Origin of the sequence: Candidatus Methylomirabilis sp. (genome assembly GCA_036000645.1) — a bacterium.
Classification (GTDB): Bacteria; Methylomirabilota; Methylomirabilia; order Methylomirabilales; family JACPAU01; genus JACPAU01.
In genome coordinates this window covers 1-45,339 of sequence record DASYVA010000215.1, presented here as the reverse complement: position 1 = coordinate 45,339, position 45,339 = coordinate 1, and the positions used below count along the sequence as shown (strand labels likewise).

The 45,339-nt window shown below is 70.0% G+C and carries 45 protein-coding genes and 1 other RNA gene; 22 read left to right on the top strand and 24 right to left on the bottom strand.

Translation table 11 applies throughout. The annotated features are described in order from the left end of the window. Positions 1 to 458: 458 nt before the first annotated feature. The 8 genes from VGT06_12080 to VGT06_12045 all read right to left on the bottom strand — a co-directional run bounded on the left by VGT06_12080 (position 459) and on the right by VGT06_12045 (position 7,798). Positions 459 to 1,328 carry an ATP-binding protein gene (locus VGT06_12080; protein ID HEV8663856.1) on the bottom strand — a complete coding sequence of 290 codons (870 nt, stop codon included), beginning with the start codon at positions 1,326 to 1,328 and terminating at the stop codon, positions 459 to 461. A gap of 459 nt (positions 1,329 to 1,787) precedes the next feature. After that, positions 1,788 to 2,597 carry a hypothetical protein gene (locus VGT06_12075; GenBank protein ID HEV8663855.1) on the bottom strand — a complete coding sequence of 270 codons (810 nt, stop codon included), beginning with the start codon at positions 2,595 to 2,597 and terminating at the stop codon, positions 1,788 to 1,790. A 4-nt stretch (positions 2,598 to 2,601) separates the two neighbouring features. Further along, positions 2,602 to 3,345 (bottom strand): alpha/beta hydrolase family protein, encoded by a 744-nt coding sequence (locus VGT06_12070; GenBank protein HEV8663854.1) that lies wholly within the window; start codon positions 3,343 to 3,345, stop codon positions 2,602 to 2,604. Positions 3,346 to 3,379: 34 nt separating this feature from the next. Continuing rightward, positions 3,380 to 4,102, bottom strand: a complete 723-nt coding sequence (locus VGT06_12065; GenBank protein ID HEV8663853.1) for an ABC transporter ATP-binding protein — start codon at positions 4,100 to 4,102, stop codon at positions 3,380 to 3,382. A 19-nt stretch (positions 4,103 to 4,121) separates the two neighbouring features. Beyond that, positions 4,122 to 4,847 (bottom strand): ABC transporter ATP-binding protein, encoded by a 726-nt coding sequence (locus VGT06_12060; protein ID HEV8663852.1) that lies wholly within the window; start codon positions 4,845 to 4,847, stop codon positions 4,122 to 4,124. Then, positions 4,834 to 5,739 carry a branched-chain amino acid ABC transporter permease gene (locus VGT06_12055; GenBank protein ID HEV8663851.1) on the bottom strand — a complete coding sequence of 302 codons (906 nt, stop codon included), beginning with the start codon at positions 5,737 to 5,739 and terminating at the stop codon, positions 4,834 to 4,836. Before VGT06_12055 ends, VGT06_12060 begins: the two co-directional genes overlap by 14 nt. Further along, the gene (locus VGT06_12050; protein ID HEV8663850.1) at positions 5,736 to 6,599 is read right to left on the bottom strand and encodes a branched-chain amino acid ABC transporter permease; all 864 of its coding nucleotides are present in this window, start codon (positions 6,597 to 6,599) and stop codon (positions 5,736 to 5,738) included. The genes VGT06_12055 and VGT06_12050 overlap by 4 nt, the downstream gene beginning before the upstream one ends. A gap of 5 nt (positions 6,600 to 6,604) precedes the next feature. Next, positions 6,605 to 7,798, bottom strand: coding sequence for an ABC transporter substrate-binding protein (locus VGT06_12045; protein ID HEV8663849.1), 1,194 nt, complete (start codon positions 7,796 to 7,798; stop codon positions 6,605 to 6,607). A 401-nt stretch (positions 7,799 to 8,199) separates the two neighbouring features. Here VGT06_12045 and VGT06_12040 point away from each other — a divergent pair, with 401 nt between their 5' ends. Further along, positions 8,200 to 8,406, top strand: coding sequence for a hypothetical protein (locus VGT06_12040; protein HEV8663848.1), 207 nt, complete (start codon positions 8,200 to 8,202; stop codon positions 8,404 to 8,406). A 115-nt stretch (positions 8,407 to 8,521) separates the two neighbouring features. Here VGT06_12040 and VGT06_12035 read toward each other — a convergent pair whose 3' ends face one another. Further along, complete coding sequence (locus tag VGT06_12035) at positions 8,522 to 9,157, bottom strand: hypothetical protein (GenBank protein ID HEV8663847.1); 636 nt, start codon at positions 9,155 to 9,157, stop codon at positions 8,522 to 8,524. A 158-nt stretch (positions 9,158 to 9,315) separates the two neighbouring features. Beyond that, positions 9,316 to 10,551 carry an OFA family MFS transporter gene (locus VGT06_12030; GenBank protein HEV8663846.1) on the bottom strand — a complete coding sequence of 412 codons (1,236 nt, stop codon included), beginning with the start codon at positions 10,549 to 10,551 and terminating at the stop codon, positions 9,316 to 9,318. A 764-nt stretch (positions 10,552 to 11,315) separates the two neighbouring features. Between VGT06_12030 and gcvT the strand changes: the two genes are divergently transcribed. The 6 genes from gcvT (at position 11,316) to ssrA (ending at position 16,730) form a co-directional block, all read left to right on the top strand. Then, positions 11,316 to 12,425, top strand: coding sequence for a glycine cleavage system aminomethyltransferase GcvT (gene gcvT / locus VGT06_12025; protein HEV8663845.1), 1,110 nt, complete (start codon positions 11,316 to 11,318; stop codon positions 12,423 to 12,425). 58 nt (positions 12,426 to 12,483) lie between these two features. Beyond that, positions 12,484 to 12,873 (top strand): glycine cleavage system protein GcvH, encoded by a 390-nt coding sequence (gcvH, locus tag VGT06_12020; GenBank protein HEV8663844.1) that lies wholly within the window; start codon positions 12,484 to 12,486, stop codon positions 12,871 to 12,873. Continuing rightward, on the top strand, positions 12,873 to 14,222 hold the full coding sequence (gene gcvPA, locus VGT06_12015; protein HEV8663843.1) for an aminomethyl-transferring glycine dehydrogenase subunit GcvPA: 1,350 nt from the start codon (positions 12,873 to 12,875) through the stop codon (positions 14,220 to 14,222). The genes gcvH and gcvPA overlap by 1 nt, the downstream gene beginning before the upstream one ends. After that, the gene (gene gcvPB / locus VGT06_12010; GenBank protein ID HEV8663842.1) at positions 14,219 to 15,733 is read left to right on the top strand and encodes an aminomethyl-transferring glycine dehydrogenase subunit GcvPB; all 1,515 of its coding nucleotides are present in this window, start codon (positions 14,219 to 14,221) and stop codon (positions 15,731 to 15,733) included. Before gcvPA ends, gcvPB begins: the two co-directional genes overlap by 4 nt. A gap of 134 nt (positions 15,734 to 15,867) precedes the next feature. Beyond that, positions 15,868 to 16,332: an SsrA-binding protein SmpB gene (gene smpB, locus VGT06_12005; GenBank protein HEV8663841.1), complete on the top strand. Its 465-nt coding sequence runs from the start codon at positions 15,868 to 15,870 to the stop codon at positions 16,330 to 16,332. A 47-nt stretch (positions 16,333 to 16,379) separates the two neighbouring features. Then, positions 16,380 to 16,730, top strand: a transfer-messenger RNA (tmRNA) gene (gene ssrA, locus VGT06_12000). A gap of 112 nt (positions 16,731 to 16,842) precedes the next feature. On the opposite strand, the gene phoU is transcribed toward ssrA, so the two are convergent. The 10 genes from phoU to VGT06_11950 all read right to left on the bottom strand — a co-directional run bounded on the left by phoU (position 16,843) and on the right by VGT06_11950 (position 27,736). Beyond that, positions 16,843 to 17,544 carry a phosphate signaling complex protein PhoU gene (gene phoU / locus VGT06_11995; protein ID HEV8663840.1) on the bottom strand — a complete coding sequence of 234 codons (702 nt, stop codon included), beginning with the start codon at positions 17,542 to 17,544 and terminating at the stop codon, positions 16,843 to 16,845. 11 nt (positions 17,545 to 17,555) lie between these two features. Beyond that, positions 17,556 to 18,302: a phosphate ABC transporter ATP-binding protein PstB gene (gene pstB, locus VGT06_11990; GenBank protein ID HEV8663839.1), complete on the bottom strand. Its 747-nt coding sequence runs from the start codon at positions 18,300 to 18,302 to the stop codon at positions 17,556 to 17,558. A gap of 78 nt (positions 18,303 to 18,380) precedes the next feature. Then, positions 18,381 to 20,009 carry a phosphate ABC transporter permease PstA gene (gene pstA / locus VGT06_11985; protein ID HEV8663838.1) on the bottom strand — a complete coding sequence of 543 codons (1,629 nt, stop codon included), beginning with the start codon at positions 20,007 to 20,009 and terminating at the stop codon, positions 18,381 to 18,383. After that, positions 20,006 to 22,276 (bottom strand): ABC transporter permease subunit, encoded by a 2,271-nt coding sequence (locus tag VGT06_11980; protein HEV8663837.1) that lies wholly within the window; start codon positions 22,274 to 22,276, stop codon positions 20,006 to 20,008. The genes pstA and VGT06_11980 overlap by 4 nt, the downstream gene beginning before the upstream one ends. 2 nt (positions 22,277 to 22,278) lie before the next feature. Beyond that, on the bottom strand, positions 22,279 to 23,265 hold the full coding sequence (locus VGT06_11975; protein ID HEV8663836.1) for a phosphate ABC transporter substrate-binding protein PstS family protein: 987 nt from the start codon (positions 23,263 to 23,265) through the stop codon (positions 22,279 to 22,281). A gap of 67 nt (positions 23,266 to 23,332) precedes the next feature. Continuing rightward, entirely contained in the window at positions 23,333 to 23,755 is a 423-nt protein-coding gene (locus VGT06_11970) for a methylglyoxal synthase (GenBank protein ID HEV8663835.1), read from the bottom strand. A gap of 119 nt (positions 23,756 to 23,874) precedes the next feature. Beyond that, on the bottom strand, positions 23,875 to 24,810 hold the full coding sequence (locus VGT06_11965; GenBank protein ID HEV8663834.1) for a hypothetical protein: 936 nt from the start codon (positions 24,808 to 24,810) through the stop codon (positions 23,875 to 23,877). A gap of 1 nt (position 24,811) precedes the next feature. Further along, the gene (locus VGT06_11960; GenBank protein HEV8663833.1) at positions 24,812 to 25,234 is read right to left on the bottom strand and encodes an arsenate reductase ArsC; all 423 of its coding nucleotides are present in this window, start codon (positions 25,232 to 25,234) and stop codon (positions 24,812 to 24,814) included. 1 nt (position 25,235) lies between these two features. Then, positions 25,236 to 27,047, bottom strand: coding sequence for an ATP-binding protein (locus VGT06_11955; protein HEV8663832.1), 1,812 nt, complete (start codon positions 27,045 to 27,047; stop codon positions 25,236 to 25,238). Further along, the gene (locus VGT06_11950; protein HEV8663831.1) at positions 27,047 to 27,736 is read right to left on the bottom strand and encodes a response regulator transcription factor; all 690 of its coding nucleotides are present in this window, start codon (positions 27,734 to 27,736) and stop codon (positions 27,047 to 27,049) included. Before VGT06_11950 ends, VGT06_11955 begins: the two co-directional genes overlap by 1 nt. Before the next feature lie 152 nt (positions 27,737 to 27,888). Here VGT06_11950 and VGT06_11945 point away from each other — a divergent pair, with 152 nt between their 5' ends. Further along, positions 27,889 to 28,164, top strand: coding sequence for a hypothetical protein (locus tag VGT06_11945; protein ID HEV8663830.1), 276 nt, complete (start codon positions 27,889 to 27,891; stop codon positions 28,162 to 28,164). Here the strand turns inward: VGT06_11945 and VGT06_11940 are convergent. Next, positions 28,143 to 29,048, bottom strand: coding sequence for a DivIVA domain-containing protein (locus VGT06_11940; GenBank protein ID HEV8663829.1), 906 nt, complete (start codon positions 29,046 to 29,048; stop codon positions 28,143 to 28,145). The two genes, VGT06_11945 and VGT06_11940, sit on opposite strands and share 22 nt — an antisense overlap. A gap of 255 nt (positions 29,049 to 29,303) precedes the next feature. On the opposite strand from VGT06_11940, the gene VGT06_11935 reads away from it, so the two are divergent. From VGT06_11935 to VGT06_11920, 4 genes are read left to right on the top strand one after another with little or no spacing between them, the layout of a single operon-like run. Next, positions 29,304 to 30,116 (top strand): cytidylate kinase family protein, encoded by an 813-nt coding sequence (locus VGT06_11935; protein HEV8663828.1) that lies wholly within the window; start codon positions 29,304 to 29,306, stop codon positions 30,114 to 30,116. A gap of 44 nt (positions 30,117 to 30,160) precedes the next feature. Continuing rightward, positions 30,161 to 30,952: a cyclase family protein gene (locus VGT06_11930; protein ID HEV8663827.1), complete on the top strand. Its 792-nt coding sequence runs from the start codon at positions 30,161 to 30,163 to the stop codon at positions 30,950 to 30,952. A 7-nt stretch (positions 30,953 to 30,959) separates the two neighbouring features. After that, complete coding sequence (locus VGT06_11925; GenBank protein ID HEV8663826.1) at positions 30,960 to 31,451, top strand: hypothetical protein; 492 nt, start codon at positions 30,960 to 30,962, stop codon at positions 31,449 to 31,451. A gap of 17 nt (positions 31,452 to 31,468) precedes the next feature. Then, entirely contained in the window at positions 31,469 to 32,302 is an 834-nt protein-coding gene (locus VGT06_11920) for an alpha/beta fold hydrolase (protein ID HEV8663825.1), read from the top strand. Here the strand turns inward: VGT06_11920 and VGT06_11915 are convergent. Further along, positions 32,244 to 33,293: a GntR family transcriptional regulator gene (locus VGT06_11915; protein HEV8663824.1), complete on the bottom strand. Its 1,050-nt coding sequence runs from the start codon at positions 33,291 to 33,293 to the stop codon at positions 32,244 to 32,246. The genes VGT06_11920 and VGT06_11915 overlap by 59 nt on opposite strands. 1 nt (position 33,294) lies before the next feature. Further along, positions 33,295 to 34,284 carry an EamA family transporter gene (locus VGT06_11910; GenBank protein HEV8663823.1) on the bottom strand — a complete coding sequence of 330 codons (990 nt, stop codon included), beginning with the start codon at positions 34,282 to 34,284 and terminating at the stop codon, positions 33,295 to 33,297. Between the two features lie 326 nt (positions 34,285 to 34,610). On the opposite strand from VGT06_11910, the gene VGT06_11905 reads away from it, so the two are divergent. The 6 genes from VGT06_11905 to VGT06_11880 all read left to right on the top strand — a co-directional run bounded on the left by VGT06_11905 (position 34,611) and on the right by VGT06_11880 (position 40,182). Further along, positions 34,611 to 35,780 carry an ABC transporter substrate-binding protein gene (locus tag VGT06_11905; protein HEV8663822.1) on the top strand — a complete coding sequence of 390 codons (1,170 nt, stop codon included), beginning with the start codon at positions 34,611 to 34,613 and terminating at the stop codon, positions 35,778 to 35,780. Positions 35,781 to 35,952: 172 nt separating this feature from the next. Beyond that, positions 35,953 to 36,882 (top strand): branched-chain amino acid ABC transporter permease, encoded by a 930-nt coding sequence (locus VGT06_11900; GenBank protein HEV8663821.1) that lies wholly within the window; start codon positions 35,953 to 35,955, stop codon positions 36,880 to 36,882. Positions 36,883 to 36,884: 2 nt separating this feature from the next. Next, positions 36,885 to 37,994 carry a branched-chain amino acid ABC transporter permease gene (locus VGT06_11895; protein HEV8663820.1) on the top strand — a complete coding sequence of 370 codons (1,110 nt, stop codon included), beginning with the start codon at positions 36,885 to 36,887 and terminating at the stop codon, positions 37,992 to 37,994. Next, a complete protein-coding gene (locus VGT06_11890) occupies positions 37,984 to 38,724 on the top strand; it encodes an ABC transporter ATP-binding protein (protein HEV8663819.1) in 741 nt (246 codons plus the stop codon). Before VGT06_11895 ends, VGT06_11890 begins: the two co-directional genes overlap by 11 nt. 13 nt (positions 38,725 to 38,737) lie before the next feature. Then, positions 38,738 to 39,478, top strand: coding sequence for an ABC transporter ATP-binding protein (locus VGT06_11885; protein ID HEV8663818.1), 741 nt, complete (start codon positions 38,738 to 38,740; stop codon positions 39,476 to 39,478). Further along, positions 39,475 to 40,182 carry a cyclase family protein gene (locus VGT06_11880; GenBank protein HEV8663817.1) on the top strand — a complete coding sequence of 236 codons (708 nt, stop codon included), beginning with the start codon at positions 39,475 to 39,477 and terminating at the stop codon, positions 40,180 to 40,182. Before VGT06_11885 ends, VGT06_11880 begins: the two co-directional genes overlap by 4 nt. Before the next feature lie 157 nt (positions 40,183 to 40,339). On the opposite strand, the gene VGT06_11875 is transcribed toward VGT06_11880, so the two are convergent. Further along, positions 40,340 to 41,248: an SEC-C domain-containing protein gene (locus VGT06_11875; GenBank protein ID HEV8663816.1), complete on the bottom strand. Its 909-nt coding sequence runs from the start codon at positions 41,246 to 41,248 to the stop codon at positions 40,340 to 40,342. Between the two features lie 116 nt (positions 41,249 to 41,364). Between VGT06_11875 and VGT06_11870 the strand changes: the two genes are divergently transcribed. From VGT06_11870 to senB, 4 genes are all read left to right on the top strand, one after another. Beyond that, on the top strand, positions 41,365 to 41,631 hold the full coding sequence (locus VGT06_11870) for a LysO family transporter (protein ID HEV8663815.1): 267 nt from the start codon (positions 41,365 to 41,367) through the stop codon (positions 41,629 to 41,631). Then, positions 41,628 to 42,227 carry a lysine exporter LysO family protein gene (locus VGT06_11865; GenBank protein HEV8663814.1) on the top strand — a complete coding sequence of 200 codons (600 nt, stop codon included), beginning with the start codon at positions 41,628 to 41,630 and terminating at the stop codon, positions 42,225 to 42,227. The genes VGT06_11870 and VGT06_11865 overlap by 4 nt, the downstream gene beginning before the upstream one ends. Before the next feature lie 175 nt (positions 42,228 to 42,402). Then, positions 42,403 to 43,731 carry a selenoneine synthase SenA gene (gene senA, locus VGT06_11860; protein ID HEV8663813.1) on the top strand — a complete coding sequence of 443 codons (1,329 nt, stop codon included), beginning with the start codon at positions 42,403 to 42,405 and terminating at the stop codon, positions 43,729 to 43,731. After that, positions 43,728 to 45,339, top strand: a 1,612-nt coding sequence (gene senB, locus VGT06_11855) for a selenoneine biosynthesis selenosugar synthase SenB (GenBank protein ID HEV8663812.1), incomplete at its 3' end; no start/stop codon positions are given. The genes senA and senB, both read left to right, overlap by 4 nt.

The following is a 45,339-nucleotide window of genomic DNA, read 5'->3' as shown; positions in this document are numbered from 1 at the left end:
GGTGCGGGGCGGCCGCCCGGATGGTGGCGTCCAGGGCCAGATCCCGGTACGCCTCGGTGGGGCGGCTCCGCACATACCGCCCGCGGGACGTCTCCGCCCGGGTCTTGCTCCGCCGTCCGGAGAGGTTCCGCCGCCATCGGTCCCGGATCCACTGCAGCCGCGGCGGCCGCAGCCCCTGCAGCTCCTGGAAGAGGAGGGCCTCGTCGAAGGCCAGGCGGGTTTCCCAGGGGATATCGTGGAGCTTGTGGGGGCAATCGTCCTGGTCGCAGTCGCAGAGGGGCCCTCCGCCCCCCCGCCCCGCCCCGCCGGTTCCCGCCTCTCCCTGCCCCGCTTCCCGTTCGCTGACGTCCCGGATGGTGGCCCGGGTCTCCGCGTCGTGGGAGAACCCGACCGCCTCGGGCTGGACGTAGTCGGGCGAGAAGGCCTCCCGACCCTCCCCGGCGCTCAGGGGTTCCCCCTCAAAGGGGCCCCCGTTCGTGGTAGGTCCCCACCAGCCGCTCGATCAGCGTGGCGTCCAGCTTCGCGCTCTGCAGCGGCATCCGCTTGGTGCGGTGGCGCAGGGCGAGCTCCATGCCATCCCGGAGGTCGTCCCGGGTCGGCTCCGACCGGCCGTGGAAGGCGGCGGAGGCCAGGGCCGCCTTGATGAGGGTGATCTCGGCCCGGTGGCCGTCCACCTTCATCTCGATGGCCACGTGGGCTGCGGTCTCCAGGAGCGCCTCGCTCGGCGTCAGGGTGGGGACGGCTTTCCGGGCCGCCTCGATCCGGTCGCGCAGCTCCTGCTGCTCGCGTTCCCACCCGGCGCCGAAGGCCGCGGGGTCTCGCTGGAAGGCGAGCGCGCGCCGGACGATCTCCTTCCGCTCCGCGGCTCCCTTCTCCGCCGTCACCTCCGCGCAGAGCCCGAAGCGGTCGAGGAGCTGGGGCCGGAGGTCCCCCTCCTCCGGGTTCATGGTGCCGACGAGCAGGAACCGCGCGGGGTGAACATGGGTGATCCCCTCCCGCTCCACCACGTTCAACCCGGTCACCGCGACGTCCAAGAGGACGTCCACCAGGTGATCGTCCAGGAGGTTCACCTCGTCCACGTACAGGATGGCCCGGTGGGCGGCCGCGAGGAGGCCGGGGGCGAAGATCTTCCGCCCCGCGGTCAGGGCCTCCTCGAGGTCCAGGGTGCCCACCACCCGGTCCTCCGAGGCGTTGAGGGGGAGATCGATGACCGGCGTGGGGCCCTCGGTGAGGGGGAGGGGGGTTCCCTGGGCGACCTTCGCGGCGCACTGGGTGCAGAGCCCCTCCGGCTGGCCCGGGGCGCAGGCGTAGGGGCAGCCCCTGACCACCACCCGGGGGGGAGCACGGCGGCCAATCCCCGGACTGCGGTGGACTTCGCCGTCCCCTTCTCCCCCCGGATCAGGACCCCTCCGATGGTGGGGTCGATGGCGTTGAAGACCAGCGCCTTCCGCATCTGCTCTTGCCCGACGACGGCGGTGAACGGGTAGATGTGGCGTTCCATGCCTGAACCCTTTCCCCGGTCAGGAGGGATGGACCAGCGCCCGTGCAGGGACTCGCCGCAAGGGGGGACGCGAGAAGGAGCTACGCGGCGGCCCCGGGCCCCCGCGGAACGCATCTCCGAGCGGGGGGGAGGACACCGGCGGGGATGGGACGCATCTCCATCTCAGTGCCGCAGCACTGTATGCCGGCGCGGGCTCCGAGATCGAGCACGCCTTGCGCGGTCACCATAGCAGATGGTCCTGCGCGCCGCAAGGGCTTTCCTGGGCCCACCCTGCCACCGGAGCATCTCACCCCTCTTCCGGAAGCTGGGGGGTCCGGTAGAGGAGGTCCCCCAGGGCCCCTGCATCCCCCAGGCGGACCGCCTGGTGGGGGCGCAGCGCGATGAGCCGGTCCATCACCTCGCCCAGGGCGCAGCCGGCCGGAAGCCAGGGGACCTTCAGGACGAAGAGGGGATCGGTCGCCGTGGCCGCCTCCCACGCCTCCACGCTCGCGATGCGGGGGTCCAGAGGCCGGCTCCGGGCGAACGCGTTGTCCTCCACGTCGGCGTTGAACCCGGTCTCCCAGAAGAACTCCAGGAGGCGGGGGACCTGCTCGGCAATCGGGGAGGCATCCAGGCCCCTCGGCCGCCCCCGGAGGCAGGCCCGGCAGGAGGCCATGAGCTCGGTCCCCCCCTGGACATTCTGGAGGTTGGGACAGAGGAGCGGGTCGGCCGGGGTCCCGAGGGGGGCTGTCCGGTAGTAGAGGCGGAGCTCCTCGAACTCCTCCCGGAAGAAGAGGAGAAGGCAGATCACGTACGGGAACGCGAGCCGGACCTCCCGGTAGGAGCTCCCGTCCCCCATCCGCCCGGTCCCCCAGCGGAGGCGGCGGACCTGCGGTGCCAGCTCGACCACGAAGGCCGTATTGGGGCCGGCGGCCCGGACGACCCGGGTTCCGGGGGGGAGGAGGAGCGTCTGGTCCCGAAGGCGTCCCGGGAGGGCACCGGCCAGCTCCCGGAGGAAGTCGGCGAGGGCGGCCCGCCGGTCCAGGGCCCAGGAGCCGTCCGCGCGCCTCCGGTGGAGGGCCACCGCCTCGCCGATGATCTCCAGCCGCTCCTCCATGCCCTTACCCCTCCCTCGGCCCCCACCGGCGCTCGAGCCAGGCCTGGACCCGTTCCGCCACCTCGGGGTTCATCTTCAGGTCGGCGTGGTTGAACCAGTGGGGGAGGTAGGCCCCGATGGTCGCCGGAAGCGGCGCGGCGCGGTGCTGCTGCCGCGTGATGACCTGCCGCTCGGCCCCCGTGAGCGCCGCCGCGGCCTCCGCGACTCCCTCCTGGAGGCTCGGCACATCCCCTTCGGCCACCAGGAGGAGCTTCGGTCGCGGGGAGTCCGGGACGGGGCCCAGGGCCTGGAGCAGGGGGAGGATGGCCGCCGGATCGGCCGTGCGGACCGCCGTGCTCCCGAAGGCGATGAGCATCGCCCGCCCCTCCTCCGAGGGCCGCTTCGGGATGGCAGGGGAGACGGCGATGAGCAAATCCGCGCTGCTCATCAGGGCCAGTCGCCCGCCCAGGCTGTGGCCCAGGGCCGCGACCCGCCCGTACCGCCGGCAGTAGCCGACTGCGGCCTCGAGGTCGTGCAGGAGGCCTGGACCGAGCGGAGCCGGATGCTCCCCGTGCCCCCGCAGGTCGGGGCAACAGGCCGCAAAGCCGGCCTCGGCCAGGTGCGCCGCCAGCCCCAGCATCTGCTCTTTCGCGCCCCCGTAGCCATGCGCCAGGGCGATGGCCCCGGCCGGGCGGTCCGGCTCCAGCAGGTACGCCGGGACCGGGTGCCCGTCGGAGGAGCGGAGGTCCCGCAGCCGGTCGAAGCGCATCGATCCCCCTGGTCCCTTGGCCCCCGGGCCCTCCTCAGGCCCCGAGCAGCGTCTTCCGGACAACCGGGGCCCGGAGGAGGACGGGCCCCGGCCCCTCCTCCACGATCCGCCCCGCGTCGAGCAGGTAGGCCCGCCCGGCCAGCTCGAGCATCCGCCGGACGTGCTGCCCCACGAGCAGCACGGTGATCCCCTCCTCCGCCACCTCCCGGAGGGTCCCGCAAAAGCCGGCGACCACACCGGGGGCCAGACCCAGGAACGGGTCGTCGAGCAAGAGCAGGGAGGGCCGAGCCATGAGGCCCCGCCCGACCGCCAGCATCTGCTGCTCTCCGCCGGAGAGGCTGTCGGCCCAGGCGGATGCGCGCGCTCGCAGGACCGGGAAGAGGCGGCAGACGACCTCGAGCGACTGCCCGGCATGCGGGCGGGCCCGCCGGGAGTATCCTCCCACCTCGAGGTTCTCCCGGACCGTCATGTCCGGAAAGAGCAGGCGGTTCTCCGGGATGTAGCTCACGCCCCGCTCCACGACCGTGTGAGCCGGCAGCCCGTCGATCCGCTCCCCGCGGAACCAGATCTCCCCGCCCCGGGGCCGCAGCAGCCCCTGGATGGTCTTGAGGAGAGTGGACTTGCCGGACCCGTTGGGGCCGACGACAGCCACCAGCTCCCCCCGGCGGGCGGTGAGGCTCACCCCGAAGAGGACCTGGAGCCCGTCGTAGCCGGAATCCAGATTCACGACCTGCAGGGCAACCTCCCGGTCGGGCATGCTTTCCCCTCTGGCCGCCTCAGCCTTCCCCGAGGTACGCCTTGACGACCCGGGGGTGGGCGGTGACCTCGCCCGGGGAACCCTCGGCGATGATCTCCCCCCGGTCCAGGGCCAGGGCGCGGGTCGCAAATGCCGAGATCGCCCGGAGCTTGTGGTCAATCAGGAGAAGCGTGAGGCCGCGCTCCCGCAGGCCCCGGAGGACCTCCAGGGCCCCCTTCACGGCCGCAGGGCTCAGGCCGGCCGTGGGCTCGTCCAGCAGCAGCAGCCGAGGCGAGGCAGCCAGGGCCATCGCAAGCTCCAGGAGCTTGGTCTGCCCCAGGCTGAGATGAGGAGCCGGCCTGGCGGCAAGCCCGGCCAGCCCCACGGTCTCCAGGGCAGCCATCGCCTCCCGGTGGGCCAGGGCGGCGGGCAGCCGCCGCCGGCGGCATCCGAAAGATGCCCCCACGAGAACGTTCTCCAGGCAGCTCAGCTCGGGGAAGATCACCGGGATCTGGGGGGTACGCCCGACACCGCGCCGGGCGATCGCCCAGGGGGGGCGCCCCGTAAGGACCTCTCCCGCAAAGGTCACCGTCCCGCTGGTCGGCGGGACAGCGCCGGCGATGATGTTGAACAGGGTGCTCTTGCCGGAGCCGTTGGGCCCGATGACCCCCAGGACCTCCCCTTCCGACACGGCGAAACCGACGTCTCGCAGGGCCCGCAGGCCACCGAAGGCCTTGCTGAGGCGCCGGACCTCAAGGAGCGCCACGCTCTCCCCCGCGCCTCCGGGCCAGTCCCGCCAGGCCCTCCGGCGCTCCCAAGAGTACCAGGAGGATCGCGGCGGCGTAAAGGAGCTGGTGTCCCATCGGGAACCGGGGCTGCAGGAGCAGCTCGTCGAGGAAGTAGAGGATACCCGCCCCCAGCAGCGGGCCCGCCGGGGAGGCCATTCCGCCGAAGAGGGTCATGACGAGGGGGAGGACCGAGAAGAGGAGGCTGAAGGCGGTGGCCGGCTCCAGGGACCGGACGTGGTGCGCGTAGAGCGCCCCGGCGAGCCCCGCGAAGGCCGCGCTGGTGGCGAGCGCGGCGAAGAGGAGGGGGCGCGATGGCACCCCCAGCCCCTCCGCCCGCTCCTGTTGCTGCCGGAGGGCCGCCAGGGCCAGGCCCCATCGGCTCCGCCCCAGGAAGACATGGACCAGGAGGACCGCGCCGATCCCGCCCGCGGCCAGGAGCGATCCTTTGGCGGGGAGCGGCGGGAGACCGATGAGCCCCCAGGTCCCGCCGGTGAGCGACGTCCACTGGGTGGTCAGGATCCGGAGGATCTCGGCGGCGGCGAATGTGGCCAGGCTGAAGTAGGGTCCCTTGAGGTGCAGGGAGAGGGCCCCGACCGGGAGCGCCACCGCCGCCGCGGCGAGCCCCCCGCCCGGAACGGCAGCCCACACGTCGAGGCCGGAGCGAGAGGCCAGGAGGGCGGACGCGTAGGCTCCGACGCCGAAGAAGGCTGCGTGGCCGAACGAGAGGCGGCCGCCCAGGGCCAACAGGTGCCAGGAGGCGGCCAGGAGGCCGAACAGCAGCGCCATGGTCACGAGGCTCGAGTGGTAGGGGGACCAGGGGAGGAGGGCCGCCGCCACCGCGCCGCCGAAGAGGATCCAGCCGGCCCTCACGCCCCCCGCCTCCCCCGCAGGAGCCCGATCCTCCGACCCTGCAGCAGGAGGAGGAATGTTCCGAAGAGCCAGGCCTCCCGCCAGGCCGGCCCGGCGAGCGCCCCCACGAGAGCCTCCGTCAGCCCGAAGAGGAGGCCGGCCAGGGCGAGGCCGTCCGTCCGGCCGACGCCGCCGGCGATCGTGAGCGTCAGGGCGATCACGGTCAGGGGTGCCCCCGCCGTCGGGGTGACGTACTGCAGGCCCGCCAGGAGCGGCCCGGCCGCCCCGGCCAACCCCCCGCCCAGCGCGAGGCCGAGCACCTGCATCCGCTCCACGGGGATGCCCATCAGGGCGGCTGCCCGCGCGTCCTGGCAGGTGGCCCGGAGCGCCCGGCCGGGCCGGGTCCGTTGGAGGAACAGGTGCAGGGCCAGCAGGAGGGCCCCGCCGGCCGCCGCGGCGGTAAGGCGGGCCCCGCCGATCGGGATGCCCAGGAGCCGCCAGCCGGCTGCCCCGGCCTCCCAGCGGAGGAACCGGTAGTCGGCCGAGAAGAGGAGGAGCATGAGGTCCTGCAGGAGCAGGGAGAGGCCGAAGGTGAGGGTGAGGGCCTTGAGCTCGTAGGGAGGCGTGACCCGTGACAGGAGCGCCCGGGCCGGCCAGGCCCATGCGGCGACAACAGGGGCCGCGAAAAGAACGGCCATGAGCGGTCCCACGCCCAGGGAGGCGTTCAGCCAGAGGCCGGCATAGGCCCCCAGGATCACCAGCTCCCCGTGGGCGAGATTGAAGGTCCGGGCGACGCCCAAGGTGAGGGAAAAGCCGGCGGCCAGAAGCCCGTAGAATAGCCCCTGGGTAGTGCCGGCCAGGAGGGCCTCGAGGAGAGGCACCCGCGCTATCTCCTCTCCTCTCCGAGGGTCGGGATGCGGGGCGGTCCGGTGGCCCGGTCGGGCGGGTAGACGACCACGTGCCGTCCGTCCTGGATCTGGAGCACGACCCGGCGGTAGTCCTGCGGGTCCCCGGTACCCGTGAACGCCACCCGCCCGATGGGAAGCATCAGATCCACCCTGGCCAGCGCCTCGCGCACGGCTGGCCCTGTGAGGCGGTCCCCTGGCGCCGCCGCCAGCGCCGCCAGCAGGGCTCGTGCGCCGGCGTAGCCGTGCATGGCGAGCGGGGCAGGGGGCTCGCCGAAGCGCCGCTGGAAGGCCTCGACGAAGGCACGGGAGGCCTCCTCGGTCCCGGGGGCCGTGATCCCGGGCTCCCAGGTGGTGGTCCCGAACAGCCCCTCACTCGCCGGGCCCAGCTCCCGGATGACCTCGGGGAACTCCATCCCGAAGGTCCCCAGGTAGGCTGCGAGGGGGTGCTGCCGGGCCCGGAGCTGCCGGACCAGAACCAGGTGGTCGCCGAAGAAGGCGTTGGAGACCAGGACCGGAGCCCCGCCGGCCCGGACGCGGCTGAGCAGGGGGGCGAAGTCGCTGAGGCCCGGGGTAAACTGGTCCTCTACGAGGACGGCGATCCCGGCCGCGCGGAGCCCCTCGCGCTGCCGGAGGGCAAGCTGGGACGCCCCGGGGGTGTTGGCCGAGAGGAGAGCGACGGCCCGCGGCTTGAGCAGATGCTGGAGGAAGCCGACCGTGGCCTCCACGTAGCCTCCCAGGCTGCTCACCCGGAAGAAGAACCGGTACCCCCGCTCTGTGAGCCGCTCGTCCAGGGAGGCCGTGGCGACGTAGGGGACCCGGTAGCGCTCCGCCACCTCGCTCACCGGGCCCACGAGGCTGTCCACGTAGCCCCCCACCAGGCCCACGGCGCCGTCCCGGCCCGCCAGCCTTTCGGCGGCGGCCAGCGCCCGCTCCGGCCGGCCCTCGTCATCCTGGACGAGGAGGCGAACCGACCTGCCCCCTATCCCGCCGCCGGCGTTGGCCTCCTCGACGGCCAGCACGATCCCCCGGTGGATGGCTGTCCCCTGGGGGGCGAAGCGTCCGGTCAGGGAGTTTACGGCGCCGATCGGGATGGAGGGGGGACCTGCAGCGAGAGTTGTCGCCGCCAGGAGGATGGGGAGGGCGAGCAGGGTCGGGCGGAGGCCCTTCGGCAAATCTCTCCCCCGCTCAGCGGAGCTCTGGGGACCCGCAACGAAAGCAGTTCCCGAGGCATCTAGAACAAAACAAAAAGATGCAGGGCCACCATAGCAGAGCCCCCCGGGAGGGTCAATCGGGCGGCCGTCCCTGTGGCGGGCACTCATCGGGTGTTGCTCCGCTGCAACATGTGCCCAGGGTTCTCCGGCCTCCGTCGGTTTCCCCGGGCCGTGAAGAAATCGGAGGCGGCCGGCGTCGGTGAAGGCGTGGGTGTGTGGCCCTCCGGGCCGTCCGTGGTGGAGGAATCATTCGGCTATTGCGGGGCAGACCGAAGCGGCGTGGCATGCGAATTGCTAGTCTCCCGGGTATCATGGTGTCGTGTGCGGCCTTTTCCAAATTCTTTCAACACCGAGGGAATCCCATGGCGATCACCTGGACGGACATCAGCACGATCACCGTCTTCCTCAGCCTGGCAGCGGTGCTGCTGGGGAATGGATTTGCCTATCTCCTTCACCGCGACGCCGAGGAAGTCCGCCGGAACCGCCAGGACGCCTGCACCCGCCATCAGTGGGTGCAGGGCCAGTCGGGCGGCCTGACCTGCCAGCTCTGCGGGAAGGTTCCCGGCTAGCCCCTGTCCAACCCCCCCTGGTCTCTCCTGTTGAGGCCGTGCGCTCCTCGCCTGCCTGCGGTGAGCCTCCGCTCGCCGGTGGCGGGCCCGGTGTAGCGATTTCACCCACGCAGGATCAGTGCGGGTGCGGCGGTTCGGCCTCGTCGAAAGTGATGGGGATCTCGAGGGTGCTGGAAGGATTGAAGAAGATCTCTGGGACGTCGGAGTATTCCCGGTGAATCAGGGTCACCTTCTCGCGCAGTTCGACCATGACCTGCTGCCGGAGGGCCCCCTCGTCGGCCGGGCTCCCGTCGGGGGTTGGGATGAGGGGGAGCCGATCGAAGGTCAGCCGCTTCGGCAGGAACTGATCGAGCCGGCACCCGAACTGGTGCTGCTTGTTCCCGACGATGGAGACGAGGCGCTCGATCTGCAGCCTCTCGATGGTCTTCTCATCCGTCTCGCTCCACGTGATGTCCGCCTCGGCATGGCTGTGCCACCAGACCCGAAGCGCGGCGGGATCCTTCCCCTCCTGGACCGTGCGGAGCAGGTGATCTGCCACCGCCTGGGGGTCGAGCTCGGTGTCCGAGTCGGACGCCCGTTGACGGATGAGGAAGATCTCAGCCACCCGGAGATCGTCTCCGAAGGGCTCCACGGTTCCGAGGCCGCCAACTTCGAAGGGGCAGAGAGTGATATACAGCTTCAGGCGCTGGAAAGCCTGAGGGGCGATAAACACCCGCGGGACCTTCCGCTGTTCGGGGCCGGGCCCTCCCATCACCCCTCCTCGCCCATCGCACGCCTCGAGCGATTTCCCGGGTCGAATGAACAAAGAGCGGGGAAGCCCTGAAGCCTCCCCGCTCTTTCCGTCCACTCATCCGAGCCTCAGCCCTGAGGCTCCTCGGTCTGCGAAGGGTGTCGCCTCCTGCGCGGGAGCTAGGCCGTGGCCTTCGCCGTCACCGGCGCAACGGGACGCTTCGCGAGCAGCTCGGACACAAACGCGATCGCGCAGAGGACTCCCGCGGTGTAGAAGGCGACCCGGTAGTCCTGGTAGAGGTCGAACATCCGCCCGCCGATCCGCGGGCCGATGATCCCCGCAATCCCCCACGCGGTAAAGAGCAGGCCGTAGTTCACGCCTGCATTCTTGGTCCCCCAGAAATCCGAGGTCGTGGAGGCGTTCACGGACAGTTGGGTCCCGTAGCACCAGTACACCACGAACACCGTGATGTACAGCAGCGCGATGTTGCCGCCGACGTGGTACAGGATCGGCATGGCAATGGCCGAGACCGCGATCATGAGCCTGAGGACGTTGAGCCGGCCGAGGGCATCGGACATCCAGCCCGAGAGGATCCGGCCGGAGGCGTTCCCCGCTGCCCCGATGACGAGACCCATGGTGGCCAATGCCTCGCTCGGGACCCCCACGCTCCGCGCGAAGGGGACCAGCTGGCTGATCACCATGAGGCCCGCCGCGGTGCCGAGCGCATAGGCGACCCACATGAAGTAGAAGCTGGGCGTCTTCAGCACCTCGCCAGGGGTGAACTCGTAGGTCGTTGCCGCGGCCTTGGCCGTGGCCGGGGCCGGCGTCCATCCGGCCGGCCGGTAGCCGGCGGGCGGGTTCTGGAGGAGGAACGCCCCGACCATCGTCATGACGAAGAAGATCACTGCCAGGACCATGAAGGTCGTCCGCCACCCGTACGACGGGATCAGCCAGGCTGCGGCCAGGGGGCCGAAGATGGCCGAGCCGCCGCCGTACCCGGCGACCGCCAGGCCGACCGCGAGGCCCCGTCTATCCGGGAACCATTTGGCCATGACGGGGATCGGTGTCGCGTAGCCGAAGCCGTTCCCGATCCCGCCCATCACGCCAAACCAGAAGAAGAACGCGTTCAGGCTGTTCACGTAGGCGCAGGCGAAGAACCCGATGCTGACCAGGGTCCCGCCGATGATCGAGATCTTGAACGGGCCCAGCTTGTCCTGCATCCGCCCGGCCAGGATGAACGACAGCCCGAACACAAAGACCGCGATCGTGAACACCATCGAGACATCGGCCCGCTTCCAGCCGAACTCCTTCTCCAACGGCGCGACGAACACGCTCCAGGCGTAGAGCGCACCCAGGGCGAGGTTCATGGACATCCCGCCCACCACCCGCCACCACCGGTTCAACCCTTGTTCCATGCTGTGCCCTCCTCCCCCGTCTTAGGCGTTAGCACCGAGGGGAAATACGGACCGGACCAGCACCGATCCGCGCCAAGTCCACCGAGGCGTGCATCTCCAATAGGGGTCTCGAGTGCCTGGCTCGGCGGCTCGCCGCCGGGCTCGCAGCACTCGCCGAGCGCCGATCACGTTCTCTCCCGTGCGTGGCGTCCAGCTTTCCCGCCAGGCCTCCAGGGTATCTCCCCTGGCGACGCGCCCCCTGGACGGGGGGAGCGGGCGTGCTGCGAAGCCGTGGGTCAATTTTTCGGTGCGCAAGCAAGACGGAGATCTTCGTGCGGGCTGGAAATACCGGCTCTGCCTCTTCAGACTCTCAGATGGCTCGGCTTGGGGAGCCCAGGTGACTGATGCCGGGTCGGCGCATCACCTCCTTCGCCCCCTTCGAGGTCATGGCTGGATGCCGAGTCGGCCCTAGTCGCTACCATGGGCCAGGAGGGGGTGTCAAGGAAAAATTCACAAGGCGTTTTACTGTGGGAAACAGACATCCCAGGGAAGCCCCCGGCACCGGCAGGCCGGCGCGGCGAAGCCGCCCAGTTTGGCCTTGACAAAACCTGCGCGCTATTTCACCATGGGCGTCGGCATTTCGCGAGTCACCCACCTCAGCCTGTACCCCGGAGCCCTTCGACGCCCTTGAGGCCGTCCCTGAGGTCGCCTTTTCCCAGGTGGCGTGCCCGAGGCCCAGCGCCCAGCCCAATGGAGCAGCCGGCACAAGCGCAGGAGGCCCTCCCATGAGCGCGCCCGAGGGCCCTCTCAAGCGGACCCCGCTCAACCGCGTCCACCACGCCATGGGGGCGAAGATGGTCCCCTTCGGCGGCTGGGACATGCCGGTCCAGTACTCCGGGATCCTGGACGAGCACCGGGCGGTCCGGACGGCGGCGGGGCTTTTCGACGTGAGCCACATGGGCGAGTTCGAGATCGCGGGGCCCGAAGCCCTGCCCGCCCTGCAGCGCCTCATCACCAACGACGCCTCCCGCCTCGCCCCCGGCCAAATCCAGTACGCGGCCCTCACCTACCCCAACGGGACCTTCGTGGACGACCTGACCGTGTACCGGGTGGGCGAGAGCCAGTTCATGCTCACCGTCAACGCGGCCAACATCGAGAAGGACTTCGCCTGGATTCGGGAGCACCTCAAGGGCCGGGCCACGGTCGTGAACATCAGCGACGAGACCGCCCTGCTCGCGCTCCAGGGGCCCAGGGCCCGAGAGATCCTGCAACCCCTGACGCCCGTAGACCTGGGGGCCCTGAGGTATTACTGGTTTACCTCCGGGCGCGTGGCCGGCCTGGAGGCGCGGATCTCCCGCACCGGCTACACCGGGGAGGACGGTTTCGAGATCTACCTGCCGGCCCCCCAGGCCGAGCGGCTCTGGGAGGCGCTCCTCACCCAAGGGAAGGCGGCGGGGCTCCTCCCCTGCGGCCTGGGGGCGCGGGACACCCTGCGCCTCGAGGCCAAGATGGCCCTCTACGGCAACGACATTGATGACCGGCACACGGTCCTGGAGGCGGACCTGGGCTGGATCGTGAAGTGGGAGAAGGGGGAGTTCCTGGGCCGGGAGGTGCTGGCCCGGCAGAGGACGGAGGGGGTCGCTCGGAAGCTCGTCGGGTTCGAGATGGTGGGCCGGGGGATCGCCCGCTCTCACTACAAGATCCTCAAGGACGGCCGGCCCATCGGGGAGGTGACCAGCGGTGGCCCCGCTCCCTTCCTAGGGAAGGCCATTGGCCTGGGGTACGTCGAGGCCGCCTCCGCCGCCATCGGAACCGAGTTCGACATCCTCATCCGGGAGCAGCCCGTCCGGGCTCGGGTGGTCCCCACCCCCTTCTACAAGCGTCCAAAAAAGTAGCGGCGCCGCGGCCGGGCGGCGGGCGCCGCCCATGATCCCTCTCGAGCGGGAGGTGCGCATGACGAACCCCGAGGGCCTGAAGTACACGCGCGAGCACGAGTGGGTCAAGATCGAAGGGGACCGAGGGCGCGTCGGGATCACCCACTACGCCCAGGACCAGCTCGGGGACGTGGTCTTCGTGGAGCTCCCCAAGAAGGGGCGCCCGCTCCGCCAGATGGAGGCCTTCGGCGTCGTGGAGTCGGTGAAGGCCGTCTCCGACCTCTACTCCCCCGTGAGCGGGGAGGTGGTCGAGGCGAATACCGCTCTCGAGAAGCAGCCGGAGCTGGTGAACCAGGATCCCTACGGGAAGGGCTGGATGATCGTGGTGAAGGTCAAGAACGCGAAGGAGCTGGACGCCCTCATGACCGCGCAGCAGTACACGGCCTTCCTGGAGCGAGGAGGGAAGTGATGCGCTACATCCCCAACACCGACGCCGACTGCCGGCAGATGCTCACCACCATGGGCGTCCGGTCGGTGGAGGACCTCTTCGCCGACATCCCCCGGCAGGTCCGGGTCAAAGGAGACCTGCGGCTCCCGCCCGCCCTCTCCGAGACCGACCTCATGCGGCACCTCACGGGCCTGGCGGCCCGGGATGCCGACGTGGACAGCTACGCCTCCTTCCTGGGGGCCGGGGCCTACAACCACTTTGCCCCGACGATCACGAACCACCTGATCCTCCGGGGGGAGTTCCTGACCGCCTATACCCCCTACCAGCCCGAGATCTCCCAGGGGACGCTCCAGGCCATCTACGAGTACCAGACCCTCGTCTGCCAGCTCACCGGGATGGAGGTGGCCAACGCCTCGATGTACGACGGGGGATCGGCGCTGGCGGAGGCGGTCCTGATGGCGCAACGGGCCACGGGCCGCGAGGAGGTGGTGGTCGCCCGCACCGTCCACCCGGACTACCGGCAGGTGATCCGGACCTACCTGGGGCCGCTGGGGATCCGGATCCGCGAGGTCCCCTACGGGGCCGCAGGCGGGAGCGACCTGAAGCTCCTCCGGGCCGCGGTGACGGAGCAGACGGCCTGCGTGGCGGTCCAGTCCCCCAATTTCTTCGGGGTCGTGGAGGAGGTGGCCGAGGCGGCCGACGCCGCCCACGCGAAGGGAGGGCTGGCGGTCGTGGCCGTGGCCGAGCCGGTCTCCCTGGGCCTCCTCGCCCCTCCCGGCGAGCTGGGGGCCGACATCGTGGTGGGGGAGGGGCAGGCGTTCGGCAATCCCATCTCCTTCGGGGGCCCCTACCTGGGCTTCTTCGCCACCAGGGAGCGGTACATCCGGAGCATGCCCGGGAGGTTGGTGGGGCAGACCGAGGATCGGGACGGTCGGGTGGGCTACGTCCTCACCCTCTCCACCCGGGAGCAGCACATCCGCCGGGAGAAGGCCACCTCCAACATCTGCACCAACGAGGGACTCTGCGCGCTGGCCGCCACCATCGCCCTCTGCACCCTGGGGAAGCAGGGGGTGCGGGAGATGGCCCTCCAGAACCTCCGAAAGGCGGCTTACGCCAAGCGGAAGCTCGCCAAGGCGAAAGGGTTCGCCCTCCGGTTCGGCGGCCCGACGTTCAACGAGTTCGTGGTGCAGAGTAAGCGCCGTCCCGTCCGCCAGCTCCTCGGGGCCCTGGCCCGCAAGCGGGTCCTCGCGGGGGTGGCGCTGGATCGCTTCTATCCCGAGCTCCGGGACTGCTTCCTGGTCTGTGTGACCGAGCAGAACCGCCGGGAGGAGATTGACGGGCTGGTGAAGGCCCTGGGAGGGGGACGATGAGCGAGTACACCGTCGGCACCCGCGGCCTCGTCTTCAACGAGCCCCTGATCTTCGACCGGAGCGTGCCGGGACGGGTGGCCTACTCCCTCCCGCAAAGCGACGTCCCCGAGGAGAAGGCGGAGCGGCTGATCCCCCGGAAGTTCCTCCGGAAGGAGATCCCGGGGTTCCCCGAGGTGAGCGAGATGGACGTCGTCCGCCACTTCACCCGGCTCTCCCAGTGGAACTACGGGATCGACCTCGGCATGTACCCGCTGGGCTCCTGCACCATGAAGTACAACCCCCGCGTGAACGAGGACGCGGCGCGCCTGCCGGGCTTCGCCCGGGCCCACCCCTTTCAGCCGGAGGAGCTGAGCCAGGGGGCGCTCCAGCTCATGCACGAGCTGGCCGCGTACCTGGCGGAGATCGCCGGCATGGACGCCGCGTCGCTCCAGCCCGCGGCCGGGGCGCACGGCGAGCTGACCGGGATGCTCCTGATCCGGGCGTACCACGTCAGCAAGGGGAACCCCCGCAAGAAGGTGCTGGTCCCGGACTCGGCCCACGGCACCAACCCCGCCTCCTCCGCCATCTGCGGCTACCAGGTGATTCCGGTGAAGACCGGCCCCCGGGGCTCGGTCGAGCCGCAGGTCGTGGCGGACGTGATGGACGCGGACGTGGCCGCCATCATGGTGACCAATCCGAACACCCTGGGGCTCTTCGAGGAGAACATCGTGGAGGTCTGCCAGGTGGTCCACGCCAAGGGAGGGCAGGTCTACTGCGACGGGGCCAACATGAACCCCATGGTGGGGATCGCCAAGATGGGCGCCATGGGGATCGATGTGCTGCAGTACAACCTCCATAAGACCTTCTCCACCCCGCACGGCGGGGGGGGGCCGGGCTCCGGCCCGGTCGCCCTGAAGGCCCACCTGGCCCCCTTCATGCCGGTCCCGGTGGTCGTGAAGCGGGGGGCGCGCTACGCCCTCGACTACGGGCGGCCCCATTCCATCGGCAAGGTCCGGGCGTTCTACGGCAACTTCGGCATGATGGTCCGGGCCTACGCCTACATCCGCACCCTCGGCCCGGACGGCCTGCGCCGCATGGCCCAGACCGCCGTCATCAACGCCAACTACCTGATGAACCAGCTGAAGGGGGTGTACGACCTTCCCTACGACCGCGCGTGCAAGCACGAGTGCGTCTTCTCGGATGCCCTGCAGGCGAAGAAGGACGTCCACACCCTGGACATCGCCAAGCGCCTGATGGACTACGGCTTCCACCCCCCCACCATCTACTTCCCCCTCATCGTCAAGGGGGCGCTCATGATCGAGCCGACCGAGTCGGAGAGCAAGGAGACCCTGGACCAGTTCATCGCGGCCCTCAGGCGGATCGCGGCGGAGGCGGAGGAGCACCCCGACCTCCTGCACGAGGCCCCCGTCAAGCCCCGGGTCTCCCGCCTGAACGAGGTGAAGGCTGCCCGGGAGCCGAACCTCCGGTGGCAGCCCCGCCCGGCGCCCCCGCCCGGGGGAGGGGCCGGATAGGGGATCCGGATTCGCAGGAAGCGCGCCCCCGGAGCCGCGGCTCCGGGGGCTTCGCGTTTCCAGGGGATGGGTCTCTGGGCTTGAGGTTCCGCCCGCCCGCGTATACAATAGAGATGGCAGACGAGGAGGGGAGGATGGCCGAGGGCAAGGTCCTGGCCACGAACCGGAAGGCCCGGCACGACTACCACATCGAGGAGACCTTCGAGGCGGGCATCGCCCTGCAGGGGACGGAGGTCAAGTCGCTGCGGAACGGGCGGGCCAACCTGAAGGAGGCCTACGGGGAGGTCAAGGGGGGCGAGGTCTTCCTGGTGAACTGCCACATCAGCCCCTACGAGGCGGGCAACCGCTTCAACCACGACCCCCTCCGGCGGCGGAAGCTCCTCCTGCACCGGCAGGAGATCCGGCGCCTCATCGGGAAGGTGCAGGAGAAGGGGCTCACCCTCATCCCCCTGGCCTTCAGCCTCAAGGGCCGGCGCGTCAAGGTGGAGCTGGCCCTGGCCCGAGGCAAGAAGCTCTATGACAAGCGGGAGGACATCAAGCGGCGGACCACGGAGCGGGAGATCGCCCAGGCTCTCAAGGCGGTCGGGCAGGCGTCGTGAGCGGAGCCTGCCGGACCCGCTCCCGCGGTCCCGGACCACTCACGAAAGGGGGCGCTCGGTTTCGACGGGGAGGAGATGAGTAGCGGCGGCGTGCCGAGGTCCCATGACCCTCGTAAATCCCATGGGAAACAAGCACCTGCCAATCACGAATTGGCCCTGGCTGCCTAACTAACAGCCACGCGTCCCCGCCTTCGCCTTTCGGGGCGGGAGCCGCGCCGTACAGGAAGGCTGGCCCTCCGGCCCGGCCCGGGGCCGGCGGGCGAGAGCACGTAGGGCTGGCCCCAACAGGAGCCCGCCTGTGGGCGCCCAAGGGGCGAGAATCAATTCGCAGGCTACGCACGTAGAAGCGGTTACGGGTCCCTTCTCGGACGCGGGTTCGACTCCCGCCGCCTCCACCAACCGATCGTCAGCCCCCGGCGGCCATGGCGGCCCCCGGGGGCGTTTTCCTTCGAAGCCGGCGCCCGCAGGGCGTCGCCCGCATCCCCCGGGAGCGGGCCGGCGGGGCCGCGGTTACCCCGGCTTCGGGCCGGGCTGGCGCAGGCCCTTCCGGAGCTCCTTGTCCCCCCGCTCCCGGACATCCTCGCCGCGGACGATGTAGATCACGTCTTCCGCGATGTTCGTCGCATGATCGGCGATGCGTTCCAGGCGCCGGGAGACCAGGATCAGGTCGATCGCCCGGGGGATGGTGGCAGGATCGCTGATCATGTAGGTGAGGAGCTCCCGGAAGACCTGGTCCCGCAGGCTGTCCACCTCGTCGTCCGCCTCGATGACGCTCCGGGCGAGGTCCGGGTCGCGGCGGACGAACGCGTCGAGGCTCTTCCGGACCATCTCCTGCGCGAGGCCCGCCATGCGGGGGATATCGATGAGGGGCTTGACCTGGGGCTGGGTGATGAGGGAGCGGGCCCGGAGCACAATGCTCACCGCCTGGTCCCCGATGCGCTCGAGGTCGCTGTTGATCTTGATGGCGGCGGCGATGAAGCGGAGGTCCGAGGCCATCGGCTGGCGGAGGGCGAGGAGCGTCAGGCACCGATCGTCGATCTCGATGCAGAGGAGGTCCATCTCCTCCTCGTGGGCCAGCACGGCCTGCACCAGCGCCTCCTCCCGATCCACGAGAGCCTTGACGCTCTTGTGGATCATCGCCTCGGCCACGCTCCCCATCCCCAGGAGGCGGTCCCGCAGGGCCTGAAGCTCTACTTCGAATCGCCGCTCCATCCCCCCTCCCCCTACCCGAACCGTCCGGTGAGGTAGGCCTCCGTCCTGTGGTCCCTGGGCATCCGGAAGAGCTCCTTGGTGACCCCGAATTCCACCAGCTCGCCGAGGAGGAGGAACCCCGTATAGTCGGAGACGCGGGCCGCCTGCTGCATGTTGTGCGTGACGATGATGATCGTATACCGGTGCTTCAGTTCCAGCATCAAGTCCTCGATCTTGGCCGTGGCGATCGGGTCCAGGGCGGAGCAGGGCTCGTCCATCAGGAGCACGTCCGGCTCGACGGCGAGCGCGCGGGCGATGCAGAGGCGCTGCTGCTGGCCGCCCGAGAGGCTGAGCGCGCTGTCGTGCAGCCGGTCCGAGACCTCCTCCCAGAGCGCGGCGGCCCGCAGGCTCCGCTCCACGATCCCGTCCAGGTCTGCCTTGCTCCGGACCCCGAGGATCCGGGGTCCGAAGGCGGCGTTCTCGTAGATGGACTTGGGGAACGGGTTCGACTTCTGGAAGACCATCCCCACGCGCTTGCGCAGCTCCGTGACATCCAGCGCCGGGTCGTAGATGTCGGTCCCGCCGACCTGGATGGTGCCGGCGATCCGGACCCCGTCCACCAGGTCGTTCAGCCGGTTCAGGCAGCGGAGCAGGGTGGTCTTGCCGCAGCCGGAGGGCCCGATGTAGGCGGTGATCCGGTGCTGGGGGACCGCCATGGAGATGTCTTTGAGGGCGATCTTCTCCCCGTACCAGAGCGAGAGGTCCTTGATCTTCACCATGGGTGTCTCCGCGCCCGCGGCGGCCGGGAGGCCTCCGCGCGGGGCCCGGGGCAGGATCTCCGTGGGCATCCTCCGCTCCTACAGGGCCGACACGGCGTACTTGCGCCGGAGTCGGTTCCGCAGGCTGATGGCGGCAAGGTTCAGGGCCAGGACGATCAGGAGCAGCAGCATGGTGGTCGTATACACCATCGGCCGCGCCGCGTCCACGTTCGGCGACTGGAAGCCGACGTCGTAGATGTGGAACCCCAGGTGCATGAACTTCCGGTCGAGGTGGAGGAAGGGCCAGAACCCGTCGATGGGCAGGGCCGGGGCCAGCTTGACCACGCCGGTGATCATGAGCGGCGCGACCTCGCCGGCGGCGCGGGCCATGGCCAGGATCAGGCCGGTGAGGATACTCGGCATCACCGCCGGGAGCACCACGCGCCAGGTCGTCTCGAACTTGGTCGCCCCGAGGGCGAGCGAGGCCTCCCGCGTCCCGGCGGGCAGCGCCGCCAGCCCCTCCTCGGTGGCCACGATCACCACGGGGACCGTGAGCAGCGCCAGCGTGAGCGAGGCCCAGAGGATCCCGCCGGTGCCGAAGGTCGGGGTCGGGAGCGCCTCGGCGAAGAAGAGCTGGTCGATCGTCCCCCCGACGGAGTAGATGAAGAAGCCGACGGCGAAGACCCCGAAGACGATGGACGGCACCCCCGCCAGGTTATTCACCGCGATCCGGACGGCGCTGACCGCCGGCCCCTGCCGGGCGTACTCCCGGAGGTAGAAGGCGGCCAGAACCCCCAGCGGCGTCACGGCGAGGCTCATGATCAGGACCATCATCACGGTCCCGAAGATGGCGGGGAAGATCCCCCCCTCCGTATTCGCCTCCCGGGGCTCGTCCGCGATGAACTCCCAGACCTTGGCGAGGTAGAAGCCCACCTTCTCGGGGAGCCCCATCGCGTTCGGGCGGTAGGCCCGGACCACCTGGGCGAGGGGGACCTCCTTTTCCTTGCCCCCTGCCGCGGCGATCGTGACGCTGCCCGTCGAGGTCTGCCGGAGCAGGGTGAGAGCCCCCTCCTGCTCCCGGTACCGGGCGTCCCACGCCGCCGCCTCCTGCCGGAGCCGCTCGACCTCCAGGCCGGCCGGGACGTTGCCCAGCGCGAGGCGCCGGAGCCGGAGGCGGATCTTCTCCTGCGCATGGTTGATGGCACCGATCTCCTTCTTCTCGATCCGCCGGATCTCCCGGGAGAGCCGGGCAGCCTGCGGCAGCCGGGCCTGGAGCTCCCCCCAGCCGGCCTCGGGTCCCTCCGCCACCACCCGACCCCCTTCCTTCACCACCCCGAGGATCCCGTACAGGTTTCCCCACTCCCGCCGCTCGATGACGACAGCCTCCGGCGGGGTCTCGCGCTTCGCGATCCGGGCTTCCTCGACCCAGACGAAGTCGCTGCCGGTGAGGTCCCGGTTCCCCTGCTTGACCTGGATCCGGTACCGGGGGGGCGTCGCCGGGGGAGCCCCCGGCTGCGGGATGGCCTCCCGCTCTGCGACCTGGCCCATCACCACGGTGCCGTCGGTCAGGGTGACCCGCACCACGTCGGCCGGCCAGAAGAGGCCCAGCCCGTTGACGAGGATGAGGAGCGTGAGCCCGGTCACCATCAGGATGGAGAGGGCCAGGGCCCCGCCCGTGAGCCAGATGAAGGGATCGCCGCTCTTCCAGAAGCGCTTCCAGGGACTCATAGCGCCTGGTACCTCCGGCGCAGCCGGAGCCGGACCAGCTCGGCGACGGTATTCACGAGGAACGTCATCACGAAGAGGAGGAAGGCCGCCAGGAAGAGGACCCGGTAGAGCGTCCCCCCCTCGGGCGCCTCCGGGAGCTCGACGGCGATGTTGGCCGAGAGAGCCCGGAAGCCGTTGAAGATGGACCAATCCATGACGGGGGTGTTGCCCGTTGCCATGAGGACGATCATCGTCTCGCCCACGGCCCGCCCGAGCCCGATCATGATGGCGGAGAAGATCCCGGGGCTCGCCGTGGGGAGGACCATCCGCAGGGCCGTCTGCCAGCGGGTCGCGCCGAGCGCCAGCGACCCGGCGACCAGGTGCGGCGGGACGTTCGAGAGGGCGTCCTCGGCGATGGTGAAGATGATCGGGATCACGGCGAAGCCCATGGCGAACCCCACGACCAGGGAGTTCCGCTGGTCGTAGGTGAGGCCCAGGGTGCGCAGGAGCCACCCCCGGTAGTCGCCGGCGAGAAGGGCCGACTCGACCAGCCCCCCGAGGGAGAAGGCGAGCCAAGCCCCCACGAGGATGACGGGCACGAGCAGGAAGACCTCCGTCCCGGCTCGGACCCGTCGGCGGAACGTCACCGGCGCCAGGCGCCAGAGGGCGAGGGCCAAGAGGATGAGCACCGCGAGCACCCAGGGCAGGAGGAAGAGCCCCGGCACCACCTTCTCCACCATGGGCGCCAGCCACAGCCCGGCCACGAACCCCAGGACGACGCTGGGGAGCGCGGCCATGATCTCTACCGTGGGCTTCACGATCCCTTTCAGGGTGGGGTGCATGAACTGGGAGGCGTAGAGCGCGCCGAGGAGGGCGACGGGGATGGCGAAGAGGAGGGCGTAGAGAGTCCCCTTCAGGGTGCCGAAGATGAGCGGGGTCAGGCTGAGCTTCGCCTCGAAATCGTCGGTCCCCCCCGTGGACTGCCAGACGTGGTCGGGCTCGGGATAGCCCTCGTACCAGATCTTCGCGAAGAGGCTCCGCCACGTGACCTCGGGGTGGGGGTTGTGTAGGCCCCAGTGGGCCAGGCGTCCCGCCGCGTCGGCCGCCACGAAGCCGTCCGCCTTGGGGGCGAAGGTGATGGCCCGGAGCTGATCGGCCTCGACCCGGGCCGTGAGCAGGGTCGCTCCCGTGGTGCCGTAGTGGAGGTGTACGGTGCCGGACCCGTCGCCCGTGAGGAACCCCTTGTCCCGGCGGGAGGAGGCGAAGGCCACCACGGGGCCGCCGTGAGGAGTGAAGTCATGGATCTTCCGGAGGCGGCGCCGCCCGCCATCGTCCGGGAGGATTTGCCAGGAGCTGACGCCGCCTGCCGCGTCGCCGACGACGAGGGTCCGGTCCCCGATCAGGAAGCCCAGCGCGGTCACGCCGACCCCGGCGCGGCCCACGGCGAGCAGGACCTCCGCCACCCCCGGCTCGCTCGGGTCGCGGAGATCCAGGCGGGCGATCTGGCCGGCGGAGGTGCCCACGAACAGGTCCTCGCCCCGCCCGTCCAGGGCCAGGGCGGTGATCTCTCCCTCCACCGGCAGCGCGAACGACCGGCGCGCCTCCTCCCTCGTGGCGGGGCCGATCAGGGCCTTCCGTTCGGTCACCAGGACCAGGATGAGGTCCTTCGGGCCGACGACGGCCGCGGTCATGGGACCGCTCGGTGCGGTGACCTGGGCCACGAGGCGCACGGGCCGGCCGTTTGGATCGGCCGTGAGCGGCTCCGCCGCCCCCAGCTCGGGGTCCACCCGTCGCCCGCCGGCGGGGAACGACACGGTGAACAGGATCTCGACCGGGAGCACGCGCCCATCGGAGAGACCCAGGGCCAACTGGCCCCCCCGGGGGGTCGAAGCGGAAACCACGGACGCGGAGCCGAGCCCCGGCAGGGGCGGCGTCGGGAGGAGCCGCTCCTCCTTGAGGGAGACGAACTGGAGGCCAGCCCGGGTCACCACGTAGGCCACCTCGCGGTACTCGTCGACGCCGGCCCGGAGCGGCGGTCCGCCGGTTCCCGCCGGAACCGTGGTGACCGGCGTGGCCGTTGGCGCCTTGAAGAGAGGAAAGACCTCGGCGGCGATGACGAGCAGGATGGCGAGGATCGAGGCGATGATGGCCCCCCCGCCGAGCCCCACGAGGCGGCGCGCCAGGCGGTCCACCAGGAGCCGGCGGCTGATCTGCTCCCGGGGGAGGGTGAGCGGGCGGGCCGGGGTCCCCGGCCCGCCCGCCGCGAGTGCTTCGGTGCGATCGGCCATCGCTACAGGAGCTTGCTCAGCTCTTCCCGGGCGATGCTGGCCGGGATCGGGAAGTAGCCATCCTTGACCACGACCTCCTGCCCTTCCTTCGACAGGACCAGCTTCACGAACTCCCGGGTCAAGGGGTCGAGCCCCTTCCCGGGGGCCCGGTTGGTGTACACGTACAGGAACCGCGCCATGGGATAGGTGCCGGCGTAGGCGTTGTCCGGCGTCGCCTCCTGGCAGCGGGCCCCTTCCTTCTCCGCGAGGGGCACCGCCCGGACGCCGGAGGTGGCGTAGCCGATCCCGCTGTACCCGATGGCGTAACGGTCCACGGTCACGCCCTGCACGACCGAGGCCGAGCCGGGCTGCTCCTTCACCTCATCCTTGTAGTCGCCGTTCTTCAGGGCGTGCTCCTTGAAGAAGCCGTAGGTGCCGGAGGCCGAGTTGCGCCCGTAGAGGCTGAGCGGCCGGTTCGCCCAGTCCCCGGTGAGCCCGAGCTGACCCCAGGTCTTGATGTCCTCCTTGTAGCCGTAGCGGCGGGACTTGGAGAAGATCGCGTCCACCTGGGCCATCGTGAGGCATCGGATCGGGTTGTCCTTGTTCACGAAAACGGCCAGGGCGTCCACCGACGTCCGGACGGGGGTCGGCTTGTAGCCGTACCGCTTCTCGAAGGCGTCGATCTCCGACCCCTTCATCGGGCGGGACATGGGGCCGAGCTGGGCCGTCCCCGAGATCAGGGCCGGCGGGGCCGTGCTGGACCCCTTTCCCTCGATCTGGATCCTCACGTTCGGGTAGAACCTGGAGAAGGTCTCGGCCCACAGGGTCATGAGGTTGTTCAGCGTGTCCGAGCCGATGCTGGAAAGGTTCCCCGAGACGCCGCTCACCGCCTTATAGGGTTGGAGCCCCGGGTCCACCCTCAACGCATCCTGGGCACCCCCGAGGCCCGCCAGGGCCACGGTCATCGCCAGGGCTATTCCTCCCGCCAGTCCGCGCCTCTTCAGTTGCATCTGGTCTCTCCTCTCGTTGTTCGGTTCCATGATCCCCGACCGATGTTACAGAGCCGTGACGGTTGTGTTACGAGCGTGTAACAATCCCCGCTTCCGGGGCAAGAGCCCTGACTAGGCACCCGGCGCTCGCCAGGTTCGTGGCCACCGCGATGTTATGGACGTCCGCCACCCGCAGGAGCGCTGTGATGTCCGGCTCGTGTGGCTGGGCCGTGAGCGGGTCCCGGAGGAAGATCAGGGCATCGACCTCCCCCGCGGCGATCTCGGCCCCGATCGCGAGGTCGCCCCCGCGGGGGCCGGGGAGGACTTCCCGGACCTTCAGCCCGACCTGCTGCCGCAGGAGGGCCGCCGTCGCCTCGGTGGCGAGCAGGCTCCAGTCGGCAAATGCTCTCCGGTGCCGCCGGACGAAGGCCACCAGGTCGGATTTCTTCGCGTCGTGCGCGATGAGAGCGACCCGCCACCGGCGCCACCCCCATTCCTGTTCGTCGGGCATCTTGCCTCCTTTCCCCGAGCCGTGCGCGATCATCCACCTCACCCGGGAGGATCGCCCCCCGGGATGACGAACCAAGCACGGGAAGGTAAATTGTGGGTAACGCGAGAGGAGGGAGGCGGTTACTGGAAGATGTGGGGCAGGTTCAGGCCGAGGTAGAGGAGATAGAGGCCGACCAGGAGCCCCCCCATTCCCCTCCCGAGCCTCCGCGCCCAGAGGAGCCCGGACGCGACCAGGAGCGTGCATCCCATGAGGTAGGGCGCATGGAGGCGTAAGATCAGCGGATCCGCTGACAGAGGGCGGACGAGCGCGATGGCGCCCAGGTTCAAGGCCAGAAGGATCACCACGGTGCCCACGACGTTCCCCCACGCCAGCTCGGGGTGCCCCCGCCGGGCCGGGGTGACCATCCGCGCGGCCTCCTCGACACTCTCCCCCATTCCCACCACGATCATGCCGAGGAAGGTTTCGGAGAGGCGGAGGGTGGCGATCAGCATGGTGACGCCCCGGACCAGGAGCTCGGCTCCCACGAGCATCACCGCGGCCCCTCCCGCCAGCAGGCCCAGCGCCCGGGCACGGTGCAGGGCACGGGAGGGGTCGGCCGGGTCGGCGGTGCCGACGGGCAGCCGAGAGCGCCTGGAGAGCCACACGATGAGGCCGACGCCTGTGGCGAGGAGGAGGGCCCCCTCTCCCCGGCTGACCGTCCCATCATTCCACAGCACCACGGCAAACGGCACGAGACTCGCTGCCATGGCCATCGCGGCCGCTGGTGGGATCCGCACCTCCATGGGAACGAGGAGCAACGCCAGACCCAGCCCCCCGGTCAGCATGAAGATGGCGGCCCCGATGACCGTCCCGAGCGCCACCTGGGGAAGCCCCTGCACCGCCGCCACCAGGCCGGTGACCAGGTTCTCGGGCTCGAAGCCGGAGAGCACGGCGCCGACGAAAAATGGACTCAACCCGAAGCGCGCCGCACTCGCGATCGCGCCGTCCGTGAACCGCTCCGCCCCCCACAGCACGAGGGCGAGGCCGGCGACCAGCAACAGCGCGCCGAGCAGCATCTCAGGCCAACAGCTCCGGGAGGAGGTCGCGCATCCGTTCCTCGATCTCGTCACGGGATCGGCGGAAGACCGCGAGGACCTCGTCTCGCGAGCCCCTGGCCCGCGCCGGGTCGTCGAGGGGCCAGTGGAGGTGCTTCACGTCAGGCGGGAGCAGCGGGCAGCGTTCCTCGGCGTTTCCGCATACCGTGATCACGTAGTCCATGGCGCGGGCGAGGTCTTCGGAGAACGCCTTCGACCGGTGGGAGGAGATATCGACGCCTTTCTCGCGCATGACCTCCACCGCAGCCGGGTTCAGGCCCCTCGGCTCGATACCGGCGCTCAGGGCCTCGACCCGTCCCTCGCCGTAGGCTCGCAAGAATCCCTCGGCCATCTGGCTGCGGGCGGAATTGCCCGTGCAGACGAAGAGCACCTTCTTCCGGTCCATGTCAGCGCTCCTGTGCGGCCGGGAGGGTGAAATGGACGGTGGTGCCCCGGTTCAGCCGGCTCTCGATCCAGAGCTCCCCGCCGTGGGCCTGGACGAGGTGCTTGACGATCGCCAGTCCGAGACCGGTCCCGCCCATCTCCCGGGAGCGGGTCTTGTCCACCCGATAGAAGCGCTCCGTGATCCGCGGCAGATCGGTCGAGGGGATCCCGATTCCGGTGTCGCCAACCTGGATCTCGACGAAATCGCTCGGCCTCCGCGTTGCGCTCAGCGTGATCTGGCCGCCTTCCGGCGTGTACTTCACCGCATTGTCCACCAGGTTCACGAAGATCTGGGAGAGGCGGTCCCGGTCCGCCTGTACATCGAGGTCCGGGAGGACCTGATTCAGGAGGGCAAGGGTCTTGGCGGCGGCCTGGTTCTCGAACATGGCCACCACCGCGCCGGCCACGTCGCGGAGGCCGAGCGGGGCGGGCTTGAGGATCACCTTGCCGGTCTCAAGATCCGAGAGCTGGAGGAGGTCGTCGATCAGCCGCCCGAGGCGCTCGGCATGGGTATGGGCCACCTCCAGGAAGCGCCGCGCATTCGCGGCCTCCTCCAGGGCCCCATCGAGGAGCGTCTCCAGATAGCCCCTGATGGAGGTGAGGGGCGTGCGCAGTTCGTGGGAGACGTTCGCGACGAACTCCGTCCGCACCCGCTCGAGGCGACGAAGCTCGGTGATGTCGTGAAGGACCAGGAGGGTCCCCATTCCCGCGATGTCGATGCGCACCGGGAACGCATGGGCCTCCAGGATCCGACCGATCGGCGGGCCCAGCTCCACCTCGCGCCGGCACGTCTCTCCCGCGCCGCAGGTCTGGCAGCCTTGGACGAGGTCGAAGAGCTCTTTCTGCCGGATCACCTCCAGGAGGGGCCGTCCTGTCACGGTCTGCCCCTGGAGATCGAAGATTGCGCGGGCGCCGGGGTTCAGGAGGAGGACGCGTCCCCGGGAATCGATGGCGATGACCCCCTCCACCATGCTGTCGAGGATCGCCGCAAGCTTGGCCCGTTCGCCGTCCAGGTCCTGCATCTTCTCCTTCAGGCGCATCGCCATGGCGTTCAGCGCCTGGCCGAGCTCGGCGATCTCGTCCTTGCCGGCGGCTGGCACCTTCCGGTCGAAGTCCCCTTCGGCCATCCGGCGGGCGGCGGCCTGCATCTCCGTCACCGGCCGCGTCACCCGCCGGCTGATGAAGAGCCCTACCGCGAGGGCCACCCCGAAGGCGAGCAGCGCCCCGACCGCTACGGTGCGGCGCACCGATCTGACCGTCTTGGCCACCTCGGTCATGGGGAGGGCGAAGCGGAGCACCCCCTTGACGCTGGCCCCGTCGCTGAGGGGAATGGCTGCGTAGAGCATCTCGACGTCGAGCGTGCGGCTCCTCCGCAGGTGGCTTCCGACGCTCCCCGCGAGCGCCGCCTTGACCTCGGGCCGCGCGGCGTGGTTCTCCATCCGCCGGACCCCTTCCGGATCCCGCTCCGAATCCCCGAGAACCCTCCCGTCCTTGGCGATCACCGTCACCCGCGCCCCGAGCTTCACCGCATACTTCTCGGCCAGCTCCTGCACCCGCTCCGGCGGGCCCCCCCGCAGGAGAGCGGGGGCGATGGCGTCGTGGATGAGCCTGGCCTGCGTCACCAATCCGGCCGTGAGGCGCTCCACCGAGTGCCTCTCGAGGACGCGGGCGATGTACACCCCCATCACCGCCATTCCGAGCGCGGTGACGAGGAGCAGGCCAAGGGTCAGGCGAAGTGCCAGCCTCGACCGGAGCGCCTCGCTTACCCTCCCCATCATTCCTCCACGTTGAGCCGGTACCCCACGCCCTTCACGGTCACGATCCGCCTGGCCTCGGAGCCCAGCTTCTCCCGGAGGCGGCGGACGTGGGCATCCACCGTCCGCGACTCGACCCCCGTGGCGTCGGGATACCCCCACACCCCCTCGAGGAGCTGCTCCCGGTTCAGGGCCCGGCCATTGGCCCGCAGGAGCGCGCGGAGGAGGCCGAACTCCTTGAGGGTCAGCTCGACCGATTTCCCCTTGACCGCCACCTGATAGCCGGCCTCATTGACCTCGAGCTCGCCGATCCGCCTCACCGCCGGGCCGGGCGGCCCTTGCGCCCGGCGGAGAATGGCCTTGACCCGCGCGACCAGCTCGCGCGGGCTGAAGGGTTTCACCACGTAATCATCCGCCCCGACCTCCAGCCCCACCACGCGCTCCACCTCCTCCGCCTTGGCCGTCAGCATGAGGATGGGAACGCGCGCGGTCCCCGCGTCCCGGCGGAGCTGCCGGCAGACCTCCAGGCCGTCCAGGCCCGGAAGCATCAGATCGAGGATGAGCAGATCAGGGCGATGTTGCCGGGTGAGCCGGAGGGCGGTGGGACCATCGCCAGCCTGAAGGCACTGAAAGCCCTCTCTCTCCAGGTGGTGGCGCACCAGCGCTGCGATATCCTTCTCGTCATCGACCACGAGCACCTTGATGGCCATCTGGATTTCTCCGTCGCTCCTCTGAGAGTGTACCCCGTGGGGGGCGAAAAGAATTGCAGAAAAATCACCTCTGCTGGTGGCATACTACAGGAGGTGCAGGGACGGGAACTCGTCGGGGCAGGGTCGCTGCCGACGGGGGCTCCGGAGGCGGGATGGACCGGCTGGCGCGGACCTTCTGGGACCTGCAGATGGAAGACCCGATGAGTCTGGAGGACTTCTGTGAGGCGGTCCGGGGAGGACGCTACGGCCCGGCCGGCCCGGAGGAGATCGCCGAGTTCCTCGGGGAGGTCGAAGCGGCCATCCTGGAGAATATCGAGTTGAAGCTGGCCGAAAGCCCGCACCTGGCCCCGCTGCGCCAGGCGAAGATTGCCGAGACCCAGGCGATGGTCGCCGATCTGCTCCGCCGCTACGGTCCCGCCGGCTCCTGAGGTCCGCCCGTGGGCGGCCGGGGACCTCCCGCCCGCGGGAGGGGAAGCGCCTCGGCCTCCAGCTCCCGGAGGCCGGCGGCGAAGGCCAGGGCGTCGCGCCGGATCTCCTCCTGGATCCTGCCCCGGTCCTGCTCGAGACGGCCGATCTCCTGCTGGAGGCGGGCCAGCCGCTCCAGGGCGTCCCGAATGATCCGGTCGGCCTCCCGGGCGGCCTCCTCCTGCGCCGTCACGATCATCTCCTCGGCCAGCTTCTGGGCCGTGGCCAGCGTGTTCTGCACCGTTCCGGCCTGATCCCGCCAGCGGCTGAGCTCCGCCTGCAACCGCTGGCTCTCCTGCCGGAACTCCACCCCCCGCCGCTGCAGGGCCCCCAGCTCGTCCGAGACCGCCACCAGGTACTCGTACACCTCCCGCGGGTCGTAGCCGCGCAGCCGCCGGCGGAAGGTGTGGGCCCGGATCTCCTCCGGGCGCATGCGCCAGCGGGGGGGTTCGGGAGGCGGGGGAGACTCCTTTGCCGCGTAAGGGCGGGCCGGCCGCTCGGAGGGCCGGAAGAGCGGCGAGCCCTCGGGCGCGCCGGGGATGACCCCGCGGCCGGGGGTGATGGGGACGCCCTGCCCCGGTTCCGGGGCGGCCCGTGGAATCTCGATCGTGGAGAGGACCGCCCCCATATCGGGGGTCAGGAGCTCCGGGACGCTCAGGGGGACCTCCCCCGCCCTGGGCGCGCCCGGCTCTCCCATATCCGGGAGGAGCGGCTCGGCCCGCCGGCGGCCGAGGCGCCACCCGAGGAGCAGGAGGACAATCCCCGCCAGGACGATGACCGCGGCCAGCACAAGGGGAGAGGCGTACAGCAGGCTCGTCAGGCTCTCGAGGAACGTTCGCGCGTCCACGGGCCTCCTTCGCCGCGCCAGGGGCACCCCTCGTCCCGCCGGGGCGACGGCATCCTAGCATCCCCGGCTCCCGCCGGCAACGCCTCCCTGAGGCCGTCCGCGCCCTCGGGGCGTGGGGCGACGGACCCCTCCCGCGGCGAGAATCGTCTTGTCGGGGGTGGGGAAGTCTCCTAGACTAGCGCGACTGCAACGAGTTGGGGCTCACGCCCAGACTACAGCTGGGGTGCCGGGACCCGCTCTCCCGGGAGGCGCGGCATGACCGTCATCGCGATGACCAAGGAGATGGGGAGCCTCGGGACCTACATCGGGATGGAGGTGGCCAGGCGCCTCGGCTACGAGTTCGTCCGGCAGGACATCATCCGGCAGGCCGCCCAGGAGTTCGAGGTGTCTGAAGAGGACCTGATCAAGGCGGTGGAGGAGCGCCCCGGCTTCTTCGAGCGGCTCGGGCACGCCTCCCGGAAGCAGTTCATCTTCGTGGCGGCCGAGGTCTTCGACTTCGCCGAGCGGGGGAGGGCGGTCATCATGGGGCGGTTCTCCACCCTGCTCCTGCGGCCGGTCTCCCACGTCCCCACCATCCGGGTCTGCGCCCCGCTGGAGGTTCGGGGCCGCCGGGTGATGGAGCGGCACGGGATCGAGCGGACGGCAGCCCTCCGGATGATCGGGGCCTACGACGGGGGGGTGCGCGCCCGGGTCCAGGAGTTCTTCGAGGTGGACTGGCGGGATCCCTGGCAGTACGACCTGACCCTGAACACGGAGCGCTTGAGCCTGGAGGCCGGGGTAGAGCAGGTCCTCCGCCTCGTGGAGCGGCCCGAGTTCAGCTCCACCGAGGCCTCGCGCCAGCGGGTGGCCGACCTCCACCTGGCGGCCAAGGTGAAGGCGGTCTTGAAGGCCCAGGGGGCGACGACGCGCCTGGACGTGGAGGTGCGCGCGGAAGCCGGCGGCGTCCTGCTGGCGGGGACGGTTGCCTCGGAGGCCGAGCGGGAGGCGGCGGAGCGGGTGGCCCGGGGGGTCGCCGGCGTCCGAGAGGTCCGCAACCGGCTCGTGGCTACCGTCATGCGCCCCCGGTAAGGGCCCCGGCTCGCGCGCAAGGGGTGGGCCGCCCGGAGGTGGAGATGGACGAGGCGACGCTTGCGGCGGTCCTGGCGGAGGGTCGGGTCTTCGACCTGGCCGTGGAGTACTTCCCGGGGATGCCCCACCTGCCCCGGCACATCCCCTACGCCTTCTCGGTCGTCCGGAGTCACGGCGATGTGCTGATGCCGGAGGGGGTCTCGGCCTCGGTGGACCTCTTTCTCTGCGGGACCCACACCGGCACGCACCTGGACGCCCTGGGCCACTACTCCCGGAGCGGCCGCCTGCACGGCGGGGTGGAGGCGGCCGCCGTCCAGACCAAGACGGCAGGGCTCGCCGCCCGGGGCATCGAGGAGGCGGCGCCCCAGATCCGGCGCGGTGTCCTGCTCGATGTGGCCGCGGGGGCGGGGGTGCCGGTCCTCCCGGAGAGCACGGCGATCGGCCCGGGGGAGCTGGAGGCGGCTGCCCGCCGGGCGAGAGTGGCGCTCCGGCCCGGGGACGCCGTGTTGGTCCGGACCGGTTGGATCCGGCACTGGCCCTCCCGCAAGTACTACGACGAGGCCGGCGTCCCGGGGGTCACGCTCGAGGGGGCCCGCTGGCTCTCGGAGCAGGGGATCGCGCTGGCCGGCGGCGACACCTTCGCCTTCGAGCGGATCCCCACCCCCAACTTCCCGGTCCACTGCCACTTCCTGGTGGAGCGGGGGATCTTCCTCCTCGAGGTCGCGAACCTGGAGGCCCTCGGCGCGGCGGGGGCCACGACCTTCCTGCTCGCCGTCCTCCCCCTCAAGCTGAAGGGGGCCACCGGCTCCCCCGTCCGCCCCGTAGCGATTCTCTGAGATGGCGATGCGGACCATCGACGAGGGCCTGGTGGAGCGGACCTGGGAGGCGGTGCGCGCCCATACGCCGGAGGAGGCCAAGCGGGAGGCCCTGGCCTTCGTCGAGCGGCAGCCGCACGTGGTCACCTTCGTCCGGGCGTTCGGGGAGGAATTCCCGGAGGCGGTTCGGGGGCTGGCGCTGGGGGTCGTCTATTTCCTCTTCAAGGTCCTGGAGGCGGATCGGGAGGAGCCGGTCCCCACCGTCTCCGGCATGCGGCTCCGGGACGCCTACCGGGCCAACCTGGCCTGGCTGGAGACCTTCGAGGTGGGGGGGGAGGAGGTGGATGACCGCTTCCTCGAGCGGCGCCTCGGGGCGGCCGGCACCTTCCCCCAGCCGAACCTCCTCCTCTACCTCCTCAGGGTTTTCTACCGGGAGGACCCGGGGAGCGGCGACTTCGATCGGGAGGCGAAGGCGCACCTCTTCCTGCTCTTGAAGACGATCCTCGAGAGCCTGGCCTGACCGGGGAGGAGCGGCCGATGGGGTACGTCGCAGGCAACGGGATCCGGCTCTTCGTGGAGGAGCGGGGAGCGGGGCTGCCCCTCGTCCTCCTGCACGCCTACCCGATGGGGCGGCAGATGTGGGAACCCCAGGTCCCCTTCTTCGCCGCGCAGGGCTTCCGGGCCCTCTGCTACGACTGCCGGGGCTTCGGCCTCTCCGAGGCGCCGGGCGAGGTCTCTCAGTACAGCCAGGACACCTCGGTGGAGGATCTGCACGCGCTGCTGCGCGCCCTCGGGATCCGGCGGGCTGCCCTCTGCGGCCTCTCGATGGGGGGAAGCATCGCCCTCAGCTTCGCCAGCCGGCACCCGGAGGCCGTGAGTGCCCTGGCCGTCTGCGACACCGGGGCGGGCTCGGAGGACCCGGCCGCCTTCGCGGCCACCGTCACCGGCTGGGCCGAGGCGGCCGAGCAGGGAGGCGTCCCTGCCTTCCTCGACCTGCTCCTGGCCCATCCCATCTTCGGCGGCTTCGCGGGGCGGGGGAAGACGGAGGCGGCGATGCTGGGCCGTCTCATCGGGAGCCATCCGGCCCACGGGCTGGCCTGCACGGCCCGCCGGACGCTGGCCCGGCGGCCGCCCATCTATGCCCTGGCCGAGCGTCTGAAAGGCCTGACCGTCCCCACCCTCGTCCTGGTGGGGGAGCGGGATCACCCCTGCCTCGAGACATCCCGCTTCATGACCGAGACCATCCCCGGCGCCGAGCTGGTCGTGATGCGGGGCGCGGGGCACTTCGTGAACCTCGAGGCCCCGGACGAGTTCAACCGGGTCGTGCTCGCCTTCCTCCAGCGCGCGGGCGCCGCCCCCGTCCCGGCCTGAGCCTGCCCCCGCCGGCGCCCCGCCCCTCCCGCTGCAGCCGGTCCACGACCCCCCGCAGCATCTCGAGCCCCCCCTTGTCCAGGGTCCGGTCATCCACGATGATCTCCGTCCCCCGGGGGGCGAGGCGGCGGACCGCGGCCTCCGCCATTCCGGAGCAGACCAGGACCCTGGCCTCTCGGAGGACCTTCCGGAGGCTCCGCGCGTCGCCGGCGGAGCCCAGGACGGGACGGATGTTGGTGAGCCCGGCATTCTCCACGGAAGTCCGGATGTTCCGGGTGCCGGCCCAGGAGGAACAGGCGAGCCCGACCTTCGTCTCCTCCGGGAGGGCCGCCAGGCGGTTCAGCGTGCTGAGGTTCGCCTCCGCCAGCAGGGCGATCACCTCGATCGGGTGGCCCCGCAGGAGGCGCCGCACCTCGTGGACGTGGAAGAACGTCGTGACCACCAGGGCGTACTGGTCCAGGAAGGCCGGCTCGCGGCGGAGGCGGGCCTTCAGGTCCGGGATCAGGAGCGGGGTGGTCTCGAGGGGGACCGCCTCGGTCACCTCCCGAGAGAACTGCTGCAGCTGGGGGACGTTGCACTCGGTGAAGATGGCGGGCAGGCGCGGCCGGTCCGGGGCGGGCGCGCCGGCCGGGAGGGGCGCCTGGGCGAAGAGGGCCGCGGCCACCTCGCTGGGCCCCAGCCCCTCCCGTGCGGCCTGGACAAGCAGGCGGTCCAGCATCCGGGAGAGCCGCCTCGCCCGCTCGTCCCGCGGGGCCCGGCCGGCCACGAAGGTCCCCCGCCCCCGCTGGCCGCTGAGGAGTCCCTCCGCCTCCAGGTCCTGGAAGACCCGGGCCACGGTGTTCCGATTGATCCGCAGGAACCCGGCGAGCTGCCGGACGGTGGGCATCTGGGCGCCGGGTACCAGGTGTCCCGCCCGGATGAGGTGCTTGACCTGCGCCTTGAGCTGCACGTGGAGGGGCAGCTCGCTCTGGCGGTTGACCTTCAGGTCCATCTCAGCTCATCCGCCGCGAGGGCGGGCTGCCGCGCGTCGGCCGGGTCGTCACCAGAATCACGCTTCCCGCGATGATCAGGGTCCCGAGGAGGATGGCGGGGGTGAGCGGCTCGTCCAGGATCAGCCAGCCGAGCAGGACGGCAATCACCGGATTCACGTAGGCGTAGGTGGAGACGCTGGCCACGGGGGCGTTCCGGAGGAGCCAGATATAGGCGGTGAGCCCCAGGCAGGAGCCGAAGAGGATCAGATAGCCCATGGCGGCGACCCCCGTGCCGGTCCAGCGGGCGGCGGCCGCCTCTCCGGTCGTGACGCTCACCGCCGTCATCAGGGCGCCGGCCAGGAGCATCTCCCATCCGGTCGCCACCAGCGGGGGGACGGTCAGGCCGGCGCGCCGCGACCAGATCGAGCCGACTGCCCAGGAAAGGGCGGCGAAGAGCAGGGCGGCCTCCCCCCAGAGGTCTTCCCCCTGGATCCCCTGGAGCTTCGGCCAGAGCAGGATGGCGACCCCGAAAAACCCGGTGAGGAGGCCGGCGGCGGACGCGCCCGCGAGGCGGCTGCCGCCCGGCAGCAGCGTTTCCAGCGAGGCCATCCAGAGGGGAACCGTGGCCACCAGCAGCGCCGCGACGCCCGAGGGGACGTACTGCTCCGCCCAGACGACCCCCCCGTTTCCCCCCACCAGGAGGAGGACGCCGATCAGGAAGAGGATCCGCAGCTCCCGGATGCTGACGGCGAGCGGCTGGCCCAGGGCGCGCGCCACGGGCAGGAGGAGGAGGCCCGCCGTCAGGAAGCGCAGGCCGACCATGAGGGCCGGGGGGATCGTCCGCACTCCGACTCGGATGGCCAGGTAGGTGGATCCCCAGAAGAGGTAGACTGCCCCGAAGGCGAGGGGGAGGAGGACCCGCCGCCTGAGGGCCGGGCCCCCCGCCCCCCCGACCTCCCCGTGCGCGCCCCGCTCCACGCCCGCCGCCACGCGTCCCTCCGCGGCCCCCATGGTCCCTCCCCACGCCGGAATGCCCTCCGCGGATCTCTGTCATAGGACATTATGACAATCTTCACCCTCCGGTCAAGTGCCGACCGCGGACGACCAGGCGTGGGCGGCCTCCCCCTGCGGCCGCTGGGCCTTGACCCCCGCGCGGAGCCTCTGTACAATGCGCCCCTCCACAGGCCGATTCTGGCGCGCGGCACTCCTCCTGGCAATGGAGGGGCGGACGGGGGACGGTGGGTTCCAAGCGGAAATCGCTACGGAAAGGGGGGACGGGTTCGGGCCAAGGTCTGCGTTGTGCGGAGGGAGAGGCGGTACACATGAGGGGGTAGGGCATGATGCGCTCGATCGCGGTGTCGATCCTCATTTTCCTGCTCGCGAGTCCGGCCCTTGGCCAGCAGGCCAGCGTCATCAAGATCGGCGGCCTGGCCCCCACCACGGGCAACGTGGCCACCTTTGGCGTCGGGCAGCGGAATTCGTACGAGCTGGCCGTGGAAGAGGTGAACAAAGCCGGGGGCCTCAAAGTCGGCGCCGCCCGCCACAGGGTGCAGCTCATCTTCGAGGATGAGCAGAACTCTCCGGAGGTCGGGGCGACCGTCGCGCGGAAACTCATCAACCAGGACGGGGTGAAGGCCATCCTCGGCCCGACCAACACGAAGGTCTGCCTCGCGGTAGGGCCGATCGCCCAGGAGAATAAGGTTCCGATGATCACCCCGACCTGTACGAACCCCAAGGTCACCCTCGTCGGTGACTTCATCTACCGGGCGGGGTTCATTGACACCTTCCAGGGGGCCGTCGGGGCGCACTTCGTGCACAAGACGCTGGGGAAGCGGCGCGCCGGCGTGCTGTTCGATAACGGAAACGACTACACCAAGGGCCTGGCCACGTATTTCCGGGACGCCTTCGAGAAGCTCGGGGGAAAGGTGGTGGCATTCGAGTCCTTCACGGACGAGGAGAAGACCGTTGACTTTCGCGCGCAGTTGATCCGCATCAAGGCGACCAATCCCGATGTGCTGTACACCAGCGACTACTACGGCGCGGCCGCCCTCATGGCCAAGCAGGCAAAGGAGATCGGGATGAACGTCTCCCTCATGGGGGGGGATGGATTCGACTCGCCCGACCTGATGCGGATCGGCGGGAAGGACGTCGAGGGGGTGCACTTCACCAACTTCTACTCGCAGGACGATCCGAGTCCCGAAGTCCAGCGTTTCGTGAAGGCGTACCGGGCCAAGTACAAGGACACGCCCGATGCCTACGCGGCGCAGGGATACGGGGGTGCCCAGATCCTCTTCGACGCGATTCAGCGGGCCGGCAAGATGGACGGGCCGGCGATCCGGGACGCTCTGGCAAAGACGAAAGGGCTCAGGACCGTGGTGGGGGTCATCACGTTCGACCAGAACCGGAATCCGACCAAACCGGCCGTGATCCTCCAGATCAAGGACGGCAAGCAGCACTTCGTCACGCGGGTCGCCCCACAAGATCTCCCCGCGAATATCCGGCCCTAGTCTTCGCCTGTGTGCACTCTCCCCGGCCCCCCTGTGGGGCCGGGGAGGTGACAGGCGTGCGAGGACGCCTATGGCTCTCCCGCGCGGTCCAGCGTGGCGAACCCATGCTTGGGGGGCCGCGCTCGCCGCGGGCCTGGGCGGCTTTTGCTGGTGGTACATCGCGACGTACGGGATCAGCGTGTTCGTGCAGCAACTGATCAATGGGCTGCAGCGGGGGAGCATCTATGCCTTGATCGCCCTCGGATTCACCATGGTCTACGGCATCATCGAGCTCATCAACTTCGCCCACGGCGACATGTTCATGTTCGGTGCCTATGTGGCGGCCTTCGCCGGGGGGGCGTTCCTCGCCCAGGGCTACTGGGCCGCGTTCTTCGGGGCCCTCCTGGTCAGCATGGTCGTCACCGGTCTGCTGGGGGTCCTGATCGAGCGGGTCGCGTACCGGCCTCTTCGCTACGAGCCGCGGTTTTCCGCCCTGACCACGGCGATGGGCGTCTCCCTCTTCCTCGAGAACTTCTTTGCCCTCCCGTCCCAGGCCGTCCCCTTCCCGCTCAACCACGTCGTCTTCGGGCCGAACTACATCCGGTTCCCGGCTCTGCTGGAGGTCCGGACCTACTCCGCCGGCGGGATCTATTTCACGACTTTGCACATTCTGGACTTCGTCCTGGCCATCCTCCTGATGCTCCTGCTCGTGTATGTGATTCACTACACGCTCCTCGGAAAGGCGATGCGGGCGGTGGCCTTCAGCAAGGACGGCGCCAAGCTGATGGGGATCAACGTGGATTGGACCATCGCCGCCACCTTCGCGATAGGAAGCGGCCTCGGTGCTGCCTCGGGCCTCATGTATGGCATGACCTACGGCATCCTCGCCTCCCCCTACTTCGGGATCTTCCCCGGCCTCCAGGCGTTCATCGCCGCGGTCCTCGGGGGAATCGGCATCATCCCGGGGGCGGTCCTCGGAGGATTCCTCATGGGGGTGTCGGAGACCTTCGCCACGTCCATCAATTCGAATCTGGGCTACATGATCTCCTTCCTGATCCTCATCGTGGTTCTCCTGGTCAAGCCGGCGGGCCTGTTGGGCCGGTTGCGGCGAGACAAGGTGTAGCCGTGCGACGGGGCGGCACCGCGCTGATCGGGGCAGGAGCGTTGTATGGCGTCATCCTCTTTTCCCATGGCGACCTGGGCGTCGACGTGCACTGGATCACCGACTACTATCTGCAGGTGTTGATGCTCGCGGGAATCAATATCATCGTCACCATCGGCCTCAACCTCATCAATGGGTTTACGGGCCAATTTTCGATCGGGCAGGCGGGCTTCATGGCGATTGGCGCCTACCTGACCGCGATGCTCGCGAAACTCGTGATCCCGTTGGAGACCCTCCCCCTCGCCTACCAGCTCTCCGCCTTCCTGGCCCTGCTCCTGATCGCCGGCAGTGCGGCCGGCGCGGTCGGCTACCTCATCGGCCTCCCCTCCCTCCGCCTGAAAGGGGACTACCTGGCCATCGTCACCCTGGCGTTCGGCGAGGTCGTTCGGTCGGTCATTCGTTCCTCGGACGAGACGGCTGCCACGCTGAGGAGTTGGGGGTTGAGCGGTCTGGCCGGGCCGATCGAGGGGATCGGAGGCCCGCGGGGCTTTGGAGGGTTTCCGAAGTTCGACAGTCTGGCGGTGGGCGGGTGGACCATCCCGATCCTGTTCACCCTCGTGTTTGTGCTCACGGCCGTGACGGTGGTTGTGGCGCGCAATATCGTCTATTCTTCCTACGGCCGAGCGTGCCTCAGCGTGCGGGGCAACGAGATCGCGGCAGAGGTGGTGGGCGTCGACAGCACCCGGGTCAAGGTCCTCGCCTTCGCCCTCAGCGGATTCCTCGCGGGAGTCGGCGGGGGACTCTTTGCCTTCGTCATCCGGTTCCTGCATCCGGACAACTTCAGTTTTCTCAAGTCCATCGACTACCTCATCTTCCTGTATGCGGGGGGCATTGCAAGTCTCTCGGGATCGATCATCTCCGCCGGGAGCCTGACCGTCCTGCCGGAGTTCCTGAGAGTGGTGGGATTCGAGCAGTGGCGACTGGTGGTCTACCCGCTGCTCCTGATTGGGCTGATGTTGTGGTGGCCCTCCGGGCTGATGGGCAACCGGGAGTTTCCCTTCCTGGCAGCGCCGGAGAAGGGACTGCCCGAGGTCACGGATGTTACGGATCACAAATCTCAGCATGTCCTTTGACGGGCTGATCGCCCTCAGGGATTTCGACCTGGAGGTGGGCAAGGGGGAGCTCGTCGGTCTCATCGGCCCCAACGGCGCCGGGAAGACCACCGCCTTCAACGTGATCTCGGGAATCTATCAGCCGACCAGCGGAACGATCGAGCTGGACGGCAGGAGCCTCGTCGGCCTGGTCCCGTATGAGGTGGCCGCCCGGGGCGTCTCGCGCACCTTTCAGGCGGTCCGGCTGTTCGAGGAGCTCAGCGTGCTCGAGAACGTCGAAGTCGCCCGTCACGCCCAGCGGGGGTACGGCGTGCTCGATGCCGTCCTTCGGACCCGTCGCTTTCGAAGGGGGGAACGGCGGATCACCGAGGAGGCGGCCGATCTCCTGTCCGTTCTCGGACTCTCGGGTCGCCGGCACGAGAAGGCCGGGAGCCTCCCCTACGGGGAGCAGCGCCGGCTGGAGATTGCCCGCGCCCTGGCGGGGGGGCCGGGGCTGCTCCTGCTGGATGAACCCGCAGCCGGCATGAACCCGGCCGAGGTGGCGGGGATCATGCGTCTCATCACCCAGATCCGCGAGCAGTTCGGGCTGACCATCCTGCTGATCGAGCATCATATGCAGGTGGTCATGGGGATCTGCCAGCGGATTGCGGTTCTCGACTTCGGGGTGAAGATTGCCGAGGGGGACCCGGGGGCCATTCAGCGGGACCCGAGGGTCCTGGAAGCCTACCTCGGCGAACCGGTGAGCCACTGAGGAGAGCGGGCTGATGCCGCCCCTTCTCGAAATCGCCGAGCTGGAGGTCCGATACGGGGCCGTCCGGGCGCTCCGCGGCATCTCCTTCACCGTCGAGGAAGGAGAGATCGTCACGCTCATCGGAGCCAACGGAGCCGGGAAGACCACCACCCTCCGGACCATCTCGGGGTTGGTTCCGGCGCGGGGGGGCTCCGTGCGATACGGAGGACGGGACCTGCACACCATCGCCGCGCATCGCCGGGTGCGGAGGGGGCTCGTCCACGTTCCCGAGGGACGAGTCATTTTCGGGAACCTCACCGTCCAGGAGAATCTCGATCTGGCGGCGTGGTGGCGCCGCGACCGCGGGGAGGTGCGAGCGGATCTGGAGCAGGTCTCTCAGCTCTTCCCGCGGCTTGCCGAGCGACGGGGGCAGCGCGGCGGGACCCTCTCGGGGGGTGAGCAACAGATGCTGGCGGTGGCCCGGGGGATCATGGCGCGCCCGCGGCTGATGCTGCTCGACGAGCCGTCCATGGGGCTGGCGCCACTCCTGGTTCGGGAGATCTTCCACGCCATTCGGGAGATCCGGCGGCTGGGGACCGCGGTCCTGCTCGTCGAGCAGAATGTCAACATGGCCCTGGCGGTCGCGAACCGCGCGTATGTTCTGCAGACGGGGGAGATCGTCCTGGAGGGACCCCCGGAGGATTTGCGGGAGAACGCCGAGGTGCGGGCGGCATACCTCGGGGAGACGCCCACCGGGCAGAGGGAGACCGAATGAGCCGACAGATCGTGGACCTGGGACTCCGCCTGACGGAGGGCCTCAGGACCTGGGACGTCAAACCCCCCTTCACGATGCTTCCCTGCATGAGTGCGGGGACCTTCCGCCTCGGCTTCACGACGAAGCTCCTCATCCTCGAGGACCACTGCGGCACGCACGTGGACTCCACCTACCATTTTTACGACGGCCAGTTCCGCGCCCCGCGGGGACGGACGATCGACGAGTTCCCCCTCGAGAAGTTCATGGGAGAAGCGGTTCTGATCGACGTCAGCTTCAAGGCCCCGACCAACCCGGTGGACCGCGCTCTCCTCGAGGCGGCGGCGCGGGACCAGAAGGTCCAGGTGAAGCGGGGAGACATCCTGTTGGTCCGGACCTGGGCCAAGGGCTGGGGAGAGCCGATGGCGGAGTTTCTCCAGGCCCGGGCCTTCACGGCCGACGCGTGCGAGTGGATGCTGGGGCAAGGGGTGAAACTGGTCGGGCTCGACCTGCCCAACCTCGAGGGGGCCCTCTTGGAGGAGTACGGGAACATGGACAGCCCCGGCCACCTGCTGCTCCTCCACCCGTCGCGCGAGGTGCTCATCGTTGAGAACCTGGTCAACCTGGACCGGATTCGCACCAAGCGGTTCGAATTCTCTGCCTTGCCGCTCCACGTGAAGGGGGCCACGGGTTCACCCGTCCGGGCCGTGGCGATCGAGCAGCTCTGAGCCCGGTCCTCCCCCGGATCCCTTCCGGTTTGGCCCTGCCGAACCCCGTCGCGACTTGCCCTCTCTCCTGCGCCACCTGGGCGCCGGACGGGGCGGACCCATCGCGGCCCGCTGCATCCCGTGCGGGCGCGCAACGCACCGAACGTTGGGGCACCCTTCAGGGGCCGCAGCAGTGCTTGAACTTCTTGCCGCTGCCGCAGGGGCAGGGAGCGTTGCGGCCGGGACGGGGGAGGCCGGCCGGCCGCGCCGGGGGGAGGGACCGGAGGTGCAGTCCCGTGCGCTTCAGGACCGCCTCCAGCTCCAGGGGCGCGAGCAGCGGGGTGCGGGTGAGGAGGGCCAGGAAGGCTTCCAGGAGGCCCTCCTCGCTCTCCAGGCCGATCTCGCGCAGGAGATGCGCCGCCTCGTGGGCGATCTCGAAGGCCCCCGGGAAGTCCCGGCGGGCCGTGCGGAGCCGGTCGGCGAAGGCCGCCTGGGTCTCGGGGAGGATGCGCCCGTCCACGGCGACCTCCGGCTCCGCGAGCAGGCAGGCGGTCAGGGTCAGAGCCAGCCGGACCTGGTCCTCCGGGGCGAGGGTCACCTCAGGAGGCTCGGGGAAGTCGCCGGGCTCCCCCCGGAGGAGGCCCTGCGCCCACTCCTCGCGGGCGAAGCCGAGGTCGAGCGCCTTCCCCTCGGCCGCGCGGGCGAGCAGCCAGTCCTCGACGATCACGAGGGCGGCCTGCTTGGCTCCCTGGAGCGTCCGGCTGGGGGTGGGCAGGTGGAAGTGGTACAGGAACGGGACGATCTCCCGGGCCAGGCCGAACTCGGTGGCGCCCTCGGGCGCGAGCAGGATCCAGAGCCCCCCCGGCGTCACCAGGGCGGACCGCCCGGGATCGGCCCCGGCCGCGCGGAACGGCCGCGCGTCCACCAGGAGGAGATTCCGCTCCTTCCCCTGGCCGATCCGCTCCATCAGATTTCGGGTGAGGCGGGCCAGGGGCTCCGAGGGTCCCTCGAGGCCGTACTGCTCGGCGGAGAGGCCGGGGAACTCGGGACCGTCGTAGGGGATCGGGCCGAGGGGAACGAGCCGCATGCAGGGAGTGTAGCGGCGGGTCGTCCCCCCGTCCAGCCGATTTCGGATAGGCGCTCCGCGCGAAGTGTGGTACAAAAACCGGGTGCTCGCGCCTCCCCGCGGGCGAGGTTCTCCGCATGCTCCTGATCCTCGGCGCAGTTCTCCTGGGCTGTCTTCTGGGTGCCCTCGACCGTGTGCCGCGCCCCCTCCTCCCCTGGGTGGAGCGCCTCATGGTCGCCGGCCTCGCCGTCCTCCTCTTCTCCATGGGCGTGAGCATCGGGACCAACCCGCAGATCGTGGGGAGCCTCCCGGCCCTGGGGCTGAAGTCCGCCCTGCTGGCGGCGGGTGCGGTCCTGGGGAGCGTCCTGGCGGCGTGGCTCCTGCAGCAGTGGAGGAGCCGGTGACCCTGCTTATCGTCGGCTCGATCCTGGCCGGCATCGCGGCGGGCGCGAGCGGCCTGCTGCCCCGCGTCTACGTGGGGCGGGTGGAGACGGTCATCGAGGTCGCGCTGCTGGCGGTCCTGGTGCTGGCGGGAATCGACGTGGGACGGAGGCGGGAGGCGTGGGAGGCCCTGCGCCGCCTGGGCTGGCGGGTGCTCCTCCTGCCGGCCGGCGTGGCGCTCTTCAGCGTGGCCGGGGCGATGCTCGCCGGCGCGGTCATCCGGATGCCCCTGCAGGAGGCAGCCGCCGTCGGGGCGGGGTTCGGTTGGTACAGTCTGTCGGGGATCCTGTTGACGCGCATCCACAGCGCGGAGCTGGGCGCCCTGGGGTTCCTGGCCAACGCGGCCCGGGAGCTGATCGCCATCCTCAGCATGCCCGTGCTGGCCCGCACCCTGGGGGGGCTGCCCGCCGTTTCGACCGGCGGGGCCACCACGATGGACGTCACCCTCCCCGTCGTCGCCCGCGTGACCCGGGGGGAGCTGACCGCGGTGGCCCTCCTGCAGGGGACCTGCCTCACGCTCCTGGTGCCCGTCCTCCTTCCCCTGATCCTGCGCTGGTGAGCCGCGGGGCCTCCTCACGGCGGGATGCTTCACCCCCGCCGCCTGGCTGCCCGGGTCACGCCGTCGGACCATTCCGATATCGACGGGTCGCTGGGGGCCCGGAGAAAGGGGAGCGGGGGCTGGCGGGCCCGGGGCGGACGGATGGACTGGCCGGACGTCGAAGGAGACGTGGCGCATGGCTCGATCAAGAAAATCTCTCCTGACGGCTGCCCAGCTCGCCGAGTGGGTCCGAGACGCCCGGGAGCGGACCTTCGAGCTGGTCGCTGATCTCGCCGACGATCAGCTTCTGGGTCCGCGCCTGGCCATCGTCAATCCCTTCCTCTGGGAGATCGGGCACGTGGCATGGTTCCAGGAGAAGTGGGTCCTGAGGTCTGTGGGCCGCCAAGAGCCGATTCGGAAGGACGGGGACGCCCTGTACGACTCTGCGGCAATCCCCCATGATACGCGGTGGAATCTGCCCTTGCCGTCGCGCGAGGAGACGCTATCGTATATGCGCGAAGTGCGGGACCGGGTCCTGGAAGGGCTGCGGCGGCCCGAGCCGGAGGATCAAGAGATCTATTTCGTCCTCCTGTCCGTCTTCCACGAGGACATGCACACCGAGGCATTTACCTACACCCGGCAGACCCTGGGGTATCCGCCGCCGCGCGTGTCCCCAGCCCCCGGGCGAGCGCCAGCCGGTCGCGGCGGGTCACTGCCAGGCGACGCCGATATCCCCGGCGGCACGTTTCTGCTGGGCGCCACGCCGGAGGAGCCGTTCGTATTCGACAATGAAAAGTGGGCGCACCCGGTCGAGGTGAAGCCCTTCGCCCTCGCACGTGCGCCCGTGACCCAGGCCGAGTTCGCAGAGTTCGTGGGGGATGCCGGGTATCGTCGACGCGAGCTGTGGAGTGAGGATGGCTGGCGCTGGCGTGAAGGAGGCAGCGCGGGGCATCCGGTCTACTGGCAGCGCGTATCCGACGGCGGCTGGCTGCGCCGGCATTTCGACACGTGGGTTCCACTGGAACCCGACCGTCCGGTCATCCACGTGAACTGGTACGAGGCGGAGGCCTACTGCCGCTGGGCAGGCCGCCGACTGCCCACCGAAGCCGAGTGGGAGGTCGCAGCCGCTGCGGAGGCTGGCCAGGAGAGCCGGGGCCTCTCCCCGCGGAAGCGGCGTTTCCCCTGGGGCGATGATCCTCCCCGCCCGGAGCGCGCCAATCTCGACTGGCAGGCGATGGGCTGCCTGGACGTGGGATTCCTTCCTGCCGGCGACAGCCCCTTCGGCTGCCGGCAGATGATCGGCAATGTGTGGGAGTGGACCAGCAGCGACTTTCACCCCTATCCGGGGTTCGTGGCGGATCCGTACAAGGAGTACTCCGCGCCGTGGTTCGGAACGCGGAAGGTCCTGCGCGGGGGCTGCTGGGCGACCCGTTCCCGCCTTCTGCGCACTACGTGGCGCAACTTCTATAGCCCGGATCGGCGGGACGTGTGGGCGGGATTTCGCACCTGCCCGGTTGAGTCATGACCATTTGCATTATCACCCCCGCGCCGGCAGGTTCCCGGAAGGGGAACCGGGTGACAGCGCTCCGGTGGGCCGGCATCCTGCGGGAACTCGGTCACCGCGTCGTCATCGCCCAGGAGTACGATGGTCGGCGTTGCGATGTGATGGTGGGCCTCCATGCGCGCCGGAGCTTTCCCTCCATGGAACGGTTCCGGCGTCAATACCCCGCCTCTCCCCTGATCCTGGCGCTGACGGGGACGGATCTCTACGAGGAGATCCGCACCAGCGATCGGGCGCGGCAATCCCTTGAGCTGGCCTCGCGCCTGATTGTCTTGCAGCCCTTGGGCGTCGCCGAGCTGCCGGCGCACCTCCGCGACAAGGCTCGGGTGATCCATCAGTCTGCGAAGAGATCCCCGGGCAGGGTTTCACGCGCGAAAAACCTCTTTGAGGTCTGTGTGCTTGCTCACCTCCGCCCCGTGAAGGACCCGCTCCGGGCCGCGAGTGCGGCGCGGTTGTTGCCCTCCTCCTCGCGGATCCGGGTGACCCATCTTGGGGCAGCCCTGGGCGAGCAGATGGGGAAACGGGCCCGTGCCGAGACGGCCTCCAATCCGCGCTATCGCTGGCTCGGGGAGCTTCCGCGATGGAAGGCGCTCCGGATCCTCGCCCGCTGCCGGCTCCTCGTGCTGAGCTCCGAGCTGGAGGGGGGTGCCAATGCGATCTCCGAGGCCATCGCTGCCTCGGTTCCCGTCCTCTCGTCTCGGATCCCCGGCTCGATAGGAATCCTGGGCCCAGAGTATCCGGGGTACTTTCCTGTGGGGGATACCCAGGCGCTGGCGGCGCTTCTGACACGCGCCGAGACAGACGCCACGTTCTACCGCACCCTGAGAGAATGGTGCGAGCGACTGATCCCTCTCGTGGATCCTGCCCGCGAGCGGCAGGGTTGGCAGAGTCTGCTGCGAGAGCTGCACGCGGGACCGAGGAATGCGGCGGGAAACTCGACACCGCACCAGCGCTTCACCCTGGTCGCGAGTGAGGCCGAGATCCAGATGGCTGATTTTGCTCGCGAAGTCGAAGCCGGGCTGCGGGCGCACCCCAAGCGCCTTCCGTGTCGCTACTTCTACGACCGCGAAGGGTCGCGGCTCTTCGAGGCGATCTGCGAGCTACCGGAATATTACCTCACCCGCACGGAGACGGACATTCTCCAGGCCCGAGCGGCGGAGATCGTCTCGCACTTGCCGAAGGACACCACGCTCGTCGAGCTGGGAGGCGGCAGCGCTGCAAAGACGCGCCTTCTCATCGAGGCCTTCCTCCGGCGGGACGGAGCCCTGCGCTACGTCCCTATAGACATCTCCCGCGCGATGCTGGAGGAAACGTCGATGAGATTGGTGGAGGGGTATCCCGGCCTGGAGATCACCGCCATTGCCGGCGAATACCACGACGGCCTCCGCCAACTCAAAGTGGAGGCGGATCGCCCGAAACTGATCCTTTGGCTGGGATCCAACGTGGGCAACTTCGAGCGACCGGAGGCGGAGGGATTCGTTCGGTGCGTGCGGGAGACGATGTCTCCCTGGGACCGCCTGCTCGTCGGCATTGACCTGCGGAAGGATCGCGTCGTCCTTCAAAGAGCCTACG

Excerpts from the sequence above, each read along its gene's own strand:
- VGT06_12075 (HEV8663855.1), bottom strand. The coding sequence starts at position 2,597 with ATGGAGGAGCGGCTGGAGATCATCGGCGAGGCGGTGGCCCTCCACCGG.
- VGT06_12070 (HEV8663854.1), bottom strand. The coding sequence starts at position 3,345 with ATGCGCTTCGACCGGCTGCGGGACCTCCGCTCCTCCGACGGGCACCCG.
- VGT06_12065 (HEV8663853.1), bottom strand. The coding sequence starts at position 4,102 with ATGCCCGACCGGGAGGTTGCCCTGCAGGTCGTGAATCTGGATTCCGGC.
- VGT06_12040 (HEV8663848.1), top strand. The coding sequence starts at position 8,200 with ATGGCGATCACCTGGACGGACATCAGCACGATCACCGTCTTCCTCAGC.
- VGT06_12035 (HEV8663847.1), bottom strand. The coding sequence starts at position 9,157 with ATGGGAGGGCCCGGCCCCGAACAGCGGAAGGTCCCGCGGGTGTTTATC.
- VGT06_12030 (HEV8663846.1), bottom strand. The coding sequence starts at position 10,551 with ATGGAACAAGGGTTGAACCGGTGGTGGCGGGTGGTGGGCGGGATGTCC.
- gcvT (HEV8663845.1), top strand. The coding sequence starts at position 11,316 with ATGAGCGCGCCCGAGGGCCCTCTCAAGCGGACCCCGCTCAACCGCGTC.
- gcvH (HEV8663844.1), top strand. The coding sequence starts at position 12,484 with ATGACGAACCCCGAGGGCCTGAAGTACACGCGCGAGCACGAGTGGGTC.
- gcvPA (HEV8663843.1), top strand. The coding sequence starts at position 12,873 with ATGCGCTACATCCCCAACACCGACGCCGACTGCCGGCAGATGCTCACC.
- gcvPB (HEV8663842.1), top strand. The coding sequence starts at position 14,219 with ATGAGCGAGTACACCGTCGGCACCCGCGGCCTCGTCTTCAACGAGCCC.
- smpB (HEV8663841.1), top strand. The coding sequence starts at position 15,868 with ATGGCCGAGGGCAAGGTCCTGGCCACGAACCGGAAGGCCCGGCACGAC.
- phoU (HEV8663840.1), bottom strand. The coding sequence starts at position 17,544 with ATGGAGCGGCGATTCGAAGTAGAGCTTCAGGCCCTGCGGGACCGCCTC.
- pstB (HEV8663839.1), bottom strand. The coding sequence starts at position 18,302 with ATGGTGAAGATCAAGGACCTCTCGCTCTGGTACGGGGAGAAGATCGCC.
- pstA (HEV8663838.1), bottom strand. The coding sequence starts at position 20,009 with ATGAGTCCCTGGAAGCGCTTCTGGAAGAGCGGCGATCCCTTCATCTGG.
- VGT06_11980 (HEV8663837.1), bottom strand. The coding sequence starts at position 22,276 with ATGGCCGATCGCACCGAAGCACTCGCGGCGGGCGGGCCGGGGACCCCG.
- VGT06_11975 (HEV8663836.1), bottom strand. The coding sequence starts at position 23,265 with ATGCAACTGAAGAGGCGCGGACTGGCGGGAGGAATAGCCCTGGCGATG.
- VGT06_11970 (HEV8663835.1), bottom strand. The coding sequence starts at position 23,755 with ATGCCCGACGAACAGGAATGGGGGTGGCGCCGGTGGCGGGTCGCTCTC.
- VGT06_11965 (HEV8663834.1), bottom strand. The coding sequence starts at position 24,810 with ATGCTGCTCGGCGCGCTGTTGCTGGTCGCCGGCCTCGCCCTCGTGCTG.
- VGT06_11960 (HEV8663833.1), bottom strand. The coding sequence starts at position 25,234 with ATGGACCGGAAGAAGGTGCTCTTCGTCTGCACGGGCAATTCCGCCCGC.
- VGT06_11955 (HEV8663832.1), bottom strand. The coding sequence starts at position 27,047 with ATGGGGAGGGTAAGCGAGGCGCTCCGGTCGAGGCTGGCACTTCGCCTG.
- VGT06_11950 (HEV8663831.1), bottom strand. The coding sequence starts at position 27,736 with ATGGCCATCAAGGTGCTCGTGGTCGATGACGAGAAGGATATCGCAGCG.
- VGT06_11945 (HEV8663830.1), top strand. The coding sequence starts at position 27,889 with ATGGACCGGCTGGCGCGGACCTTCTGGGACCTGCAGATGGAAGACCCG.
- VGT06_11935 (HEV8663828.1), top strand. The coding sequence starts at position 29,304 with ATGACCGTCATCGCGATGACCAAGGAGATGGGGAGCCTCGGGACCTAC.
- VGT06_11930 (HEV8663827.1), top strand. The coding sequence starts at position 30,161 with ATGGACGAGGCGACGCTTGCGGCGGTCCTGGCGGAGGGTCGGGTCTTC.
- VGT06_11925 (HEV8663826.1), top strand. The coding sequence starts at position 30,960 with ATGCGGACCATCGACGAGGGCCTGGTGGAGCGGACCTGGGAGGCGGTG.
- VGT06_11920 (HEV8663825.1), top strand. The coding sequence starts at position 31,469 with ATGGGGTACGTCGCAGGCAACGGGATCCGGCTCTTCGTGGAGGAGCGG.
- VGT06_11915 (HEV8663824.1), bottom strand. The coding sequence starts at position 33,293 with ATGGACCTGAAGGTCAACCGCCAGAGCGAGCTGCCCCTCCACGTGCAG.
- VGT06_11910 (HEV8663823.1), bottom strand. The coding sequence starts at position 34,284 with ATGGGGGCCGCGGAGGGACGCGTGGCGGCGGGCGTGGAGCGGGGCGCG.
- VGT06_11905 (HEV8663822.1), top strand. The coding sequence starts at position 34,611 with ATGATGCGCTCGATCGCGGTGTCGATCCTCATTTTCCTGCTCGCGAGT.
- VGT06_11890 (HEV8663819.1), top strand. The coding sequence starts at position 37,984 with ATGTCCTTTGACGGGCTGATCGCCCTCAGGGATTTCGACCTGGAGGTG.
- VGT06_11885 (HEV8663818.1), top strand. The coding sequence starts at position 38,738 with ATGCCGCCCCTTCTCGAAATCGCCGAGCTGGAGGTCCGATACGGGGCC.
- VGT06_11880 (HEV8663817.1), top strand. The coding sequence starts at position 39,475 with ATGAGCCGACAGATCGTGGACCTGGGACTCCGCCTGACGGAGGGCCTC.
- VGT06_11875 (HEV8663816.1), bottom strand. The coding sequence starts at position 41,248 with ATGCGGCTCGTTCCCCTCGGCCCGATCCCCTACGACGGTCCCGAGTTC.
- VGT06_11870 (HEV8663815.1), top strand. The coding sequence starts at position 41,365 with ATGCTCCTGATCCTCGGCGCAGTTCTCCTGGGCTGTCTTCTGGGTGCC.
- senA (HEV8663813.1), top strand. The coding sequence starts at position 42,403 with ATGGCTCGATCAAGAAAATCTCTCCTGACGGCTGCCCAGCTCGCCGAG.